This is a genomic window from Flaviaesturariibacter aridisoli, assembly GCF_004343705.1.
Lineage (GTDB): Bacteria > Bacteroidota > Bacteroidia > Chitinophagales > Chitinophagaceae > Flavisolibacter > Flavisolibacter aridisoli.
In genome coordinates, this window is record NZ_SKFH01000013.1 from 57,672 (window position 1) to 98,293 (window position 40,622).

Annotated in this window: 36 protein-coding genes (1 of these 36 only partly in view); 21 read left to right on the forward strand and 15 right to left on the reverse strand. The window is 59.9% G+C overall.

Going from position 1 to position 40,622, the window contains the following annotated elements; genetic code table 11:
• The 4 genes in view from E0486_RS10000 to E0486_RS10015 are tightly spaced (at most 35 nt apart) and all read left to right on the forward strand, a layout consistent with a single transcriptional unit that may run on beyond the window.
• Positions 1–264, forward strand: the final stretch of a protein-coding gene (locus E0486_RS10000; RefSeq protein ID WP_131852026.1) for a hypothetical protein. The gene continues 1,341 nt to the left of window position 1, outside the view; 264 of the gene's 1,605 nt are visible here — the last part of the coding sequence; its start codon lies off the left edge, out of view; the stop codon is at positions 262–264.
• The gene (locus E0486_RS10005; protein WP_131852027.1) at positions 261–1,766 is read left to right on the forward strand and encodes a sulfatase-like hydrolase/transferase; all 1,506 of its coding nucleotides are present in this window, start codon (positions 261–263) and stop codon (positions 1,764–1,766) included. The genes E0486_RS10000 and E0486_RS10005 overlap by 4 nt, the downstream gene beginning before the upstream one ends.
• 35 nt (positions 1,767–1,801) lie before the next feature.
• Entirely contained in the window at positions 1,802–3,301 is a 1,500-nt protein-coding gene (locus E0486_RS10010; RefSeq protein ID WP_131852028.1) for an alkaline phosphatase family protein, read from the forward strand.
• A gap of 26 nt (positions 3,302–3,327) precedes the next feature.
• Positions 3,328–4,758 carry a sulfatase-like hydrolase/transferase gene (locus tag E0486_RS10015; protein ID WP_165917277.1) on the forward strand — a complete coding sequence of 477 codons (1,431 nt, stop codon included), beginning with the start codon at positions 3,328–3,330 and terminating at the stop codon, positions 4,756–4,758.
• A 480-nt stretch (positions 4,759–5,238) separates the two neighbouring features.
• Here E0486_RS10015 and porQ read toward each other — a convergent pair whose 3' ends face one another.
• Positions 5,239–6,255 (reverse strand): type IX secretion system protein PorQ, encoded by a 1,017-nt coding sequence (gene porQ, locus E0486_RS10020; RefSeq protein ID WP_131852030.1) that lies wholly within the window; start codon positions 6,253–6,255, stop codon positions 5,239–5,241.
• Positions 6,256–6,963: 708 nt separating this feature from the next.
• Between porQ and E0486_RS10025 the strand changes: the two genes are divergently transcribed.
• Positions 6,964–7,659, forward strand: coding sequence for a hypothetical protein (locus E0486_RS10025; RefSeq protein ID WP_131852031.1), 696 nt, complete (start codon positions 6,964–6,966; stop codon positions 7,657–7,659).
• Between the two features lie 183 nt (positions 7,660–7,842).
• On the opposite strand, the gene E0486_RS10030 is transcribed toward E0486_RS10025, so the two are convergent.
• From E0486_RS10030 to E0486_RS10060, 7 genes are all read right to left on the reverse strand, one after another.
• Positions 7,843–8,745, reverse strand: a complete 903-nt coding sequence (locus tag E0486_RS10030) for a TlpA family protein disulfide reductase (protein ID WP_131852032.1) — start codon at positions 8,743–8,745, stop codon at positions 7,843–7,845.
• Between the two features lie 269 nt (positions 8,746–9,014).
• The gene (gene lon, locus E0486_RS10035; RefSeq protein WP_131852033.1) at positions 9,015–11,429 is read right to left on the reverse strand and encodes an endopeptidase La; all 2,415 of its coding nucleotides are present in this window, start codon (positions 11,427–11,429) and stop codon (positions 9,015–9,017) included.
• A gap of 60 nt (positions 11,430–11,489) precedes the next feature.
• Positions 11,490–11,855 carry a four helix bundle protein gene (locus tag E0486_RS10040; RefSeq protein ID WP_131852034.1) on the reverse strand — a complete coding sequence of 122 codons (366 nt, stop codon included), beginning with the start codon at positions 11,853–11,855 and terminating at the stop codon, positions 11,490–11,492.
• A 149-nt stretch (positions 11,856–12,004) separates the two neighbouring features.
• On the reverse strand, positions 12,005–12,592 hold the full coding sequence (locus tag E0486_RS10045) for a porin family protein (protein WP_131852035.1): 588 nt from the start codon (positions 12,590–12,592) through the stop codon (positions 12,005–12,007).
• Positions 12,593–12,752: 160 nt separating this feature from the next.
• Positions 12,753–13,760: a hypothetical protein gene (locus E0486_RS10050; protein WP_131852036.1), complete on the reverse strand. Its 1,008-nt coding sequence runs from the start codon at positions 13,758–13,760 to the stop codon at positions 12,753–12,755.
• Between the two features lie 185 nt (positions 13,761–13,945).
• Positions 13,946–15,196, reverse strand: coding sequence for a metallophosphoesterase (locus tag E0486_RS10055; RefSeq protein ID WP_131852037.1), 1,251 nt, complete (start codon positions 15,194–15,196; stop codon positions 13,946–13,948).
• Between the two features lie 47 nt (positions 15,197–15,243).
• Complete coding sequence (locus tag E0486_RS10060) at positions 15,244–16,782, reverse strand: PAS domain-containing sensor histidine kinase (RefSeq protein ID WP_131852038.1); 1,539 nt, start codon at positions 16,780–16,782, stop codon at positions 15,244–15,246.
• Positions 16,783–16,955: 173 nt separating this feature from the next.
• Here E0486_RS10060 and E0486_RS10065 point away from each other — a divergent pair, with 173 nt between their 5' ends.
• The 7 genes from E0486_RS10065 (at position 16,956) to E0486_RS10095 (ending at position 23,636) form a co-directional block, all read left to right on the forward strand.
• The gene (locus E0486_RS10065) at positions 16,956–17,636 is read left to right on the forward strand and encodes a metal-dependent hydrolase (RefSeq protein WP_131852039.1); all 681 of its coding nucleotides are present in this window, start codon (positions 16,956–16,958) and stop codon (positions 17,634–17,636) included.
• Between the two features lie 96 nt (positions 17,637–17,732).
• Complete coding sequence (locus tag E0486_RS10070; protein ID WP_131852040.1) at positions 17,733–18,539, forward strand: ParA family protein; 807 nt, start codon at positions 17,733–17,735, stop codon at positions 18,537–18,539.
• 210 nt (positions 18,540–18,749) lie between these two features.
• Positions 18,750–19,670 carry a ParB/RepB/Spo0J family partition protein gene (locus E0486_RS10075; protein ID WP_131852041.1) on the forward strand — a complete coding sequence of 307 codons (921 nt, stop codon included), beginning with the start codon at positions 18,750–18,752 and terminating at the stop codon, positions 19,668–19,670.
• Complete coding sequence (locus E0486_RS10080; protein WP_131852042.1) at positions 19,663–20,289, forward strand: DUF5683 domain-containing protein; 627 nt, start codon at positions 19,663–19,665, stop codon at positions 20,287–20,289. The genes E0486_RS10075 and E0486_RS10080 overlap by 8 nt, the downstream gene beginning before the upstream one ends.
• Before the next feature lie 118 nt (positions 20,290–20,407).
• Positions 20,408–21,124, forward strand: a complete 717-nt coding sequence (gene dapB / locus E0486_RS10085; protein ID WP_131852043.1) for a 4-hydroxy-tetrahydrodipicolinate reductase — start codon at positions 20,408–20,410, stop codon at positions 21,122–21,124.
• Between the two features lie 56 nt (positions 21,125–21,180).
• Positions 21,181–22,995 carry a tetratricopeptide repeat-containing sensor histidine kinase gene (locus tag E0486_RS10090; RefSeq protein WP_131852044.1) on the forward strand — a complete coding sequence of 605 codons (1,815 nt, stop codon included), beginning with the start codon at positions 21,181–21,183 and terminating at the stop codon, positions 22,993–22,995.
• Entirely contained in the window at positions 22,992–23,636 is a 645-nt protein-coding gene (locus tag E0486_RS10095) for a response regulator (RefSeq protein WP_131852045.1), read from the forward strand. Before E0486_RS10090 ends, E0486_RS10095 begins: the two co-directional genes overlap by 4 nt.
• A gap of 46 nt (positions 23,637–23,682) precedes the next feature.
• Here E0486_RS10095 and E0486_RS10100 read toward each other — a convergent pair whose 3' ends face one another.
• The 3 genes from E0486_RS10100 to E0486_RS10110 form a co-directional block, all read right to left on the reverse strand.
• Positions 23,683–24,591: a hypothetical protein gene (locus tag E0486_RS10100; protein WP_131852046.1), complete on the reverse strand. Its 909-nt coding sequence runs from the start codon at positions 24,589–24,591 to the stop codon at positions 23,683–23,685.
• Positions 24,588–25,532, reverse strand: a complete 945-nt coding sequence (locus E0486_RS10105; RefSeq protein WP_131852047.1) for an L-threonine 3-dehydrogenase — start codon at positions 25,530–25,532, stop codon at positions 24,588–24,590. Before E0486_RS10105 ends, E0486_RS10100 begins: the two co-directional genes overlap by 4 nt.
• Before the next feature lie 125 nt (positions 25,533–25,657).
• Positions 25,658–28,036, reverse strand: a complete 2,379-nt coding sequence (locus E0486_RS10110) for an alpha-amylase domain-containing protein (RefSeq protein ID WP_131852048.1) — start codon at positions 28,034–28,036, stop codon at positions 25,658–25,660.
• Between the two features lie 334 nt (positions 28,037–28,370).
• On the opposite strand from E0486_RS10110, the gene kdsA reads away from it, so the two are divergent.
• From kdsA to E0486_RS10130, 4 genes are all read left to right on the forward strand, one after another.
• Positions 28,371–29,195: a 3-deoxy-8-phosphooctulonate synthase gene (gene kdsA / locus E0486_RS10115; RefSeq protein ID WP_131852049.1), complete on the forward strand. Its 825-nt coding sequence runs from the start codon at positions 28,371–28,373 to the stop codon at positions 29,193–29,195.
• A 95-nt stretch (positions 29,196–29,290) separates the two neighbouring features.
• On the forward strand, positions 29,291–30,346 hold the full coding sequence (locus E0486_RS10120) for a class I fructose-bisphosphate aldolase (protein WP_131852050.1): 1,056 nt from the start codon (positions 29,291–29,293) through the stop codon (positions 30,344–30,346).
• Between the two features lie 135 nt (positions 30,347–30,481).
• The gene (locus tag E0486_RS10125; RefSeq protein WP_131852051.1) at positions 30,482–31,771 is read left to right on the forward strand and encodes a flavin monoamine oxidase family protein; all 1,290 of its coding nucleotides are present in this window, start codon (positions 30,482–30,484) and stop codon (positions 31,769–31,771) included.
• Between the two features lie 146 nt (positions 31,772–31,917).
• Entirely contained in the window at positions 31,918–32,115 is a 198-nt protein-coding gene (locus E0486_RS10130; protein ID WP_131852052.1) for a hypothetical protein, read from the forward strand.
• A 123-nt stretch (positions 32,116–32,238) separates the two neighbouring features.
• Here the strand turns inward: E0486_RS10130 and E0486_RS10135 are convergent, their stop codons facing one another.
• Positions 32,239–32,970: a S24 family peptidase gene (locus E0486_RS10135; protein ID WP_131852053.1), complete on the reverse strand. Its 732-nt coding sequence runs from the start codon at positions 32,968–32,970 to the stop codon at positions 32,239–32,241.
• 112 nt (positions 32,971–33,082) lie between these two features.
• On the opposite strand from E0486_RS10135, the gene E0486_RS10140 reads away from it, so the two are divergent.
• The 5 genes from E0486_RS10140 to E0486_RS10160 all read left to right on the forward strand — a co-directional run bounded on the left by E0486_RS10140 (position 33,083) and on the right by E0486_RS10160 (position 35,763).
• On the forward strand, positions 33,083–33,382 hold the full coding sequence (locus tag E0486_RS10140; RefSeq protein ID WP_131852054.1) for a hypothetical protein: 300 nt from the start codon (positions 33,083–33,085) through the stop codon (positions 33,380–33,382).
• A 95-nt stretch (positions 33,383–33,477) separates the two neighbouring features.
• Entirely contained in the window at positions 33,478–34,338 is an 861-nt protein-coding gene (locus E0486_RS10145) for an AAA family ATPase (protein ID WP_131852055.1), read from the forward strand.
• The gene (locus tag E0486_RS10150) at positions 34,316–34,801 is read left to right on the forward strand and encodes a hypothetical protein (RefSeq protein WP_131852056.1); all 486 of its coding nucleotides are present in this window, start codon (positions 34,316–34,318) and stop codon (positions 34,799–34,801) included. The genes E0486_RS10145 and E0486_RS10150 overlap by 23 nt, the downstream gene beginning before the upstream one ends.
• Positions 34,798–35,076, forward strand: coding sequence for a hypothetical protein (locus E0486_RS10155; RefSeq protein ID WP_131852057.1), 279 nt, complete (start codon positions 34,798–34,800; stop codon positions 35,074–35,076). Before E0486_RS10150 ends, E0486_RS10155 begins: the two co-directional genes overlap by 4 nt.
• A 51-nt stretch (positions 35,077–35,127) precedes the next feature.
• Positions 35,128–35,763 (forward strand): hypothetical protein, encoded by a 636-nt coding sequence (locus E0486_RS10160; RefSeq protein WP_131852058.1) that lies wholly within the window; start codon positions 35,128–35,130, stop codon positions 35,761–35,763.
• Between the two features lie 164 nt (positions 35,764–35,927).
• On the opposite strand, the gene E0486_RS10165 is transcribed toward E0486_RS10160, so the two are convergent.
• The 3 genes from E0486_RS10165 to E0486_RS10175 all read right to left on the reverse strand — a co-directional run.
• Positions 35,928–36,989, reverse strand: coding sequence for a hypothetical protein (locus E0486_RS10165; protein ID WP_131852059.1), 1,062 nt, complete (start codon positions 36,987–36,989; stop codon positions 35,928–35,930).
• A gap of 172 nt (positions 36,990–37,161) precedes the next feature.
• Complete coding sequence (locus tag E0486_RS10170; protein WP_131852060.1) at positions 37,162–38,493, reverse strand: sensor histidine kinase; 1,332 nt, start codon at positions 38,491–38,493, stop codon at positions 37,162–37,164.
• Between the two features lie 12 nt (positions 38,494–38,505).
• Positions 38,506–40,622, reverse strand: a 2,117-nt coding sequence (locus E0486_RS10175; RefSeq protein ID WP_131852061.1) for a response regulator, incomplete at its 5' end; no start/stop codon positions are given.

Sequence of the window (40,622 nt, forward strand, 5' to 3'; positions counted from 1 at the left end):
CCGGCGAAATACCCAATGCCGAACGTCCTCATCAGCGAGCACTTCCTCAACCACCTGGAACGCCCCTTCCTGGAACACTTCGGGCTGCGGAGCATCCGCGACCTGCCGCTGCACCCGAACGCCTGCCTCGCCGGCTGGCAGCAGGAAGACATCCGTGCTTATTACAGCCGCGTGCACGGCACAACGGTGCGCTTCGAGCCGGTGACCGGAACCTATCAACAGCTTCGCCCCTACCGCGTCGTGCTGACGCCCCAAACGCCATGACCGACAGCCCCACACCCGGCCGCTCCCTGTACGCACGCCCCCTGTTCCTGGGGCTGCTGCCGCTGTTTGCGCTGTGGCACTCGTTCAACGAATTCTTCGGGCTCATCCGGCTTTCGGACGCGCTGTTTTTCCTGCTGTATGCCGGCATCTGGGGCGGGCTGCTCTATGGGTTGTGCCGGTTGATCTTCCGCGATGCGGTGCGGGCGGCGGCGGTGAGCTTGTTTCTGCTGGCTGTATTTCTACTGTTCGGCAACCTGTACGACCTCGTGCTGAAATACGGGCACGCGCGCCTCGTTACCTACAAGCTGTTCCCGCTCCTGCTGCTCAGCGCCGCCGTGTGGGCCGGGTTGCGCTGCGCCCGGCGCGAACGGGCCGGCAAGCGCGCCTTCCGCTTTCTTAACCTGTTGCTCGCCACCCTGCTGCTGGCCGAAGGGATCACGAGCGGGATACACTACCTCGACTACCGCAGGCACCGCAACCTGATACAGCCGGGAACGACACTTTCCGATGCCTTCCGTCCCGTGCCACCGCCGGAAGGCAGCCCCGATATTTACCTGCTGGTGCTCGACGAATACGCCCGCGCCGACGTGCTCCGCAAAACCGGCTTCGACAACAAGCCTTTCCTCGACAGCCTCCGCGGGCTCGGGTTCTTTGTGGCCGACAGCAGCCGCGCCAACTACAACTTCACGCCCTACGCCATGAGCTCCTGTCTCAATATGGACTATATCGATCCGGCGCTCGGAACCAACGGCACCGACACGCGCCTGATGATGCGGGCCGTGCGGTCGCTGGCCGACAACGAAACGATGCGCATCCTCCGCAAGGAAGGCTACGACCTGCAGGTATCCGCTTCGCTGGAAACCCCCTGGCAACGGCAACCGACGGTGAACGAATTCGGCGGCTACTCCTACCTGAAGCTGTTCAAGCCCACGTTGCCCTTCCGCTTTCACCGCGACATCCACCTGCCCGCCGACCCGCTGCTGCGGCTTTTCCCGCAACCGGTCAATTACAACGACTACGCACAGCGGGCCCGCGACATCCAGGCGCACCTGGACGATACCCGCGCGCGCATCGACAGCAACAGCCGCCGCGCGCCGCGCTTTACCTACGGCCACCTGCTGACCACGCACCATCCGTTTTTGTACGACAGCCTCGGCCATCTGCGCTCGTACCGCGCCATCGCTGCCGACAAAAGCATGTCCGCCTACCACAACGCGGTGCGCGTGGCCAACCGCGACCTCCTGCGGTTGGTTCGCGATATCCGCGCAAAGGGTCGGCGCCGCTCGGTCATCTTCCTCATCAGCGATCACGGCAACCGGATGGACGAACTGCCGCACGACGATGCGTTCCGCAACCTCGTAGCCGTGTATTACCCCGACGGCAAGCCGGCGCTTCCCATTAACGTGAGCCCGGTCAACTTGTTCCGCGATCTCTTCAACCGCTATTTCGGGCAACAGTACCCCCTGCTGCCCGACAGCTCGGTATCCGTGCGTTATAAATAGCGTGCGCCCCGGCCGGGCGCTTTATCTTTCCGCCCATGTTCGCTACCCGCGGGCTCCTGTCCCGACCGCTTTACCTGCTCCTGCTGCCGTTGTTTGCCCTGTGGCATGCCGGCAACGCGCTGTTCGGCTTCATCACGGCCGGCCTCGCCCTGCACTTCCTGCTGCTCGCCGGAACGGTGCTGCTGCTGGCTTGGGTTGTAGCGGCTCTCCTGCTTCGGAACCGCGGGAAAGCGTCGGGCGTCGCCTTCGTTACCGGCTTCGTGTTTATCTACTATGGCGTGCTGCAGGACAAGCTCGAACCCTTGCTCCCGGCAACGGCGCGCTCCTACACCTGGTTGCCGCTGCTGCTGTTTGGAATGGCCGCCGTAGCTGCCTTCTTCCTTTTCAGCACCGAGCGGCGCCGCAGTCTGTTGACCCGCTATCTCAACCTGTTGTTCCTCGTGTTTTGCCTCGTGGAAGCCGGCACGTCACTTGTGCGCGCTGCGGAATACCGACGGCACGGGAATGGGCTGTTTACGCAATACCCGCTGTCGGAGCAGTACCGGACTCCCCTGCCCGGTTCCGCGCGCCCGGACATTTTCCTTTTGGTGATGGATGAATACGCCGGCGCGGGAACGTTGGCGCAGATGGGGCACGACAACCGGCCCTTCCTCGATTCGCTTCGCCGGCTCGGACTTTGGGTGGCACCACAAAGCCGCTCCAACTACGACTTCACCCTGTTTTCGATGAGCAGCCTGCTGCAGATGCGTTACCTCGACAGCAATCTCGAGCACCGGCAGGACGACCCGCGGACCGTACTGCGCGCGGTGCGCAGCCTCTCCGACAACGAAACGCTCCGCATGCTGGAGCGAAGCGGCTACGAGATCCGCTTCGAAGCGCCCTTCGACAGTGACCGTAAAAACCGGGATGGCCTCAACGAATTCGGCGACTTCGCCTGGACGCAGTTGTTCGGTGCTACCCTGACGGGCCGCCTCCGCCGCGACCGCGCCCGCACGCTTGATCCCTGGGCGGCGCTGTTTGCACCCGTGTACGGTTACAACGATGCCGCCAGGCGGCGCCAGGACCTTGCCTACTACCGTGCCGCCCTGCTTTCTTCCATCGACAGCAATGCGGCGCGGAAGCCGCGCTTTGTATACCAGCACCTGCTGCTCACCCACCACCCCTACCTGTTCGATTCAACCGGAGGCCCGAGGGAACGCATGGCATCGGCCGCGGAGGAACCGGCCGCTTACCTGGACCAGGTGCGGTTGGCCACCCGCATCCTGCTGGAGCAAGTGGCCCGCATCCGCAGGGAGGGTCGTAGAAATACGGTGATCCTCCTGCTCAGCGATCACGGCTACCGCGAGGGCGGCGCCCGCTACGACTCCCTCGACAACCTCTTTGCCCTGTACTTCCCGCGTGGCGATTACGGGGACGCAGCCGCCGCCTCGCCGGTGAACGCATTCCGCGTGGTCTTCAACCGCTACTTCGGGCAGCAGTGGCCGCTGCTGCCGTACCGCGGCATTCGCTCGTCCGGCAAGGCACCTTCGCACTGATGCGGCGGAGTACCTATCTTGTGCCGATGCGCCGCCTCGCTGCTCCTTTCCGCACACCTTTCTTCCTCTTCCTGCTGCCGGTTTTTTTCGTGGCGCACGGCTACGTACAGAACTACGGCCTTTTGCCGGGCGCGGAAGCGGTTCGCTTGCTGCTGCGCTATACTGCCGTCGCGGGCGCACTGTTGCTTGCTGGCCGGTGGCTTTGCGGTGGCTGGCGGCGCGGTGCGATGCCGGCGGCCCTGCTGCTGGCATCCGAGCTTTTTTACGGCAGTATGCACGATGCACTCCGGGCCCGGGTGCCGGGCCTGCCTCTTTCCTGGGCCTGGATCCTGCCACTACTCCTCGTAATTGTTGTTTGGGCCGCCTGGCGTCAGCGCCGGGGCCGCGACCCGGTCCGTGCCGTCACCTTTCTCAATACGCTCCTGCTGCTGCTGCTCGTCGTGGAAGGCGGCGGCTGGCTGCGCCGCTACCGCGCGCGGGTAAGGGAGAAAGCGGGGCGCCAATGGGCCCTGCGGCCCGCCACAGGCCTCCGCCCGGACGTGTTCCTCATCGTCGCCGACGAGTACGCTTCCAACCGGCAACTGAAGGAACAATTGAATTTCGACAACCGACCCTTCCTCGACAGCCTGCGCCACCGCGGCTTTGCCGTGCACGAAGGCTCGCAATCGAACTACAACTACACCGAATATTCCACGGCCTCGCTGCTCAACGGCAGCTACTTCCCCGCCGCCTCGCGCACCAATGCCACCGACGTGGGCCGCTGCTTTTACTGGATCCACGACAACGAAGCTTTCCGCTTCTTCCGCGCGCAGGACTACGAGCTGCACAACTGCTCCTTCTTCGACCTCGCCGGCGCGCCCTCCCCTTCCCCACGCGTGTGGAACGCACAGTGGACGGACCTGCTGCAGCGGCAAACGCTGACGGCGCGCCTGCGCGAAAGCTTCGGACCTGCGCCGGCTCCGAAAACCGGCAACGAGAGCGTCAACGAAACGCTGCTGCGCGCTACGCGGTCTGTCCTGCGGAAGGAAACGACAAAGCCCCGGTTCGTGTACACGCACCTGCTCCTTCCGCATAGTCCTTATGTATATGATTCCAATGGGGCTCGCCAGCCGGCGCAGGTGGCCAACGACCGTAGTAATACGGCCGCCTACACGGGCTACCTGCAATACGGCAACCGGGTCTACCTCCGCCTGGTGGACGATATGCTCCGCCAAGCCAGGCGACCGACGATCGTGCTGCTCCTCGGCGACCACGGCTACCGCTTCGGCAAACCCGCGCAGCGCGACTACTTTTTCACGAACCTCTTCGCAGTCTACACCTCGCCCGGGCTCCCTGGTCACTGGCCGGAAGGCGCCGGGATGGTGAACCAGTTCCGCCTCCTGCTCGACTCCTGCTTCGGCCAGCAACTGCCCCTGCTCCCCGATGAGCGCCACCTGGTAGGCGAGCAAGAACCCTGATCTGGGCACGTTCACGGCTATTTAACGCAAAGACACGAAGTAATTATCGTGAACGCAAAGGCTGATGAAGAGCGCAACGTTCGGTTCCTATGACGGCTGCCGCTTTTAGGGCACAGCAGCCGCTGGCCGTCGTTGGTCAAGCGTCCCGCTGCGCAGGACATGTCCGCCCGGCCGGTCGGACGGGCGCAAAGGCCGTACGAACGGTAGCGGTCTCCGTTTTATCTGCAAGAAACCGCGTCGGTCGTTTATCGACGCGTCATCGCTACGCAACTGGAACATTAGGATTGACCGATACCAGTAAACCTGCCTCCGCGCCTGTTCCGCTGCGCGGAACGCTCCCACTACGATCGCCGTTAAAAGGAATACTCCGGAGAAAAATACACCGCTCCAGTCCGGAGACTTCGTTGCGCCCTCCCCTGCCTCCGCGTTCAAAATGCTCCCTCCTTTTCTCCGCGATGAAAAAATGGAGCAGCATGTCGATCAGATCCGCCGTTGCAGGGGAATCTGGAGGCCCAGTTGGTTATAAGTCCCGCCGCGCTGGTAGTAGGCGCGGGCGTACTGCACCTGCAGGCGGCTGAAGCGCGCGCGGAAGCCGGCGGAAAAGCCGTTGAGCCCGTTGCCGGTAGCGCCGATGTTGAGCTCGCTGCGGCGCAGGAAGTTGTAGCCGATCGTGGCTTCAAAGCCTTTCCCGAAATACACGTGCGTGGCGAGCACGAAGTGGTTGAACAGCTTGGTGGCGAAGCTGGTGTTTTTGGCAAAACCGATGTCGTTGTTAAATACGGAGTCATTGTAGGCCGTGTTGAAACGGTGTACCTGCTGCGCGGTGAGCGAGAACCCGAAGGGCGCTTTGGCGAGGCGCTTCGTAACTCCTATTTGCAGATCGAAGGGCAGGTCTTCGGCGCGGCCGCCGTAAGTACTCAGTTGTGCGCCCATGTTCTTCGCCAGCAGGCCGGCGGAAAAGCCGTTGACCGAATCGGTGTAGTGCAGTCCCGCGTCGAAGGCGAGCCCGGTAGAGCCGAAAGAGCCGTAGCTGGAGCGGATCACTTTTGCAGTCAGCCCGTATTGCCAGCGGGGTCCGTAGCTGCGCGCCGCCGACAGCTGGAAGGAGAAATCGCGGGGGTGAAAATCGCCCTGCTCGTTGCCATAGATATCCGTCTGCGCGAGCTTTCCGTAATCCACGTAAAAGAGCGCCGCGCCGAAGGTCGTCTTCCACTTCGGGGCATCGTAGGCGCCGGCGAGCTGCCAGGCTTTGGTGGAAGCGAAAAACGCGTTGAAGTTGAGCGCCAGCTGACTGTGCAACTTCGGGCGCAACAGTGCCGGGTTATTGGCCGCGAGCCCGGCATCCCCCGCCTCGAGCGACACATTGACGCCGCCCGCCGCCGACAGCGCCGGCGCTGCCGGCAACAGCAGGAAGTTGTACACGGCGGAACCGCCCAGGGTCTGGGCCTGGAGGGCACCGGAGGCTATGAGGAACAGGAAAAGGAGAACACGAGGCATTCGGGCCGTAAGGTAGGAATTCGGGGCGGGGTGGCAAAGCACAGGCCGCACGCGGCCAAACCATGGCTTCCCTTTCCCAAACAACCCCGTCAGCCCCGGGTAGCTGGCCGCCACCGGGGCAACCGCTTACGACCCGCCCGCAAACAGTAAAGCCACAGCCGCACCTGCATGCGCAAAGTCTCCGGGCAACTGCGCCTACCACGCAAACGCCCCCGCCGGCCCTACAAACGTATCCGCCACCGACGCATTTGAACCGGCCCAGCGCGCAAACAAATGCGCCGGGTGCGCAACCGCCTGCGTCGCTGCCATAATTGCGTTCGCCAGTGACACAACTGCATATACCAGGATTACAACCCTCAGCGTCAAACCGGCAACTGCCTGCGCCGGTCGCGCAACTGCCTGTGTCCGGCTTGCAACTGCCTGTGTTTGACATGCAATTGCCTGCGCCCACGAAGCAACTGCATGCGCCCGCCAGACAATGAAGCAAAATTTTCGTTTTTACGGTGGTGATTTACAGGAAATTAGGTCGAAAATCCGGGGAAAGCACGGTCTCCAGGCGCTCCCGGGCTTGGACAACCGGGAAATCGTTTCTACCTTTCTGTTCACTACCCTACCGGAAGTGCCCGCCCAAGGGCCTGCCTGCGAAAGCCACCGCCGCACCCATTGGAAACAAGGTTTACTGATCCACTCATTCCTAAACCCTTCCCCATGGCAAAAACAAAAGCCTTTACCAAAAAGCAGGAAGCGCAGTACAACATGCTGGAACGCGTCGACAACATCGCCCTGCGCCACGATCAGATCGTCAACGCCATTCCCGCCCTGCGGCGCCATTTCGCCCGGATGCGGCAGATCAAGGCGACTTTATCCCGCATCCGCAACGCGCGCTTTACGCGCTCGGAAGGCGCCACCGAAAACAAAGCCGGCGCCGGCGGCCTCCTCATCGAGTCGATGCAAGCGGTGGGCAGCACCCTCCTCGCCTTTGCCAACGATACCGGTAACTTCGGGCTGGCCGAGCTCACCGACCGCACCCCCACCTCGTTTACCCGCCTGCGCGATGGCGAGCTGCCGGGTCTGGCCGCCCGCTACCTCTCCGCCGCCCGCCAATGGGCCACCGAGTTGGCAGACTTCGGCCTTACCGAAGAAAGCATCACCGACCTGGAGGCCAACAAAGGCCGCTACGAAGAATGGGCGCAGGCGCCGGCCAATGCCATCTCCGACGCCAAAGGCAAAACCAGCGACCTCAAAACCGGCTTCGCCGATGTAGCCATACTGCTCCGCGACAAGGTTGACCCGCTCGTGCGCGGCCTCGTCAAACGCTTCCCCGACCTCTCGCGCGATTATAAAGAAGCCCGCATCATCCGCCGCAACCCCGTGGTTTCGAAAACGGAAGCGCCGACGGCGTAAGGGAAGTTTGGGGTTTTGAGTGGTACGGCGCTTAGGTCATTCGGACGCCGCAAACGGCGGTTCGGTTCACGCGGCGGCGCGGCGAAGGGCGACGCGGCGAAAGGAAAAAACCACTGCGATGCAGTGGTTTTTTTTCGAAAATGCTTTTGATTGCCTACTGGCGACTGGCGCCGTCGTCCCCCATCAATTCAGCTCCTTTTGGAGCAAATCTCGCAGCACTTCCCAACCCTCATCGTCGTGCGCCCGGACGCTGTCATAACGGATGGTTCCTGCCTTGTCCACCAGGTAATAACGCGGCACCCAGCAGGCATCGTAACGGTCGGCCAGCCGAACCGGGCCGGTATAGGCGGGCAGGTCGCAGGTTTGCGGCCAGGGCATTTGGTGATAGGCCAATGCCTGCTTCCAGGCGGCGGTGTCGGTATCAACGGAAATATGAATTACCTGCAGGCCTTTCGCGCGGTAGACAGAATCGAGCTGTCGGATCTTAGGGATGCTCCGCTGGCAGGGCCTGCACCAGGAAGCCCACAGGCACAGCAGCACATAGTTCCGGTTGCGGAAGGAAGATAGTTGCAAGCGCTGGCCGTCGACGGTGGTGAACACACAGTCCGGCGCCGGCTGCCCCACCCGAAGGGCCTCTTTATAAACCAGTTTCTGTTCCAGCACACGGCCCAGCGGCGTTGCGCGCAAGCCGGCACTGAACGACCGGTAAAGGGCCTGCACCGAGTCGAGGGGCATGCGCGTAGCATTTAGCACGAAGGTCCAGAAGTGCCGAAGGGAAGTATAGCTACCCGGGTTTTGTTTCATGAACGAAACCCTGCGATCGAGAGCGGCCAGCTGTAAGGCCTCCGCCTGCCGCTCCGCCGAATCGAGATTGAAGTTCTTCCAACCGGCGGCTTTCGCTGCGCGCGCGTTGTTCGAAGCAGTACCCGCCGCACTTTCAACGGGATGCACCCAGGCTTGGTAGCGCTGCTCGTCCTGCTGATTGCTCCTGGCATATGCCGCGGGCACCGGCAGCTCCGCTATGGGGCGCTGGGCGAATAGATTTTGCGGAAAAATGAATATCAGTACGAGGGAAACGAAACGCATGGGGCCTGGTTTAGGAAGCACACATGCTAATTACGGATAATTTTTGGAATTGACTGCCCGCTGAAAGGCTGCAAGCGGGCTATACCCCACTGGCGGGCAGTGGCCTTCTTAATGATTTGATTGAAACGCATCGTCGGCTTCCGGGTCGTATCCGTCGTGCCGTTGCGCCGTTGTGTCGTCGTGTTCCAGGGTCGCTTGCGAACCCAGCGCCCCTGCAGGCTTTCACCGCGGCGCCCGACTTCCGGCTTCCCACTTCCGATTTTCCAACTTTACTTGCCCAGCGCCAGTTGTAACACTTCCTCCATGGTCTTTACGAAATGGAACTTCACGCCCTTGATGTAATCGGGGTTGATCTCCTGTACGTCTTTTTCGTTCTGCCAGCACAGGATCAGCTCGCGCAGGCCGGCGCGTTTGGCGGCCAGCACTTTTTCCTTGATGCCGCCCACGGGGAGTACCTGTCCGCGGAGGGTGATCTCGCCGGTCATGCCCAGGTGTGAGCGCACCTTGCGGCCCGTGTAGGCCGAGGCGAGGGCCGTCAGCATCGTCACGCCGGCCGAGGGTCCATCCTTGGGCACCGCGCCCTCGGGCACGTGGATGTGGGCCGTCTTCTTTTCAAACACTTTGGGGTCGAGGCCGACCGTGCGGGCGTTGGACTGCAGCCACGACAGCGCCGTGGCGGCGCTTTCCTTCATCACCTGCCCGAGGTTGCCCGTCAGGCGCAGTTCGGCCTTGCCTTCGCTGAGGGTCGTTTCGATGAAAAGGATGTCGCCGCCGACGTAGGTATAGGCAAGGCCTACGGCTACGCCGGGTATGCCGGCCACTTTGTACAGGTCGTTGCTGTAGCGTGGGCGGCCCAGGATGGCTTCCACGTCGGAGGGCTTCATCGCTTCGCGCAGCTTGCCTTCCATGGCCAGGCTCTTGGCCTGGTTGCGCATGATAGCCGCCAGCTGGCGGTCGAGCTCGCGCACACCGCTTTCGCGGGTATAGGCGGCGATGATGTGCTCCAGCACCTTGTCGGAGATGCGGAATTTCGTTTTGCCAAGGCCGTGGGCTTCCTTCTGCTTCGGCACGAGGTGGCGCTTGGCGATCTCGATCTTTTCCTCTACCGCGTAGCCACTGAGCTCGATGATCTCGAGCCGGTCGCGGAGCGCGGGCTGGATGGATTGCAGGTTGTTGGCCGTGGCGATAAAGAGTACTTTGCTGAGGTCGTATTCGAGCTCGAGGTAGTTGTCGTAGAACGTGTGGTTCTGCTCGGGGTCGAGCACTTCGAGCAGCGCGCTGCTGGGGTCGCCGCGGTGGTCGGCACCCACCTTGTCGATCTCGTCGAGGATCAGCACGGGGTTGGAGCTTTTCACCTTGCGCAGCGATTGCAGGATGCGGCCCGGCATGGCGCCGATATAGGTCTTGCGGTGGCCGCGGATCTCGCTCTCGTCGTGGATGCCGCCGAGCGACAGGCGCACGTATTTGCGGCCGATAGCATTTGCGATGGAGCGGCCCAGCGAGGTCTTGCCGATGCCCGGCGGACCGTAGAAGCACAGGATGGGCGATTTCATATCGCCTTTCAGCTGCAGCACCGCGATGTATTCGAGGATGCGCTCCTTAATCTTTTCCATGCCGTAGTGGTCGGCATCGAGTATGTCTTTCGCGTGGCGCAGGTCGTACTGGTCTTCGGTGTGTTCGGCCCAGGGCAGGTCGAGCAGGAAGTCGAGGTGATTGTACACAACCGAGTAGTCGGGTGTGCTGGGATGCATGCGCTCCAGCTTTTCGGCGCCCTTGCGGAACAGTTCTGCGGCGGCTTCGCTCCACTGCTTGCCGGCGGCTTTTTGCTGCATGTCGCGCAGCTCGCGCTCGTTGGCGTCGCCGCCCAGTTCCTCTTTGATGCTTTTGAGCTGCTGTTGCAGGAAGTATTCGCGCTGCTGCTTGTCCAGCTCCGCGCGCGTTTTGTTGGTCACCTTGTTGCGCAGTTCGGCGTACTGCAGTTCCTTGTGCAGGAAGCTGAGGAGCAGGTCGGCGCGCTCGCGGATGTCGTCGAGGGCGAGGAGGCGCTGTTTTTCGCTGAGGTCGCTACTGAGGTTGCTCGATACGAAGTTGATGAGGAAGATGGGGCTTTCAATGTTTTTCAGGATGGCCGAAGCTTCCGAGGGCAGGTTGGGCGACAGGTGGATGATCTCGGCGGCGAGCTCCTTGATGTGGGCCACGTGGGCGCCGAATTCGTCGTCGGTGGGCGCCGCGGGGTCTTCGAGGAGGCGCACCTTTCCAAAGAAGCAGGGCTCCTCGCGGGTAACGGCCTCGATGGCGAAGCGGGCCTTGCCCTGGATGATGATGGTGATGCCGCCGTCGGGCATCTTGATCTGCTTCACGATGCGGGCTACCGTGCCGATGCTTTCGAGGTCGGCGGCGTGGGGGTCTTCCACCGCGGGGTCCTTCTGGGCCACGACACCGATAAGCCCGCCGCTGGCGTCGGCCGCCTCGCTCACGGCGCGGATGCTTTTGTCGCGGCCCACGGTGATGGGCAGCACCACGCCGGGAAACAGCACGGTATTGCGCAGGGGCAGCAGCGGCAGTTCCGCGGGCATGGAGCCGGGATCGAACGGATCGCCATCCTGCTCGTTGAGCGGGATGATCGGCAGGAAGTCCATATCGTCGTCGGACAACAGCAAGCGGGCGTTGGAGGATGCTTTCATGTGAAGCGACAAAGATAGGACGGGAAGAAAGGTTTGGAAGACGGAAGTCGGAAGTCGGAATTATTCTTCCCCATACAATTTCCTGCGTAGGGTTTTGTCGGAAGCGGAAAAGATGGCTGTTAGCTCCCCGGCTTCCTGAATAAGCCGGTCGATCTCCGGGCCCGACACCATTCCGGATTCGCTGATGACACCAAGCCAGTATTCGGATTCGTCGGCTTCCTCCAGAACCACTTTTATCTTGTTGTGGTAATCCGGATCCGACTTCGCACGTTTCGTTGCGCGATAATTGGCCCCAACCGACCCCGCTGAGCGAATTACCTGTTTCCCTGTTTCCCATCCGGCCGGATCTTTAGGCAAGTGCCTGCACAGCTTCAGCACATAGATATGGAACTGCCTGGTTCGTTTGAATAAATCGCGTTCTTTCATTTTTATTGCAAAAAGACGAACACCTACCCGCCAAACCATGAGGATTACCACAGGTAACAAACAGAAAATTCACCTCGCCAGAGGTGAATTTTCTTTTGGTCGCGTCGGCAAAACTTCCGAATTCCGACTTCCGACTTAATTACTTATGCTCACAGGGCCAACCCGAGCGACAACTGGATCGCCTGGCTTTTCCACTTGCTCGTGGTGGTGACGTCGTTGATGTCGTTGAGGCCTACGGCATAGCGGCCCTGGATGCGGATCTTGCTCAACGAGAGCTGTACGCCGCCGAGCATGGAGAAGTCGCCGCCTTTGAAGGCACGCTGCCCGTTCTGCAGCAGGTTCTCGTCTTTGTTCATCAGCACGCCGAACTGGGGGCCAGCCTGCAGCGCGAAAGATGTGCCCAGCTTGTAGTTGAGCAGGATCGGCACCGAGAGGTAGTTGAGTTTGACGTTGCCCGAGGAGGCGTCGGAGAAGACGTTGGAATACACCTGGCTGAAGGAGGTATCGGTGCGCGTCTGGTACTGGTTGAAGAGCAGCTCGGGCTGGATGGCGAACTTCTTCCCGAGGCCGATCTCGGCGAATCCGCCGAGGTGGTAGCCCGTATTGAATTCTTCCTTGAAGGACCGGCCCTGCACCTTCGAGAGGTTCACACCGCCCTTCACACCGATGTGGAACTGGGCTTTGCCCGCCTGCGCGATGAGCAGGCCGGCCGCGACGACAAGTAACTTGCGGTTCATGTGGTAATCATTTCCGCTCGCGGCACCAACTTCATGCCAAGCGAAGCAGAGCTTCGTTAAACCTTCGGCTGCGCTCAGGTTGACAGGAAGTCAACTGCCAAAATCAACCGGGGACAGTGCTCCCTGTCACGCTGAGCGCAGCCGAAGCGAGACGGGCTGATCAAAACTCGTACAGGTAACCGAAGTTGACCCGCAGGTAGCCGGCGAGGTTGCGACTGGAGGAAGGGAAGTAATAGTTCAGCACATATTGCGGCTGCAGGAAAAAGCGTTTCCACGACCATTCGGCGCGCAGCAACGCGGTGGCCGAGAGCGGCTGAAACCGCAGCTGGTCGTCTAGGGTCTGATATTCAGTGCTCAGCAGCTCGTTGAGATCGGTGCCGCGCACGATGCCGAAGGTGGAGGCATTCTGGTTGAAGCCGAACTTCTGCGTGCCGGCTGAAAACACGAGCTGCGGTGTCAGGCGGAGCGACGACCGCGGCAGCAGCAGGTTGAGGAAATAAAAGTCGCGGCGCAGCGACAGCGACAACGAGAAGTCGTTGATCACCTCGTTGGTCTGCACCCGGATAACGCCGGTGTCGCGGAGGCGGATCCGCTGTATGTAGGTCTCGCGCTCGTCGTACGCCGAGCGGCTGCCCCAGCCGTACGAAGCATAGAGGGCCGGCCGCAGCCACCACTTTTTATACGTCACATACGCGCCTACTTCGTTTTGCAGCGGCGTGGTATAAAAGGACAATTCTTTTTTCGTAAAAAAACGCGCATACGATAAACCGGTAGCGAAGGCATCCTGCTTCAGGTAGTCGTAGGAGGCGGTGGCTACGTGCTGGTAGGCTTTCAGCGAAGCGCCATCGCTCACAAAGGTGCTGTTGAGCACGAGGCCAAGGCCGTTTTTGTGATAGTAGCCGATCGAAGGCGTCCAGGTGATTTGCCGGCGCGGCTCCAGGTCGATGGCGCCAGCTTCCAGGTAGTTGAAGTAAGTGGAGGAAAGCCCGACGTCGGCGAGCAAAAAGGTGCGCGGCGCCGTGATGGAGTCGAGGAATTCCGCCATATCGTCGAAGAGGGCATCGTAATAAGCGATGCTGTCCACCGCGGGCTTCGGCACGGCGGGCTGCTGCGCGGCCAGCCGGGCGGCACAAAGCAACAGGAAAACGGACAAGAGCCTCTTTCGCATCAAAATAATCGCAACCGGCAGCCGGCCACATCCGTTGACCTTGCGAAAAGGATTTCGTTTAATCAATCGGATAGAGGGGCGGAGTTCGGTTTTTGGGGTTTGGGAATACCAGCGGAAATTAAGTTACTCGGCGCAACGCAGCTTCCACTTCACCCAAAACGTCAAACTCCCGACCTAAAACGTTTCTATTCGAACTCCAGCAGCGAGATCTCGGGAAGAATGCCTACGCGGCCGGGATAGCCGAGAAAGCCGAAGCCGCGGTTGACATACAACTTCTGCGCGCCTTCCTCATACAAACCCGCCCATTGCTTGTACACGTATTGCACGGGGCTCCAGCGGAAGCCGGGGAGCTCCACGCCGAACTGCATGCCGTGGGTATGCCCTGCAAGCGTCAGGTCGATATCGCCGTAACGGGGGCGCACTTCGGCGTCCCAGTGCGAGGGGTCGTGGCTCATGAGGATCTTGAAGGGAACCGATTCGGTGCCGGGGTACGCCTCACTCATTTTGCCGTATTTCGGGAAGCGGGCCTTGGCGCCCCAGTTCTCGATACCGAGCACCGCGATGCGGTCGGTGCCGCGCTCGAGCAACACGTGCTCGTTCATCAGCAGGCGCCAGCCCATCTGGGCATGCATGCTTTTCAGCCGTTCCAGGTTGGCGCGTTTCGCATCGGCCGTAGGCCACTGGACGTAATCGCCGTAGTCGTGGTTGCCCAGGGTGGAGAAAACCCCCATGGGCGCCTTCAGGCGGCCGAACAGCTCGAGGAAGCGGTCCATTTCATCGGACGTATTGTTGACCAGGTCGCCGGTAAACAGAATAAGATCGGGCTTCAGGTCGAGCACCTTTTGCACACCGCGGGCTACGGCGTCGTGGTCGGTAAAAGAGCCGCTGTGAATGTCGGACAGCTGCACCACCCGGAGCCCCCGGAAGGCCAACGGCAGGTTGGGAAAGCGTAGCTTGACGCGGTGCACACGGTAGGCGTATTTATTGCCCATGCCGTACATCAGCGACGTGAACAGTGCGCCGCCGGCAGCCAGCCCGAGCCAGCTGAGAAACACCGAGCGCGAGATGCCGCCGTTGGACTGGATCTGCTCGGCCTCCGTATTGGTAAAGAAAAGCCGCCCGGCCACCCATTGAAAGCCGCGGCGGATATCGTCGATAAGAAAAAAGATGGCCGCGACCAGCTTGGCGAAAAAGAGGCCCACCATCGTTACGAACAGCGCGTTGCGCAAGCCTTTCGGCAGCCCCGACGCATTGATGGCCGGCATGAACAGCAGCGCTACCAGCGCCATCGCCGACAGCGTCCAGTACACCGCGAACAGGATGGAACGGGTGCGCTGCGCCGCGCCCTGCGACACGCCCTTCAGCACCGAGAACACATAGAAATCGAGCAGCAGCATGACCGCGATCAGTACGAGGGAAAAAGGCAGGTTGCGCATCCGCTTCGATTTAGGGGTGCAAGTACGGAAAGAAACAAAGACGTTACTCAAGCCGGCAGCAGCACGTGGAAAACGGCGCCCGCCCCCCGCTCCCCTTCGGCATAGATGCCGCCGCCATGGGCGCGTGCCACCTTGCGGCAGAGCGCCAGCCCCACGCCGGTGCCGCTGTAGTTGCTGCGGCTGTGCAGCCGTTGAAACAGGGTGAAGATGCGTTCCGCCTCGGCCGGCTCAAAGCCAATGCCGTTGTCGCGGAAGCGGATCGAATGAAAGGGCGCGCAGGCAGGGAGCTCCGGGAAGCGTGCGAGCTCGGCCGGGCTTGCGGCCTGGGCCTCCACCTGCAGCCGCGGCGTTTCCCCGGGGCGGTTGTATTTGAGGGCATTGCCCACCAGGTTGGTAAACAGCTGCAGCAGCTGGTGTTGCAACCCGCGCACGACGGGCAGCGGTGCCGCTTCCACAACCGCACCGAGCTCCTGGATACGCAGCTCGTGGTCCTGCAGGCTGGCGGCCAGCACGTCGTTGAGGTCAACAGGTTCGAAGTGGTCCGGTGCGGTCTGAACGCCCGAAAACTCGAGCAGGTCGTCCACGAGGGTCCGCATGCGGGTGGCTGCGTCGCGGATCCGCTGGAGGTAGGGCTGGCCGCCTTCGCGTACGTCTTCCTGCAGGCGCCCGCTGAAGAAGAGGATCTTGCGGAGGGGTTCTTTCAGGTCGTGGGAGGCGATGAAGGCAAATTGCTCGAGCTCCTCGTTGGACCGCTGCAGCGCGAGCGTCCGCTCCGACACCAGGCGTTCGAGGTTCTCGGAATCCGTTTTCTGGTCGTGGATGTCGTGGGAAACGCCGAGCCAGTAAAGGATGGTGCCATCGGTGTCGCGGATGGGTTCCGCCCGGGCGGAATGCCAGCGCAGCACGCCGTCGTGTCGGCGGTAGCGCGTTTCGGCCTCGTAGGGCGTTCCGTCGATGAGGCATTTATTCCAGCGTTCGGCCAATTCGCCGCGCTCGCTTGAGGGTACCGCCGATATCCAGCCGCTCCCCAGGGCCGTTTCGGGTTCCTGGCCGGTGTAGGCGTACCAGCGCGCATTGAGGTAGCTGATGGCGCCTTCCGGCCCGGCAGTCCAGGCCATCAGGGGCAGGGCGTCGACCATGCGGCGGATGCGTTCCTCCTCGCGCTCGGTGCGCTGGCGGGCCAGCACCTGCTCGGTCACCTCGAAGCCGAAGATCATCACCCCCGCGGTGCGGGCTCCGTCCTTATACGGCGCATAGACCATGTTGAAGTACTTCGTGGTGTCGCGGCCCTCGTTGTTCCAGTCGGCCACGCCGGGAAATTCATATCCATACACCGCCTCGCCGGAGGTATACACCCGGTCGAGCATTTCGAAATATCCCTGGCCCTCAAGCTCGGGCGCCACCTCGCGGGGCGTGCGCCCCAGCAGGACCTTGCCTTCATAGAGGCGGGAAAAAAGCGGGTTGGTGAAGGTGCAGCGGAGGTCGGCTCCTTCGAGGATGCAGATCATCGCCGGCGCCTGCATAAAAAGCCCCGTAAGATTGGGGTCGGAAGCCAGGGGGGATGGACCGGAAGCGTTCAGGAACATACGATTAAGGGGGAATTAGCGGCAAGATACGAAAGTGCAGGCAGCGGGGCCACACGTGGATAAAGGCCCGGAATCCGACGCGGGCACGGCCCCGCTCCGGCTCCCCTCGTGGGGACAAATGCCGCTACCCCGATTGGCGGCAAAAGCGTATTTTTGTTGCTATTCGATTGGTTATGAGACTGACGTATTACGGACATGCCTCGTTTGCAGTGGAAACCGGCGGGAAAGTGCTCCTGTTCGATCCCTTCATCACGCCCAACCCGGCGGCGAAGGCCATCGACATTAGCACCCTGCCCTGCGACTACCTGCTCCTCTCCCACGGCCACGGCGACCACGTGGCCGATGCCCCGGCCATTGCCCAGCGCACCGGCGCCACGGTGATCGCCTCGGCAGAGGTAGCCGGCTGGATGGACGGCAAGGGCGCTTCGGGCTCCGTAGGAATGAACCACGGCGGTAAGAAAGCCTTCGACTTCGGCACCGTCAAATGCGTCAACGCCATTCACTCCTCGGGCCTCCCCGACGGCTCGTACGGCGGTAATCCGATGGGCTTCGTGGTGACCACCCCGGAGCGCAGCTTTTATTACAGCGGCGACACGGCCCTGACCCTCGACATGCAGCTCATTCCCCGCTGGGCAAAGCTCGACTTCGCCGTGCTTTGCATCGGCGACCATTTTACCATGGGCTATGAAGACGCCGTGGAGGCAGCCCGCATGGCCGGCGCCCCTAAAGTGGTCGGAGTGCACTACGACACGTTCCCGCCGATAAAAATCAACACGCAGGCGGCCCGCAAGGCCTTTCACGAAGCCGGGATCGAGCTGCTGCTGCCGGCAGTAGGCGAAACAATAGACCTCTAAAACAATTTCAGATTTCAGATCTCGGATTTCAGATTTAAGCCATTGAAACCGATCCCTGGAATCCGAAATTCTAAATCTGACATCTGAAATAACCTTATGGCTAGAATTATCGGTGTAGCAAACCAGAAAGGCGGCGTTGGCAAGACCACCACGGCCATCAACCTGGCCGCCTCCTTCGGCGTGCTCGAATACCGCACTCTCCTGATCGACGCCGACCCGCAGGCCAACAGCACCACGGGCGTCGGCTTCGACCTGCAGAACATCACGCAGAGCCTTTACGACTGCATGGTGAACCAGGCGGAGGCGCGCGACGTCATCCTCAAAACGGAAATTCCCAACCTCGACCTCATTCCCTCCCATATCGACCTGGTGGGCGCCGAGATCGAGATGATCAACTACCCCAACCGGGAGAACGTACTGCGCCAACTGGTGCAATCGGTGCGGGACGAATACGATTTCATCGTCATCGACTGCTCGCCCTCCCTGGGCCTCATCACTGTGAACGCCCTTACCGGCGCCGACTCCGTGATCGTGCCCGTACAGTGCGAGTTCTTCGCCCTTGAAGGCCTCGGCAAGTTGCTCAACACGATCAAGATCGTGCAGAGCCGCCTCAACCCGAGCCTCGCCATCGAAGGTATCCTCATGACGATGTACGACGGCCGTCTCCGCCTGTGTAACCAGGTGGTGGGCGAAGTGCGCCGCCACTTCGAGGACCTCGTGTTCAGCACCATCGTGCACCGCAACTCGCGCCTGTCGGAGGCCCCTTCGGTGGGCAAGCCGGTGATCCTCTACGACGCCAACTCCAAAGGCTCGATGAACTACCTCAACCTCGCCAAGGAGATCCTGCAGAAGAACAACCTCACGCGTATTTCCCAGGAAGAACGCACCATGGAGGATGTATGACCAGAATTTCAGATCTCGGATCGCAGATTTCAGATTCCAGGTTTTAAATGACCTATAAAGCAAAAAATGGATCGTTATGCGATCCTTTTTTTATGGGTGCGCCAGCCAAATCCTAGATCTGAGATCCGACATCAGCGATAATTTAGCGGTTTCACAACACGTTTCACGTCCCCCGGAAGTCGTACCTTCGTCGCCCTATCGTGACCGTGTATGAGTACTTCCAAGCAAAGCAACAAGGACGCCCTCGGTAAAGGCATCCGTTCCCTTCTTCAGAGCATCGACAGCGACCTGAAAACACCGGCCGGCGCCGTAAAGCCCGGCGTGGTGCAGGAAGTGACGGGCATGAACCGCATCCCCGTAGACCAGGTGGAGCCCAACCCCAAGCAGCCCCGCCGCGATTTCGACGAGACCGCTCTCCAGGAGCTGGCCGCGTCGATCAAGCTGCATGACATCATCCAGCCCATCACCGTTTCCAAGCTGCCGGGAGGCAAGTACCGACTCATCTCGGGAGAACGCCGCTGGCGCGCCTCCAAGATGGCGGGCCTCAAAGACCTGCCCGCCTACATCCGTCAGGCCAACGACCAGGAGCTGCTCGAACTCGCCCTGCTCGAAAACCTGCAGCGCGAAGACCTCAACGCCATGGAAGTAGCCCTCTCCTACAAGCGGATGATGGAAGAACTCACTTACACCCAGGAGCAGGTGGCCGAGCGGATGGGAAAAGACCGCTCTACCGTCACTAACTACATCCGCCTCCTCAAACTCCCCCCGGACATCCAGGTGGCGGTGCGCAACGGCGAGCTGAGCATGGGCCATGCCCGCGCGCTCATCAACGTAGACACAATCGACAAGCAACTCTATATTTTCGACGAGATCAAGAGCAAGGGCCTGTCGGTACGACAAACCGAAAACCTGGTCCGCAATTTTTATAAGGAAGGCGAGGTAAAGAAGACCGAGCCGGCCCATACGCTGTCGCCCGCCTTCAAGAAGATTGAGGACAAGCTGGCCACGCACTTCGCCACCCGCATCAAAATGCGGCACGCCAAGAACGGCTCCGGCCAGATCACCTTTGACTACTACTCGCTCGAAGAGCTGAACAAGTTGCTGGACTTAATGAACGTAACCATTGACTAAACGCCTCTATACCGCCCTCCTGCTTGTCTTGTTGTCGGCATTCGGCGCCGGCGCACAGACGATCTCCGATTCGAGCAACCGCCGCGTCAACATCGACAGCGCTATGCGCGCGCCGGTGTCGCCCCTGGACCGGAAGGCTGACTCGGTGCGCCGCCTGCATTCGCCCCGCAAAGCGGCCATCCGTTCGGCGATCCTGCCGGGACTTGGGCAGATCTACAACCACAAGTACTGGAAGCTGCCCCTCGTTTACGCAGCCGTGGGCATCCCGACGGCGCTCTTCATCTACAACCTCACCTGGTATCGCCGTACGCGCTTTGCCTATGCGGCCCTGGTCAACAACGATTCGATCGGTAAGACGCAGGTGCACCCGCAGCTTCAGAACTACATCGCGCGTAACGCCGCCGGCAACCTCGCCAACCTGCGCAACGAATTCCGCCGCGATCTAGACTACTCGGGCCTCTTTATCATCATCATGTGGGGCCTGCAGGTGGTCGATGCCTCAGTAGACGCCCACCTGAAGACCTTCGACGTAAGTCCCGACCTGAGTCTTCGGCTCAAAGGCGGCTACAGCGAAATGGCCGGGACGAACGGCGTGAGCCTCGTACTGAGCTTTCGGTAAGGACACGCGGATCGCGCGGATACCACGGATCAATAATTTGCTACAAACACAAAGCCATCGCTACGCGATGGCTTTCTTATCTGCGTTATCTGCGCGATCTGCGTGCTACCTTTGACGCATGAAGATCGCACTTATCGGATACGGCAAGATGGGCCAGCTGATCGACCGCATCGCCCAGGAACGCGGCCACGATGTGGTGCTGCGTATCCACCTCGACAACCGCGACGAGTTCACGCAGGAAAATCTACGCCAGGCGGATGTAGCCATTGAGTTCACCGGTCCCGGTAGTGCCTTCGCCAATGTGCGTCAGTGCCTCGAATGGGGCGTCCCCGTCGTAAGCGGCTCCACGGGCTGGAACGAGCAGCTGGGAGCAGCCGCCCGCATTGCTACGGACAACGGCAGTGCCTTTCTCCATGCTTCCAACTTCAGCATCGGCGTCAACCTCTTTTTCGAAGTGAACAAACTGCTGGCGCGCCTCATGAACGGGCAACCGCAATACGACGTTGAGCTGAAAGAGATCCATCATACCGCCAAGCTCGACGCGCCCAGCGGCACCGCAGTTACCCTCGCCGAGCAGGTGCTCGCCGCCCTCGACCGCAAAGTTCAGTGGGTGAAAGAAACCGCCTCCGCACCCACGGACCTCGTCATCCGCAGCGAGCGCACCGACCCGGCGCCGGGTACGCACCACGTGCGGTATACCTCGCCAATCGACGACATCGAGATCATCCATACGGCCCACAACCGCGAAGGTTTTGCTACGGGCGCCGTGCAGGCCGCCGAGTTCCTGGCCGGGAAAAAAGGGGTGTTCCGGATGAGCGACGTATTAGGATTCTAAGCGCCGCCCGCTAAGCCTTTTTCCTTACCTTTCCTACAGGAAACTAACCTGTAGCTATGAGAAAGGCGCTCCTGTTGTGTTGCCTCGGGCTTTGCCTTTGCGCAACCGCCCAGGAAAAAGAAGCCCTGCGCCGGCAGGTCGCCGCCGAGCCCGCCTATGGCAAGCGCCTTGACCTGTACCTTACCTTCCTGGAGCGGAGCGTCACCCGCGATTTCGACGACGTGCTCGAGCTCGGCACCGAGGCCCTCGGGCTGTCGCGCCGGCACAAGGACTCCACCGGCGTTGCCCGCATTGAGCGCTACATCGGCGAAGCCTATTACTTCAAGGGCGACTATCCGTCCGCCGCCCGGTATTTCTACGGATCGATCCAGAAGCTCGAGCAACTGCCGCCGGCCGCGGCCCTCGGCCACAGCTACAACGCGCTGGCCAAGTTGTACCGCAAGACCCGCGACCTGCCGCGCGCGCTGCAGCACTACGACAAAGCATTAGCGCTCTTCCGCAACCTTGCCGACAGTGCCGGCGTTTCGATGATCCTCAACGAATCGGGCGTCGTGTTCGAATATGCCGGGAACTACCCGGCCGCCATCACTCGCTATGAAGCCTCTCTTGCCATCGACCGCCAACGCGACGACACGCTGGGCATCACGTATGCGCTGGGCAACCTTGCGGGCGTATACCTGCTTCAAAGTAAATACACGAAGGCCCTCGACTACCAGCAGCAGGTGCTGAACCTGCGCAAGCGGCTGCGCGACACTTTTTCGCTCGCCATTTCTTTTGCAGATATCGGCGAGCTGTACCTCGCGATGCACCTACCTGTACGGGCGCGTTCCTATGCGGATACGTCCATACGTATGGCCACGGCTATGGGGTACCGCGAGCTGCTGCGCAACAACTACGACCTGCTGGCGCGGGCGGCCGAGGCCGAAGGTGATGCAGCGGGCGCGCTGGCCCTGTACCGGCGGCGGGCACAGCTGCAGGACAGCCTCTTCTCCGTGGCTCGCGCCGAGCAGATCGAAGAACTCAATGCGCGCTATGAAGCCCTGAAGAAAGAACAAACGATCCGCGACCAAGCCTACCAGCTCGGACGCCAGCGCCTGCTGCTGGTTGCAAGCGCCGGGCTCCTCCTTCTCGGCGGCGCACTGGGCTGGAACTTTCACCGCCGCCGCCGGCTGGCGCAGGAAGCAAGGATGCAGGCCGCCATCCTGCAGCAGCAGGAGCTCGCCACCCGCGCTATCCTGTCGGCCGAAGAATCGGAGCGACAGCGCATCGCCAATGACCTGCACGACGGCGTAGGCCAGTTGATGAGCGCCGCCCGGATGAACCTGTCGGCCCTCGGCCACCGCCTCGTAATGGATCATCCCGGCACCCGCGCCGACTTCGAGCAGATCGTAGGATTGGTAGACGACTCCTGCCGAGAGGTGCGCTCCGTGGCGCACCACATGATGCCCAACGCGCTGCTCAAAAACAGCTTGGCGGCCGCCGTACGGGAATTTGTAGATAAGATCGATCACCGCGCCCTGCAGGTGCACCTGTATACCTCCGGGCTGGAAACCCGGCTCGACCCGCAGGTGGAGACCGTGCTGTATCGCGTGATCCAGGAATGTGTCAACAACGTGATCAAACATTCCGGGGCTGATACCCTCGACATCGCCATTGCCCGTGACCACGACGAACTGACCGCCACCATCGAAGACAACGGCCGCGGCTTCCCCGCCGCAGCCGCCGCCGAGGGCATGGGCCTCCGAAATATCCGCACCCGCGTGGAATACCTGAAGGGCGACGTCGAATTCGACAGCAGCCCCGGGCGAGGCACCGTGGTATTGATCCGCGTGCCGCTCGCTGCCACTACTTTAACCGCCACCGACACATGAAAAAAATTGCGCTTGCCTTTGTAGACGACCACCAGATCGTGATCGACGGCCTGCAGTCCCTGCTTCGCAACGAACCGCGCTTTCATTTCGCCTTCGCCACCAACGACCCCACCGAAGTTGCGGCCCTCCTTAAAAAGGAGCACGTCGACGTGCTGCTCACCGACGTAATGATGCCCGGCATGCCCGGAAACGTGCTGGCGCGTGAAGTGCGGCAACAGCACCCCGGCATCAAGATCCTGGCGCTTTCGATGAGCGGCGAAGGACAGCTGGTGAGCGACATGATCGAAGAATCGGGTATCTCCGGCTACGTGCTCAAGAACATCGGGAAAGAAGAGCTCGTGCACGCCATCGAAAAGATCGCCGCGGGCGGCATCTACTTCAGCGAAGAAGTGCTCGTTGGGCTGGAACGATCGCAACAACGCCGCCGCGAGAACGTGGAAGCGCACCTCACCGACCGCGAGATAGAGATCATCGGGCTGATCGAAAAAGAGCAAAGCAATAAACAGATCGCGGAGCAACTCTTCATCTCAGAGCGGACGGTGGAAACCCACCGCAAGAATATTTTTCGCAAAACGGGCACCAACAGCGTGCTTGGGCTGATCAAGTATGCATATGAGCACCGGCTTATCGGCGATCGCTGATTGTACAGATTAGGCAAGATCACCCAGCTGCCGGACAGCTCCGGTTTTAGTCTGCGGGATCGCCCCAATCATCTACCTGCCCGGAGCTTCGATAGGTACGCAGCAGGACGTTTACGGCAGCCGTGTCTGCACGTTGCCAGGCGGCATGATACGGAAGCAGGAGGCGGGCCGCGTCTGAATTCGGGTAGTGTGCAACAAGGTAGCGCCAGGCTTCGTCGTAATAGCTGCTGAGGCGGCCCGTTTCGAAATCGCGCACCGGCGAATTATCCATCCCCTGCATCAGCGCGGTGAGGTAACCTTTGCGGATCCGGTTTACCGAAGCCCGCAACGGAAAACGCGGCGTCGCTTTATCAAAATTTTCCCACCAAACGGTACGGTCGGCAAACTCGGTGGCGGAAATAAGTACGGCCGCGTCATCGGTAAAGCGCTGGTCGTCTTCCTTCCGGAGCTGCTCGAGGTATTGCCGCATCTGCGTGGACAGGTACTTGTAGAAATACGGTTCGAGCCAGGCGCGGTCTTTTTCAAAGAAAGGAATGCCCTCCGACGAAGTGATGCGGAAGCCGTTTGCGCGCAGGCGATCGTTTTTGGCTTTCAGGTCGGGCGGCACCGGGTTGGACAGGCCACGTACTTCCTCGTCGGTGAGCGGCTCGTAGTTGGTGGTATCGCGGTCCATGCCTGCATTGATGGCCGAATCGACGCGGTCGTAAAAAGCTTCGAACAGGGCATAGCCGCTGTCGCGCTGCACTACCGGAAACTTTGCGAAGGCCGGCGCATACTGCCGCACCGCCTTGGTCATGGAGCCGACGTCGGCGGCATCGAGACCGGCGAGGAAGGCTTTGTAATCGATCACGGTGAGTACCGAGTCCGGCACCGGGCCTTCCACATTCGCTTTTCGCTCACCGCAGCTGCAGGCGGCCAGGAGACCGCACAGGGCTACTACAGACAGGATCCTCATTTCTTCAGGTTCGCCAGCATATCCTCGGTCATGCGTGCCAGGTCGTATTCTTCCTTCCAGCCCCAGTCGCGGCGCGCCACGGAGTCGTCGATGCTTTGCGGCCAGCTGTCGGCGATGGACTGCCGGTAGTCGGGCTCATAGCTGATGCGGAAACCAGGGATGTGTTTTTGAATCTCGGCAGCGATCTCTTTGGGGGAAAAGCTCATGCCGGATAAGTTGTAGGAAGTGCGCACCTTGATCTGCTCGGCCGGGGCCTCCATCAGTTCGATGGTGGCGCGGATGGCGTCGGGCATATACATCATCGGCAGGTAGGTATCCTCTTTCAGGAAGCAGTCGTAGCGTCCGTCGGACAGCGCTTCGTGGTAAATCTCCACGGCGTAGTCGGTGGTGCCGCCGCCGGGCGCCGATTTGTACGAGATGAGGCCCGGGTAGCGAAGCGAGCGCACGTCGACGCCGAACTTCATGTGGTAGTAGTTGCACCAGAACTCGCCGGCGTATTTCGAGATGCCGTACACCGTGGTCGGCTCAATGATGGTTTGCTGGGGGCACTGCTGCTTCGGCGACGTAGGACCGAATACAGCGATGCTCGAGGGCCAGTATACTTTCGTCAGCTTCTCCTCGCGCGCGATGTCGAGCACGTTGAGCAGGCCCTGCATGTTGAGGTGCCAGGCGAGGTTGGGGTTCTTCTCGCCCGTGGCCGACAGGATCGCGGCCAGCAGGTAGATCTGCGTTACGTTCTGACGGATCACCTGCACGTGCAGCATCTCCTTGTTCATGACGTCGAGCGACACGTACGGGCCGGTGCCTTCGAGCAGCGGATTCTGCTCGCGCAGGTCGGAGGCGATCACATTGTTGGCGCCGTAACGCTGGCGGAGGGCAAGGGTCAGCTCCACTCCGATCTGACCGGACGCACCGATCACGAGGATTTTTTCTTGTTTCATATAGGCTGGCGCGAAGATAATGGGAGAATGGGAGAATGGGGTGATGGGGTAATGGGGTGCCAGGGTGTTAAAACGAAAAAGAGCCCCGGTCTCCCAGGGCTCTTTCAATGTAATCGGTGAGTGGCTTAGTGAGCTACCAGCACGCGGGCAGATCGCTGGCCGCCATTGCCGCTTACCTGCACCACGTAGGTGCCGGCGCTGAGACGGGCCGGTATTTCTACCGCTTGCCAGCCGGCGCCATAGGTGCGTTCCGGGATCCGGCGCAGCAGGCGTCCATCGGCAGCATACAGCGCCACTTCATATCGGCCGGGCTCGCTCTGGAACCGCACGGTCGCCTTTCCGGGCGCGGCCGACACTGTAATGGAAGCGTCGGTGGAAGCCGCTGTTTCTGGCTCAGCCACCGCCTGCGGATGCATCCGTGCCGGGTAAGTTGCCGTCGAAGCGGTGAGCGGCGCTGTGTAGGTGGCTTTCACCCAGAATTTCTGCGAGGGGTTCGTCGTGCTCGTGTTGCGCACCTTTATCTTGTAAAAGCCCGTCGATGCAGGCGTGTAGCTCAGCGTGAGCGTGCCGGTGCCGCTGGTGGAAGTAAGCAAAGCATCGGTATTGCTGTAGATGCCTACGGTGAGGCTATAGGTGCTGTTGTTGGGAAACACGTTTACGGTGATCGTCTTGCCGCTTTGGTCGAACACTTTGCCCGCATAGCGCAGCGCGGTGGAAGATGCCGGCAACGCGCCACCTTGTCCCAGCGAAGAAGCATGGCTGTCGCCGAGGTCATTGTCCATCTCCCACTCCTGCGTGGTGCTGCGTTGTGCCGGAGCAAAGCCGCCTGTAATGCCGGCGGGTCCCCAGATGCAATAGCCGCGGCGCAGGTTCGAACCGTCGCAGGGCGGCACCCAGATGGTCACTTTGCCGCTGCCGTCTGTCCAGATGTCGCTGGCGTTGGCGCCCGAATAGTCGTGCAGCTGCTTGTTGGCGCCAAAATCAGTTTGGATCGTGGCGCTCTGCCAGGTGTTCCAGTTGTCGTTGACACCGATAATAGCGTAGGAAGCCTCGGGGCCGGCCTTGTAGCCACGCTCAATGAGGAGCAGGTCGGCGGCTTGCCAGCGCACCTTGTAGGAGCCCTTTTTGAAATTGAGCTTCTGGTGGCACCAGATGATGTTGGCGATGTCGTCGCGCTGGGGCAGGTCGGTGGCCGAGGTAGGCAGGTGCGTGTAGCGCTTGGCAGTGTTGCCCAGGTTGAACAGGTCTTCAAAGAACACCTGCGGCGAGCCGTCCACCGCGAAGGTCACGGCATAAGCTGCGGCGAGGCGCGCGTCGAAGGGATCGATATGCCCGCCGCCCAGCTCGTTTCCGGCATCCCAGCCCGTATAATTACCGTTGGCGTCTTTCGTAGGCCGGAAAGTATCGTGGTTGTTTACAAAGGGTACCGTGCGATACCGGTTGGCCTGCTGCGCGGATGGCAGCGAGCCGAGGTCGTACGAGCCGCCGGCGCTGACCATGTTCTTCACGGCCTGGCGCAAGGAAAAGTCGAAGGTACCCGTGAGGTCTTCGGTGCCGCCGTTGGACGTTTTGACCGAGCTGATCCAGGCATCCTGCTCGGCCGCGCTGCCTACGTATTCGCCAACGGCAAACATGTTGGCGCCGCCATTGGCCCAGCCGGCATTGTATTTCGCATTATACAGGAAATCCTGCGTGGCCCAGGATTCAAAGTGCTTGACGGCATCGAGGCGGAAGCCGTCGACACCGGTTTGCTTTTTCATCCACACAAACCAGTTGCGGGCGCCGCTGCGCATCCAGTCGGAGCCCTGCGTAGGGTTGAACGTGGCGTTGGAGCTTTGCCCGTAGGCGCCGGCTACGTAGCAAATGTCGGGACCGAACCAGGCGGCGCAAATATCACCGGTGTTGCAGTTGTGGCTGGCGGTAGCATGGTAATTGGGCCAGTTCTTCGGCCAGCGGCCGTTGCGGGCGAGGTAGTTGGTGGCCGTTTCATCGGTGGCCGGCTTCGTGTAGCTCACGTAGCGGAAGTTCTTGTACGTATTGCCGTCGCCGTTGTTGGCCGCCGGGTCGGATCCGCCCGAGCCGTTGGCAGAACCGGCATTGTCCATGTGGTTGAACACGACGTCCTGGATCACGTCGATGCCGTTGGCGTGGAGCACAGCGATGGCGCGAAGGAGTTCGTCTTTACTTCCGAGTCGGGTCTTTGTACTCCCCTTCTGGTATTTGTCGCCGAGGTCGTACTGATCAAAGGGCGAGTAGCCGTTGGAAGAAGTGGAAGCGTTCTTGACGGAAGGCGGGATCCAGACGGCGTCGATGCCCATCGCCTTGAGGCGCGGCGCCAGGTCGGCCAGGTAATTGGCCCAGCCGTTGGGGTAATTGTTGTTCCAGTAATCCCACCAGAAACCCTGGAAGACGACCTTTCCGTTCCAGGGATTTTGTGCAGTAGAAATACGGGAAAGGGACAGTAGGAACAGGACGATGCAGAGCACCCTTGTGAAGCGTTTCATGTAGCAAGCGGTTTGTGGTTAATGTGTGTTTGCCTGCGTAACCCCTACACAAAGTGTACGAGGTACACACTGCTTATCCCCCTTAAGGTACAGCTCCCTAACGGTGCCGTGCAACTTTATTTCCGGCGGATGAGAGCTTTTCCTTAGCAGCCCGGCGGTAGAGAAAGAACGCAGATCCCGCTGAAGCGGGATACGCAGATTTATTGTGATTATTTATGATTTGACGCACGCCAAGGAAAATCGGCGCTCATCCTGAAAATCATAATGGATCTGCGTTCGTTCTCTTCGCCGAAGGCGGCTCAGCAGACGATGTATCGCCGCTTATCTTTGCGCCATGATTCCCGCATACCTCGAACGCCTCTTTGAAGGCCAGCAATACGACCCGAAATCGTTCTTTCTCATCGCCGGCCCCTGCGTGGTGGAAAGCGAGGAAAATGTTTTTGAGATCGGCGCGCACCTCACCGCCGTGTGCAAGCGACTGGGCATCCCGCTGGTGCTGAAAGCCTCGTACCGCAAGGCCAACCGCACGAGTGCCACTTCCTTTACGGGCCATGGCGACACCTTCGGGCTCGGCACGCTGCAAAAGGCCGGCAGGCATTTTGGCCTTCCGACCACCACCGATATTCACTCCGAGCCGGAGGCGGAAGAGGCGGCGAAGTACGCCGACATCCTGCAAATCCCGGCCTTCCTCTGCCGCCAGACCGAACTGCTGCTCGCCGCGGGCCGCACCGGCAAAGTGGTGAATGTGAAGAAAGGCCAGTTCCTCAACGGGCCATCGATGAAGTTTGCCGCCGACAAGATCCGCAGCACCGGCAACGAGCAGGTGATCCTCACCGAGCGCGGCACCACCTTCGGCTACCAGGACCTCGTGGTTGACTACCGCAACATTCCCTGGATGCAGGAGTCGGGCGCGCCGGTGGTGATGGATTGCACCCACGCGCTGCAGCAGCCGAACCAGGCCGGCGGCATCACGGGCGGCAACCCGCAACTCATCGGCACTATTGCCAAGGCGGCCATCGCCACGGGCGCCGACGGACTGTTCATCGAAACACACCCCGACCCTGCCTGCGCACTCAGCGACGGCGCCAATATGCTCCGGCTAGACCTCATTGAAGGGCTGCTGGAACAGCTGGTACGCCTGCGAAAAGCAGTCGTTTGAGCTGTTGAAAAGTTTTGTCCGGTTCTGAAAGGTTGGCTGGCCCCGGTACCAATTAACCAATAGACTATATTTGCCGCACCTCAAACACAACCCTTATGGCGCAAAAAATAGCCGAACTTCTTGGCTCCCAGGCAGAGTACCTGCTCAACCACACTTGTCAAACCATCGATAAGTCGACCCTGCACCTGCCCACGCCCACGCACGTGGACGATATCTGGGTGAACAGCAACCGCAACCCGCAGGTCCTGCGCTCGATGCAGCAGCTGCTTGGCAGCGGCCGCCTAGCCAATACCGGCTATTGCTCCATCTTCCCCGTCGACCAGGGCATTGAGCACAGCGCCGGTTCGGCCTTCGCCCCCAACCCGATCTATTTCGATCCCGAGAACATCATCCGCCTCGCCATCGAAGGCGGCTGCAATGCCGTGGCTTCCACCTACGGCGTGCTCGGCATCATGGCCCGCAAATACGCGCACAAGATCCCCTTCGTGGTTAAGATCAACCACAACGAATTCCTGTCGATGCCGAACCGCTTCGACCAGACGATGTTCGGCTCCATCAAGAGCGCCTGGAACATGGGCGCTGTTGCCGTAGGCGCTACGATCTACTGGGGTTCTGCCGAAAGCGCCCGCCAGCTGAAGGAAGTGGCCGAAGCTTTCGAATACGCTCACGAGCTCGGCATGGCCACCATCCTGTGGTGCTATACCCGTAACAACGGCTTCAAAGTGGACGGCGTGGACTACCACACTTCCGCCGACCTCACCGGCCAAGCCAACCACCTCGGCGTGACGCTGCAGGCCGACATCATCAAGCAGAAGCTCCCCACCAACAACGGCGGTTACAATGCCACCAAACACGGTAAAACACATAAGCTGGTGTACGAAAAACTGACTACCGATCACCCGATCGACCTCACCCGCTACCAGGTGCTCAACTGCTACAACGGTCGCGTAGGCCTGATCAACTCCGGTGGCGAAAGCAAGGGCGACAGCGACCTCGTGGAAGCCTTACAAACCGCGGTGATCAACAAGCGCGCCGGCGGTATGGGCCTCATCCTCGGCCGAAAAGCCTTCCAGCGCCCCTTCGAACAGGGCGTGCAGATGCTGCAGGCCATCCAGGATGTATACCTCGACGAGAGCATCACCATCGCATAAGAAAAACCCCGCCGCCGGCGGGGTTTTTTGTTTGTGGTTTGTGGTTTGTTGGAGGAGGTGGGCTGACGCACCGCGAAACAGGGTAGCCCATCGCGGAGCTGCAAACCACAAACGACAAACGAACAACTTGTCCTCATGCCCGATAATTACGACGTTCTCATCCTCGGCGCCGGTGCCGCCGGCCTGTATGCAGCCCACGAGCTGGCGCTTGCCGGGAAGCGCGTGGCCGTCATCGAGGCGCGCGACCGCGTAGGTGGCCGTGTGCTTACGGTGCAGGACGGCGGTGCGCGCGAGCTGGGTGCCGAATTCATTCATGGCGAAGGTGCGCTCAGCAAGGAAGTGCTGCGTCGCTCGGGTAACGGCAGCGCCTCCTCTGCCGGGAAGATCTACCGCCACCACGACGGCCGCCTCGAAGCCACCTGGACCTTCATCGACCGCGAAGACGAACTCCGCGAACGGCTGAAGGAAGTGTCCGAAGACCTGCCCCTGGCGCAGTTCTTCGAGCGTTACCTGCAAGGACCGCAATGGAACGATACAAAAGAGCAGGTACGGCGCTACGCCGAAGGCTATTACGCGGCCCGCACTGATGCCGCCAGCACACTGGCCTTTCGCCGCGAGCTGGAAGAAGCGGATCACGAAGACGACGAGCGGCCCTTTACCGGCTATGGACCAATCCTGGAATACCTGGCCCAAGCCTGCAGGGATGCCGGCGTACACCTCTTCCTGGAAGAAATGGCCGCGGTGATCGAGTGGGCGCCCGGCAGAGTGAACGTGCTGACGAACCGTCGATCTTTCCAGGGAAACAAACTCGTTTTTACCTTACCCATCGGCGTATGGCGCTCCGGTGCTGTACGATTCACCCCAGCCCTTCCCGAAAAGGAACGCGCCGTGCAGCAGTTAGGCTACGGCGCCGTGGTCAAAATAGTGTTCTCCTTTTCAGTTCGCTTTTGGGAAGATGCCTCCCTGTGCCGGAATGCCGCCCCGGACCTGGGTTTCCTGTTCAGCGAGGCACCGATCCCAACGTGGTGGACGGGCGCGCGCGAGCAAGGCAACCTGCTTACCGGCTGGAAGGCGGGCCCATCGGCGGAGCGCCTGGCCGGCTATAGCGACGCGCAATTGCTTTCGGAAGCCTTGCATTCCCTCGGGCAGATCTTCGGCATCGATGACGAGGTGCTTCGTGTGCAGCTCCGGGGCCATTATTTTCACAACTGGCAGCAGGACCCTTACACGCAGGGCGGCTATTCGTATGAAGTGGTTTCCGGCAGCCGCTACGTGGCGGACGCAGCAGCACCCGTTGCCAGCACCCTTTATTTCGCCGGTGAAGGCCTCTGCGATGGCCCGATCATCGGTACGGTTGAGGCCGCCCTGCAAACGGGCAAACGCGCCGCCGACGAGATCCTGGACCGTCTGCGTCGCGACGGGTAGATCGGGGACTGAATCTTATCCAGGCGTCGCCAATTCCAGGACCGGTGGCTTGCGGCACTCTGCATTAAATCTGAGTTCTGAGAGCCTGGATCAGCGTTTTTTTCTGGTACGGTTTTGCGGAACTTATGCTTATTAAATCGTATGTTATGAAAGGAGCAAGATCCCAGAACAATATGCAGAGCAAACAGTTTGCGAGCCACCGGCCGCGTCCCGATATCCGCGACGATATCGACAGCCGTTCGAAGGAAGAGCAGGACACGAAAGGCGATGACGTAACGCACAATGCGAAAGATGTGCGCAACAACCGGCCGAAGAACCATCACCGGAATGGCCCGCGGAAGTAGCCCCCGGCTCCCCCCGAAGGGCAGGGAGTTGCGGTAACAAAGAACGGATGCCATAGGCATCCGTTCTTTGTTTGGTGTCAATACAGCCTCCTCTTCGGGGAGGGTCGAGAGGAGCGGGTTGGGCTAGGCGGTGATCTTGAATTCCTTCTGCGGCAGCTTCGCGCGGATATGCCGGCGGAAGGTCCATACCTGCTTCAGATCGGAAACGGGCAGAAGCACCTGCGGCGCGGCTTCCTCATTATCGGAGATTAGTACCCACTCCTGGTCGCTCTTGCGGTATACGCGCTTCACCATCAGCTGCGTGGTAGTGAGCAATACATACACACAGAAATTTTTCACATCATGCCAGTCTTCCTGCGGCAGCATCGAGGCCAGCAGCAGGTCGCCGGAATAAAAAGTAGGCTCCATCGACTCACCGTCCACTTCGAAATAGCTCCAAACAGCGCCAGTGGGGTTGACGCCGGGGGGCAGGGCGTATTTTTCCAGCGTGTCGAGGTAATCGGTTTCCTCGAATCCGCGGATATAACCGGCTTGGGCCTTGATGCCCACCAGCGGCACCTCGGTGGCGCGGTGGCTGCCCTGCCGGGACTGCCGCTCGAGGAAATAAGGCTGTGGCCGCGAGGGGCGGGCGGCAGCGCCGAAAATTTGCACATCGCTAACAGCGGGATGTGAAAAATCATCACTTTTCCGGGCCTCCTGGAAACTACGGATGAGCAGGCGGGTAGCCTTGCTCACGCCGCACCTGCCTTTCTCCATTTTGTTTACCAATTCCCGAGTAATCCCCAGCGCCTGTGCGAATTCTTCCTGGGTGAGATTGTATAACTGCCTGATTTCCTTGATGTTGGGACTGGTCATAACGCGTGTTAAGCAATTGCGAATAAAAATGTGAATTTCTTGTGCATAAAGTGAAAAATAGTAACTTTATGCTTCACAAATTTAGGACAATAGTTCACAAAAACAAGTGATGATGAAGCGCATTGAAAAAGAGTTTGTTTTTCACTACCCCCTGAAGCACAAAGTGGTTCGCGACCTCAAAATTGTGACCGAGCACGTGGGCGACCTGGTGATCGAGGGCAAGGGCTACTTCAACCCCGACGCCTCTCCCATCGACGTCTTCGACCGCTACAGCGTGGATATTGACTTTGTGAAATGGAACGGCACCGACATCCGCCTGGTGCTGGAAGTAACCGGCCAGCTCGAAGACCTGGAGGAAGCGGCCATCCGCTACTTCGCCGGGCAGCTGGAAAACGCGGCCAAGGCCGCATAATATCTCCGATTCCAGATGTCGGATTTCGGATTCCATTCTGAAATCAAAAATCTGAGATCTGAAACTCCTACCGAGTACGATAAATACGATATACCATGCAATTAAGAAAGGCAACAAGAAAGCAAGCAAAGATCCGCCTCGGCCTCAGTGCTGTTTCGGGCGGCGGTAAGACCTACAGCGCCATCCTCATCGCCAAGGGCCTCGTGGGCGACCTGTCGAAAGTAGCCATCATCGACACGGAGAACGGCTCGGCCGACCTCTATGCGCACATGGGCGACTTCAACGTGCTGCCCCTCACCGCCCCCTTCTCACCGGAGCGCTACGTGGAGGCTATCCGTGCCTGCGAAAAGGCCGGCATGGAAGTCATCATCATCGACTCTATCTCGCAGGAGTGGGAAGGCAAAGGCGGCTGCCTCGAGATCGTGGAAAGCCTCGGCGGCAAGTACCAGGACTGGGCCCGTGTGACCCCGCGTCACCAGGCGTTTTTGGAAGCCATCCTCCATAGCTCCTGCCACGTGATCACCACGGTGCGCCGCAAGCAGGACTATGAGATGATCAAGGAAGCATCGGGCAAGGTGAAAGTGGAAAAGGCCGGTCTCCGCGAGGTGACCCGCGAAGGTTTTGAGTACGAACTCACCATCAACCTCGAGCTCGACATGCGCCACATGGCCACAGCTTCCAAAGACCGTACGGGTTTGTTCATGGGAAAGCCCGCCTTTGTGCCGGACGAAAAGACCGGCCAGCTCATTGCACAGTGGTGCGAGCAGGGCGAAGAGGCCTTCGTCGTGGTGAAGCCCGGTTCCGACTGGCACACCTGGGTGGAAGCCTGCGGCACCCAAAAGGAGCTCGTGGAGCTGTACTCGAAAAACAAGGGAGAAGTGGACGCCAACCCGCTCCTGCAGCAATTGATTGCTAACCGAAGAAATACGATCAATGGAAAACTCACTGCCGCATAACCAAGGGGCTTTACCCGCCATACGAGAAGGCCTGACCAAGCGGCAAATACGCGACCTCGCCGATCAGTCCGTGGAACGCGTGCTCGAAGACGGGCGCGTGTTCCAGGTCGCGGAAGCGCTGGCGGCGATGGAAGAGTTTGTGAAGACGATGCGAAAGGACGAACGTTACATCCAGTTCCTGCGCGACGAGCTGGCCAAGCACCAGGGTCGCCTGGTGACCGCTTCGGGCGCCCGGATCGAAGCCTGTGAGGCCGGTGTGCATTACGACTACAGCAGCAACGCCGATTGGCGCCTGCTGGATGCCCAGCTCCGTTTACTCAGCGACCATAAGAAGTTGCTGGAGGAACGCCTACGCGCCATCGCCCCGGGCCGCATCGGTGTAGACCACGAAACCGGCGAAGTGATCGAAGGCGCCTTCAAAGCTTCGAAGTCAACCTATCGAATAACCCTTTCCGCGAAATGACCACGCTATTGAATGATTGCCGCATCCTGGTGCGCGAACTGTCGGTCGATGCGCCCCTCTACTTCGAGAGCGCCGTGCAGGTGAAGCTCACTCCGCACACGCCGCCCTTCGCCGCCTGGGCCGTAGCCCTGGCCGAGGACGGCACCCTGCAGGTCATGGACGCCGAAGAGCAATGGCATCCCTTTGGGCTCGATGACCGCAACGCGCACCTGCTGCTTGGCAGCCTCTACCAGCGCCTGCGGATGCTGCGCCTGCATTACCGGAAAACAGGATAAGTACAAATCCCGTTGGGGTGCAACGGGATGACGACATAGGAGAAACAAAACATGATACGAAAGATCAATTATAAGAATACCCCGAATCCCGCGCCCGACGGCAAGCCGAAGACAGCGCGCGCTTCCAGCCGTAATTATACGGCCACGGTGGAATACGGTTTGATGGCGGGCCTGGTGCAGCAGCAGTACCAGGTGGGACACGAGGTGCAGTGGGACAAGCTGCTGGCGCTCCCGGTTGAAGACCGTATCCCGGGCCTCATGACGCGCTACGGAAAAAATACAGCCCACAAGCTCCTGCTGATGATGCTCCGCGAGTTCATCGCCACGATGAACCTACCGGCCTACAAGCGCCCTACCGAAACAAGGGTGAGCGTGGCCGCCTGCGAGATCATGATCTCGGCGCAGGAGGACTACCTCGGTCCCGAAGACATCATCCTGTTCCTGCAACGCGCCCGTGCCGGCTATTATGGCCCCATCAAGACGCTCGTGAACATGCAGCTCCTGCTGCAGTTGCTCGACAAATTCCGCCAGGAGCGCCACAGTGCTTATATAAAACTGAAAGACCAGCAACAGGCCCAATACAAGCAGCTCGGCCCCGTGGAGCGCGCTGCCCCGCAGCCCACCCTGCTCGGCGACCTGTTCAACCAGGCGTTGCTCGTGGATATGACCAAGAAAATGAGTGGATAAGAACCGTGTGGATAGAGCAGGAGCCGGGGGTGAAAGCCTCCGGCTTTTTTTGTGCACGCGGATAACGCGGGTCGTGCTGAACAGTTTTCACAAAAAATAGAAAAACGCCATCGCGACGCGCTGGCGTTTCTTTTAAGTGCGTTATCTGCATTGTGTGCGTGCCCCTACCGCGTAGCGGTCGCCTTGTTCTTTTCCTTGTCGGGAATGATCACGATCGAAGAAACATACACTTTCCGCTCCTCCTGAACGGCGCGGTCGGAGTCTACCGTATACTTTTCCATTGCCGGGTTGTTGATGCAGTTGAGGCAGCTCAGCACCACGCCGAGGTGGTTAAAATCCAGTTTGCCTTTATTGCTCTTCGTAAGCACGCCGGGCTGCTCGGAGCTCCAGCCATAGAAGTTGAGTTTGTCCTCGTTCAGCGCCTGCAGCTCTTCCAGCTTCATCCCCACGCTCACGCCCTGCTTTGATTGCCATTCGTTGGACGAGATCGAGTTGCTGGTGCCGAGGTTATTGTTGGTCATCAGGTGGCCGCCGATGATGAGGAAAGACACATCGCGGAAGTTGGTCTCGTCGTCCCAGATAAAAATGACTTCGCGCGGCGAGTTGGGAAACAGCACCGAGCAGAAATTGCTGTCGTTGGAGGAGTAATGAAACACGTCGCGGACCACGTTGGCCGGACCGAACACGGCGCTGAGATATTCGTGCGACTTCAGCGGCAGCAGGTCTTCGGCATGCACGATATCGCGGATCTTCGGGAGCATTTCCTTTTCCACTTTGACCGTGTAGAAGGTAAGCGTGTCGCGGATCTCCACCGAAGTGGCTACCGTCGTGTTCTCCTGCTGGTACAGCAGGGGCTTCATGGGGTCGGCTTCAGCCACATAGGAGATGAAGCCCTTCTTACGCAGGTCGTGGCGGATGTCGTTGAACTCGTCCAGCGACGTGGTCTGGTAGCTGATCACTGGCGCGCCGGGCTTTTCGAGGAACGAAAGCTTGTGCACGACTTCTTCTCCCTTTTTCTTGTTCTTGCGCACCTCGATGTAGTTGTAGTTGCTGCGCGTCTCGTGCGGCGATTCGTAGTCGCGGTGATACGACTTCTTGCCGATGTAGGCGTCGAATTTCGAAACGCTGTAGCCGGTAAAGCTGAGCAGGTCGCCGAGATCGCAATGTTGGGCCTGGCTGATGCCGGTTAGCGAAAGCATCAGGATGAGAGCGTAAAGTTTTTTCATGAGCTCATGGGTTTTGCGCCATAGCCCCCGACGAATCACAGGTTAGCATACAAGGCTGTCTGTGACCGCAGAGGTCTACAGAACGGTTAGGGTGTTTTTCAGCCTTACCTGTATCAATAAAAATACCAGCCCCGCTTTTAACGGGGCTGGTATCAAAATAATGTTAAGAAGCTCAGCTATGCGTACCCGCAGCCGGGGCCATCGACGACGCCGTGTCCGGGAGCACGAGGGCGTTGTAGTCCTGCGTCTCTGGGAGCGTCACCACGAAGGTGGCACCCTGGTTGAGCGTGCCGGTGGCGCGGATACTGCCTTTATGCTGGTCGACGATCTTTTTACAAATCGAAAGTCCGATGCCCGATCCTTCAAACTCATGGTAGCTGTGCAGGCGCTTGAACACCACGAAGATGTCGTCGGCGTACTTGGCGTCGAAGCCGATCCCATTGTCCTTCACCACGATGCGGTGCTGGCGGAGGTGACGGCCTTCGGCGTTTTCGTACACCACCGATTCTGAAAAGATCTCCACCTTGGGCGGCACGCCGTCGCGCGAGAACTTAAGGGCATTGCCCAGCAAGTTCTGGAACAGCTGGCGCACCTGGCTCGGAATGGCCTGGAGCACAGGCATGCCGCTGAATTCCACCTGGGCGGACTTCTGCTGGATATCCTGTTCGAGGTCACTGATCACTTCCTGGAGCACCTCGCCGAGGTCAACCCGGGCAAAATCTTCAGAAGAGCTGGCGTGGCGCGAGAACTTCAGGAGGTCGTTGATCAGCTTCTGCATCCGGTCGGAGGCCTTCACGATTTTGTTGAGCGAATTCTGCACATCGGGCTCCACTTTGCCGCTGAGCTTGGTGGCCACCACATCGCTGAACACCATGATCTTGCGGAGAGGCTCCTGCAGGTCATGGGAGGCGACGTACGCAAAGCGGTCCAGCTCCTCGTTGATCGTCTTGAGGTCGCTGTTGTTTTGCGTCAGCTGGGCGTTGAGCAGGCGGATCTTTTCTTCGTTGATCTTCCGCTCCTCGATCTCGCGCTCCAGGTTGGCCTTTGCAGCCAGCAGGTTCCGCTCCTGTTGCATCAGCTCGTGCGTTTTGCGGTACAGGTCGGCAAACACACTCACCTTGAAGCGCATCAGCTCAGGGTTGATGGGCTTGTAGATAAAGTCCACGGCGCCCATCTTATAGCCTTTGAACATGTACTCTTCATCCTTGTTGTGGGCCGTGATGAAGATGATGGGGATATTCCGCAGCTTTTCGCGCTCGTAGATCAGCGAAGCCGTCTCGAAACCGTTCATATCAGGCATCTGCACGTCCATCAGGATCAGGGTGAAGTCGTGCTCTGCGAGCAGGATCTTCAGCGCCTGTCGGCCTGAGTTGGCTTTCCGGATATGATACCCGTCGCGCTCCAGGATGGTTTCGATCGAGAGGAGGTTATCCTCCCGGTCGTCCACCACCAGGATCTTTACGTCGGATTTATCCAGTTGTGCGTCTTTGGTCACTTCCACCATGAAGGCTCCTTCTTATTTGTACAGCCATACCCGCATCAGGGAGAGCAGCTGATCGATTTTAACCGGTTTCGTGATATAATCCGAAGCACCTGCCTCGATACACTTCTCGCGATCGCCTTTCATGGCCTTGGCCGTTACGGCGATGATCGGGAGATTGTTGTTCTTGTGTTCGCGGCGGATCTTCTGTGTCGTTTCGTAGCCGTCCATCTCGGGCATCATGATGTCCATCAGCACCATATCCACGTGGTTATTTTCGCCAAGGATATTGATCGCCTCCTGGCCGCTTTCCGCGGTGATGACGTTGATGTTGTAGCGTTCGAAGGCCGTGGTGAGGGCGAAAAGGTTACGCACGTCGTCGTCCACCACCAGCACCGTCTTGTTGGCCAGCACATCCTCGCGGGAGCGCAGGTTCTCGATGATGCGGCGCTTCTCGGGCAACAGATCCTTATGATCGATATGCAAATGCAGGACCACCTCTTCGAGGAGCAGCTCCAGCGACTGCACGTCTTTCAGCAGGATGCGGTTGGCGAACTGCTTCAGCTGGGTTTTCTCCTTGGGCGAGAAGTCCTTGGCCGAGTACACGATCACCGGGGTCAGCGCCAGCTTCTTCACGTTGTTGATCTCCTGGATGAACTCCATACCGCCGATATCGGGCAGCATATAGTCCACGATGATGCAGTCGTACTCCTGCTCCTTGATCATCTCCAGCGCCCGGCGGCCCGTGTCGGCGATGTGGATGGCCACATGCTCGTCGTGGACCAGCATTTTGGCGATGCTGGAGTAGTCGATCTCATTGTCTTCCACCACCAGCACGTGCTTCGGACGGTAGTCCTTGTAGCGAACGATGTCTTCAAACAGCGTGTGCAGGGCTTCGTTTTTCAGCGGCTTGAGGCTGAAGGAGCGGGCGCCGCGCTGCATGGCGAGCAGGCGGTTTTCCTCGCCCGAGATGAGGTGCACGGGGATATGACGGAAGTTGATGTCGTTCTTGAACAGGTCGAGCACACGCCAGCCGGAGGCGTCGGGCAGCTTCACGTCGAGGGTGACGGCCACCGGGCGGAACTTGTTGGCCAGGTCGAACACGTCGCCGAACGACGTAGCCACCACGGCTTTCAGCCCCATTTCGTGCGCCTTGTCCACCATGATCTTGGCAAAGCGGAGGTCATCCTCCACCACCATTACCACGCGGTCGTCGCCGCCGATGGTATTGCGGTCGTCGCCGGTTTCGTTGATGATCTCGTTAAATACCTCCATGTCGCGGCTTTCAGGCAGCTTTACCGTAGGCACGGTCATGATGGCCGAGTCTTCGTCTTTCGACAGCTCGTATTCGGAAATCGTCAGCGAGGACGGCTTTTCCTTCTTCACGTGATCGGGGTTGTAGTCGATCGGCAGGAACAGCGTGAACACCGAGCCGATGCCGGGTTCGGAATCGAGCTCGATCACACCGCCCAGCAGGTCGGCGAGGCCGCGCGAGATCGACAGGCCGAGACCGGTACCGCCGTACTTACGCGAGGTAGAGCCTTCTGCCTGCTGGAAGGCTTCGAAGATGATGTTCTGCTTGTCTTTGGAGATACCGATACCGGTGTCGCGGATCTCGAACGCCACCACCCGGCGGGCGTTGTCGAGGCTGGGCACCTGCGAGCGCCAGGCCTTGCGGTCCGGCTCGAAGATCTTCAGCGTTACGCCGCCCTTCTCGGTAAACTTGAAGGCGTTCGACAGCAGGTTCTTGAGGATCTGGTTGAGGCGCTGCACGTCCGTTTCGAGTACGTCGGGCAGGCGCTTGTCCATTTCGATGAGGAATTTGAGGTTCTTGTTTTCCGACACGTGCTTGAATGTCGTTTCCACAAACGAGGTGATCTCGTTGAAGCGCACGTTGACGAAATCGGTGGAGATGTAACCCGATTCGATCTTCGACAGGTCGAGGATGTCGTTGATCAGCTGGATCAGGTCATCACCGCAGCTGTGGATGGTCTTCGCATAGCGAACCTGCTTTTCGGTCAGGTTGCCCTCGTGGTTCTCGTACAGCTGTTGCGCAAGGATGAGCAACGAGTTGAGCGGCGTGCGCAGCTCGTGCGACATGTTGGCAAGGAACTCGGACTTGTACTTGGAGGTCAGCTGCAGCTGCTCGGCTT

Coding starts and splice junctions, on each gene's coding strand:
- E0486_RS10005 (WP_131852027.1), top strand. CDS start 261: ATGACCGACAGCCCCACACCCGGCCGCTCCCTGTACGCACGCCCCCTG.
- E0486_RS10010 (WP_131852028.1), top strand. CDS start 1,802: ATGTTCGCTACCCGCGGGCTCCTGTCCCGACCGCTTTACCTGCTCCTG.
- E0486_RS10015 (WP_165917277.1), top strand. CDS start 3,328: ATGCGCCGCCTCGCTGCTCCTTTCCGCACACCTTTCTTCCTCTTCCTG.
- porQ (WP_131852030.1), bottom strand. CDS start 6,255: ATGCCTCGTGTTCTCCTTTTCCTGTTCCTCATAGCCTCCGGTGCCCTC.
- E0486_RS10025 (WP_131852031.1), top strand. CDS start 6,964: ATGGCAAAAACAAAAGCCTTTACCAAAAAGCAGGAAGCGCAGTACAAC.
- E0486_RS10030 (WP_131852032.1), bottom strand. CDS start 8,745: ATGCGTTTCGTTTCCCTCGTACTGATATTCATTTTTCCGCAAAATCTA.
- lon (WP_131852033.1), bottom strand. CDS start 11,429: ATGAAAGCATCCTCCAACGCCCGCTTGCTGTTGTCCGACGACGATATG.
- E0486_RS10040 (WP_131852034.1), bottom strand. CDS start 11,855: ATGAAAGAACGCGATTTATTCAAACGAACCAGGCAGTTCCATATCTAT.
- E0486_RS10045 (WP_131852035.1), bottom strand. CDS start 12,592: ATGAACCGCAAGTTACTTGTCGTCGCGGCCGGCCTGCTCATCGCGCAG.
- E0486_RS10050 (WP_131852036.1), bottom strand. CDS start 13,760: ATGCGAAAGAGGCTCTTGTCCGTTTTCCTGTTGCTTTGTGCCGCCCGG.
- E0486_RS10055 (WP_131852037.1), bottom strand. CDS start 15,196: ATGCGCAACCTGCCTTTTTCCCTCGTACTGATCGCGGTCATGCTGCTG.
- E0486_RS10060 (WP_131852038.1), bottom strand. CDS start 16,782: ATGTTCCTGAACGCTTCCGGTCCATCCCCCCTGGCTTCCGACCCCAAT.
- E0486_RS10065 (WP_131852039.1), top strand. CDS start 16,956: ATGAGACTGACGTATTACGGACATGCCTCGTTTGCAGTGGAAACCGGC.
- E0486_RS10070 (WP_131852040.1), top strand. CDS start 17,733: ATGGCTAGAATTATCGGTGTAGCAAACCAGAAAGGCGGCGTTGGCAAG.
- E0486_RS10075 (WP_131852041.1), top strand. CDS start 18,750: ATGAGTACTTCCAAGCAAAGCAACAAGGACGCCCTCGGTAAAGGCATC.
- dapB (WP_131852043.1), top strand. CDS start 20,408: ATGAAGATCGCACTTATCGGATACGGCAAGATGGGCCAGCTGATCGAC.
- E0486_RS10090 (WP_131852044.1), top strand. CDS start 21,181: ATGAGAAAGGCGCTCCTGTTGTGTTGCCTCGGGCTTTGCCTTTGCGCA.
- E0486_RS10095 (WP_131852045.1), top strand. CDS start 22,992: ATGAAAAAAATTGCGCTTGCCTTTGTAGACGACCACCAGATCGTGATC.
- E0486_RS10100 (WP_131852046.1), bottom strand. CDS start 24,591: ATGAGGATCCTGTCTGTAGTAGCCCTGTGCGGTCTCCTGGCCGCCTGC.
- E0486_RS10105 (WP_131852047.1), bottom strand. CDS start 25,532: ATGAAACAAGAAAAAATCCTCGTGATCGGTGCGTCCGGTCAGATCGGA.
- E0486_RS10110 (WP_131852048.1), bottom strand. CDS start 28,036: ATGAAACGCTTCACAAGGGTGCTCTGCATCGTCCTGTTCCTACTGTCC.
- kdsA (WP_131852049.1), top strand. CDS start 28,371: ATGATTCCCGCATACCTCGAACGCCTCTTTGAAGGCCAGCAATACGAC.
- E0486_RS10120 (WP_131852050.1), top strand. CDS start 29,291: ATGGCGCAAAAAATAGCCGAACTTCTTGGCTCCCAGGCAGAGTACCTG.
- E0486_RS10125 (WP_131852051.1), top strand. CDS start 30,482: ATGCCCGATAATTACGACGTTCTCATCCTCGGCGCCGGTGCCGCCGGC.
- E0486_RS10130 (WP_131852052.1), top strand. CDS start 31,918: ATGAAAGGAGCAAGATCCCAGAACAATATGCAGAGCAAACAGTTTGCG.
- E0486_RS10135 (WP_131852053.1), bottom strand. CDS start 32,970: ATGACCAGTCCCAACATCAAGGAAATCAGGCAGTTATACAATCTCACC.
- E0486_RS10140 (WP_131852054.1), top strand. CDS start 33,083: ATGAAGCGCATTGAAAAAGAGTTTGTTTTTCACTACCCCCTGAAGCAC.
- E0486_RS10145 (WP_131852055.1), top strand. CDS start 33,478: ATGCAATTAAGAAAGGCAACAAGAAAGCAAGCAAAGATCCGCCTCGGC.
- E0486_RS10150 (WP_131852056.1), top strand. CDS start 34,316: ATGGAAAACTCACTGCCGCATAACCAAGGGGCTTTACCCGCCATACGA.
- E0486_RS10155 (WP_131852057.1), top strand. CDS start 34,798: ATGACCACGCTATTGAATGATTGCCGCATCCTGGTGCGCGAACTGTCG.
- E0486_RS10160 (WP_131852058.1), top strand. CDS start 35,128: ATGATACGAAAGATCAATTATAAGAATACCCCGAATCCCGCGCCCGAC.
- E0486_RS10165 (WP_131852059.1), bottom strand. CDS start 36,989: ATGAAAAAACTTTACGCTCTCATCCTGATGCTTTCGCTAACCGGCATC.
- E0486_RS10170 (WP_131852060.1), bottom strand. CDS start 38,493: ATGGTGGAAGTGACCAAAGACGCACAACTGGATAAATCCGACGTAAAG.